This is a genomic window from Streptomonospora sediminis, from assembly GCF_054778995.1.
This window is the reverse complement of sequence record NZ_BAAGYZ010000067.1, coordinates 1-56,550: the sequence shown is the minus strand read 5'-3', so window position 1 is coordinate 56,550 and position 56,550 is coordinate 1. Positions and strand designations below refer to the sequence as shown.

The window sequence follows — 56,550 nt, the reverse complement described above, 5'->3', positions numbered from 1 at the left end:
CGGTCAAGCTGGCACTGACGCGGCGGCAGATGTTCGCGCTGGTGGGTTACCGCAGCCCCACCCTGCAGCGGGTGCGGCTCAGCGCCGGCACCGACGGCCGCCTGTCGGGCATCGACGTGCTCGCCACCGTGCAGAGTTCGCACATCGCCGACTTCGTCGAGCGGGCCGCGATGCCGTCGGAGTCGCTGTATGCCGCACCCAACCGGCGCACGGGCCACCGCGCCGCACGGCTGGACGTGGCCGTGCCCACGTGGATGCGCGCGCCGGGGGAGTGCCCGGGGATGTTCGGGCCGGAAGTGGCGATGGACGAGCTGGCCTGGACCGTGGGCGTCGACCCGATCGAGGTGCGGCTGCGCAACGAGCCCGAACGCGACCCCCGCACCGGCAAACCGTTCTCCAGCCGCAACCTGGCGGCGTGCATGCGCGAGGGCGCCCGCCGGTTCGGGTGGGAGCAGCGGGCCCCGGTGCCCCGCGCCCGCATGGAGGACGGGTGGCTGGTGGGTGCGGGCATGGCCGCCTCCACCTACCCGGTGGTGCCGCCGCCTTCGGGGTCGCGGGCCCGCATCCGCTACGAGGGCGAGGGCTCCTACCTGGTGTCGCTGGGCGCCGCCGACATCGGCACCGGCGCCCAGACCGCGCTGGGCCAGGTCGCCGCCGATGCCCTGGAGGTGCCGTTGGAGCAGGTGCGGGTGGTGCTGGGCGACAGCACGCTGCCCGACGCGTCGCTGGCGGGCGGCTCCACCGGGCTGATGTCGTGGGGCTCGACCGTCCACGCCGCCGCCGGCAAGCTGCGCGAGCAGCACGGCGGCGCGCCCGCACCCGGCGCCGAAGCGGTCGCCGACCTGCCCGCCAACCCCCAGCGCGAGCACTACGCCATGTTCGCCTACGGTGCCCAGTTCGCCGAGGTGCGGGTGCACGCCGAGACGGGGGAGGTGCGGGTGCCGCGCCTGCTGGGCGTGTTCGCGGCCGGGCGCATCGTCAACTCCCGCACCGCCCGTTCGCAGTTTGTGGGCGGGATGACGATGGGGCAGTCGATGGCGCTGCACGAGGAGAGCGTGGTCGACGGCCGGTTCGGCCACACCGTCAACGGCGACTTCGCCGAATACCACATCGCCGCCCACGCCGACGTGTGCGACGTGCAGGCGCACTGGATCGACGAGCGCGACCCCCACGTCAACGCGCTGGGCGCCAAAGGCATCGGCGAAATCGGGATCGTGGGTACGGCCGCGGCCGTGGCCAACGCCGCTTACCACGCCACCGGTGTGCGGGTGCGCAGCCTGCCGGTGCGCCTGGACGACTTCGTCGGCACCTGACCTGCCCCGGCCCGCCTTCGCCGCCCGCCCCGCACCGCCCCGCCGCACCGGCGGGTGCGGTGCGGGGCGTTTTCGTGTACGCCGGGTTTTTTGCGGCTGCGCCGCCGGGCGCTCGACTGCGCGCAGACCCCCCTGGTGGGCGCGTTCACCACGCGGCCACCTGCCATGACAGGGAAACGAAACATCTCCTTCACGGACGGCTGACGGTCGCGAAACACCTTGCGGGTTGCCTGAAAGGCACAGAGCAGCGGCCGCCGGCGCCAGGCGCCCCGCCCACCAGCGAGGAGAAGAACCCGGCATGAGACAGCTCGTGGTCATCGGAAACGGAATGGTCGGACACCGCCTCGTCGAGGCCGTCCTCAGCCGCGACACCGCCACCCCCTGGCACATCACCGTTCTGGGCGAGGAGCCGCGCCCGGCCTATGACCGCGTCGCGCTGTCGTCCTACTTCGACGGCGCCGGCGAGGAACAGCTGCGCCTGGCCGACTTGTCCGCGCGCCCCGGCGTCGAGGTCCTGCTGGGCGAACCCGCCACCGCCATCGACCGCACCGCCCAAACCGTGACCACCGCAACGGGGCGCGTGCTCGGCTACGACGCGCTGGTGCTGGCCACCGGCTCATCGGCGTTCGTGCCGCCGGTACCCGGCCGCGACCTGCCCGGCTGCCACGTCTACCGCACCATCGAAGACCTGGAGGCCATCACCGCCACCGCCCGCGCCGCCACCGACCCGGCCGCCGCCGGCGCCCCGGCCGGCGTGGTCATCGGCGGGGGCCTGCTGGGCCTGGAAGCCGCCAACGCACTGCAACTGCTGGGCCTGGACACCCACGTGGTCGAGATGGCGCCGTGGCTGATGCCGCGCCAGGTCGACGAAGGCGGCGGCGCCGTCCTGGGCCGGCTCATCGCCGACACCGGCGTCACCTGCCACACCGCCGCCGGACTCGCCGGCATCGAACCCGGCGCCGGCGGCAACGGGCTGCGGGTACGGCTGGGCGAGGCCGGCCCCGACCAAACGGCCCTGGACGCCGGAATCGTCGTGTTCTCCGTGGGTGTGCGGCCCCGCGACCAGCTCGCCCGCGACGCCGGACTCGACATCGGCCCCCGCGGCGGTGTGGCCGTCGACGCCGCCTGCCGCACCAACGATCCCCGCATCTTCGCCGTGGGCGAATGCGCCAGCTTCGACGGCACCGTCTACGGGCTCATCGCCCCCGGCAACGCCATGGCCGAGGTCGCGGCCGACCGGCTGGCCGGCGGCGACGCCGCCTTCGCCGGCGCCGACACCTCCACCAAACTCAAACTGCTGGGTGTGGACGTGGCCAGCTTCGGCGATGCCCACGGCAGCGCCGAAGGCGCCCTGGAGGTCGTCCTCAACGACGCCCCCGGCCGCCGCTACGCCAAACTCGTGGTCTCCGACGACGCCACCACGCTGCTGGGCGGCGTCCTGGTCGGCGACGCCTCGGCCTATGCCGGGCTGCGGCCGCTGGTGGGCCGCGAACTGCCCGGCGACCCGCTCGACCTCATCGCCCCCGACCGCGGCGGCTCCGGCGGGGCGGGCGTGGGCGCGCTGCCCGACGACGCCCAGGTGTGCTCGTGCAACGCCGTCACCAAGGGCGCCATCCGCACAGCCATCACCGAAGGCAGCACCGACATCCCCGCCGTCAAGGCCTGCACCAAGGCCGGCACCAGTTGCGGGTCGTGCGTGCCGATGCTGAAGAGCCTGCTGGCCGACTCCGGCATCGAGCAGTCCACTGCGCTGTGCGAGCACTTCACCCACTCCCGCGCCGACCTCGTCGAGATCATCACCGCCACCGGTATCTCCACCTTCACCGAGCTGATCGCCCGCCACGGCACCGGGCGCGGCTGCGACATCTGCAAACCCGCCGTCGCCTCCATCCTGGCGTCGCTGGGCGGCGGCCACATCCTGGAGGGCGAGCAGGCCGCGCTGCAGGACACCAACGACCACTTCCTCGCCAACATCCAGCGCAACGGCACCTACTCGGTGGTGCCGCGGGTGCCCGGCGGCGAGATCACCCCTGAGCGGCTCATCACCATCGGTGAGGTCGCCCGCGAGTTCGGGCTCTACACCAAGATCACCGGCGCCCAGCGCATCGACCTGCTCGGCGCCCGCGTCGAGCAGCTGCCCGCCGTGTGGGCCCGGCTGGTCGAGGCCGGGTTCGAGTCCGGCCACGCCTACGGAAAAGCGCTGCGCACCGTCAAGTCGTGTGTGGGCAGCACCTGGTGCCGCTACGGGGTGCAGGACTCGGTGGCCATGGCGATCCGGTTGGAGCTGCGCTACCGCGGGCTGCGCTCCCCGCACAAGCTCAAGTCGGCGGTGTCGGGGTGTGCGCGCGAGTGCGCCGAGGCCCGCAGCAAGGACTTCGGCATCATCGCCACCGAAAAAGGCTGGAACCTGTATGTCGGCGGCAACGGCGGGTTCACCCCGCGCCACGCCGAACTGCTGGCCGGCGATCTCGACGACGACGCCCTCATCCGCTACATCGACCGGTTTTTGATGTTCTACATCCGCACCGCCGACCGGCTGCAGCGCACCGCCGCCTGGATCGAGCAGCTCGACGGCGGCCTGGACCACCTGCGCGCCGTCGTGGTCGAGGACAGCCTGGGCATCGCCGCCGAGCTGGAGGAGGCCATGCAGCGCCACACCGCCGGCTACGCCGACGAGTGGCGCGGTGTGCTGGAAGACCCCGAGAAACTGTCCCGGTTCGTGTCCTTTGCCAACGCCCCCGACACGCCCGACCCCACCATCGCCTTCGACGTCGAACGCGACCAGCCCGTGCCCGCCGCACCGGTGCAGCTGGGCATGCCCCAGGCACGCACGGCCGCAGAGCCCGCCGCCACCTGAGCGCCCGCCCGCCCGGCCCCCGGTCCCGCGCCGGCACCGGCCGGGCCCGACCACTCCCGCCCGCACCCGCCAACCCCAGGGAGCCACAATGAGCACGCCCACCCTGCCCGCCAGTCCCGACCGGCTGTGGGTCGCCGCCTGCGGTTCCGATAAGCTCAAGAGCGAACGCGGTGCCGCCGTCCTGCTGCCCGACGGCCAGCAGGTCGCCGTGTTCCGCACGCACGACGACGCGCTCTACGCCGTGGGCAACATCGACCCTTTCACCGGCGCAGCGGTGATCTCCCGCGGCATCGTGGGCGACCGGTCCGGCGAGCCCACCGTCGCCTCACCCATGCTCAAGCAGGTGTTCTCCCTGCGCACCGGCCGGTGCCTGGACGACCCTGCCGTCCGGTTGCCCACCCGCGCCGTACGGCTGCGCGACGGCGTGATCGACGTGTGCACCCGACCGGACGAGGCCGCGACATGACACCCACCCCACCGACCGCGCCCGCAAAAGGCGACGGCCCCCACCCCGCACCCGCCTTGGCGCCGCTGGCCGGGTTCACGGTGGCCGTCACCGCCGCCCGCCGCGCCGAGGAGCTCGCGGCGCTGCTGCGCCGCAAGGGCGCCGAGGTCACCAGCGCACCCGCGCTGCGCATCGTCCCGCTCAGCGACGACCAGCGCTTGGCCACCGCTTCGCGTGAACTGGCCGAACGCCCCGCCGACGTGGTCGTGGCCACCACCGGCATCGGGTTCCGCGGATGGCTGGAAGCCTGCGACACCTGGGGCGGTACCGAACCGCTGGTGGCGGCCATGGCCTCCTCCCGGCTGCTGGCCCGCGGCCCCAAAGCCAAAGGCGCCATCCGCGCCGCCGGCCTGAAAGAGGAATGGTCGCCGCCTTCGGAATCCTCCGCCGAAGTACTCGACTACCTGCTGGAATCGGGGGTGGAGGGGCTGCGCGTGGCGGTGCAGCTGCACGGCGAACCGCTGCCCGACTTCTGCGCCGCGCTGCGCATGGCCGGCGCCGAGGTCGTGGAGGTCCCCGTCTACCGGTGGACCGAACCCGAGGACACCGCACCACTGGACCGGCTCATCGACGACATCGCCGGCGGCGGCGTCGACGCCGTCACCTTCACCAGCGCGCCCGCCGCCGCGGGCCTGCTCGACCGCGCCCGCGTGCTGGGCGTCGAAGAGACGCTGCTGGCCCGGTTGCGCGGGGCGGCCCTGGCCATGTGCGTGGGGCCGGTCACCGCCCGGCCGCTCATGGCCGCCGACGTGCCCACCGTCTGGCCCGACCGCGCCCGCATCGGCGCCATGGTCAAACGCCTGGCAGAGGAACTGCCCGAACGCTCGCCCGAACTGCCGGTGGCCGGGCACCGGCTGCGGCTGCTGGGCCACGCCGCGCTGGTCGACGGCGCGCTGTGCCCGGTCTCGCCCGCGCTGATGCGGGTGCTGCGCGAACTCGCCGCCCGCCCCGGCCAGGTCCGCGACCGCACCGATCTGCTGGTGTCTTTGGGCGGCGACGGCGACGCCCACGCCGTGGAGACCGCCGTGGCACGGCTGCGCAGCGCCTTGGGCGATGCCCGCATCATCCAGACCGTGGTCAAGCGCGGCTACCGGCTCGCGCTGGACAGCGGTGACTGCGCACCCGGGAACGGCTGAGCGGCCGCCCTCGCCGCCGGTGTGCCGGGCCGCGCAGGCGCGCGGCCCCGTGGTTCGGCTGCCCGCTGGTGTGCAGCCCGTGGAGTGTCCGAAGTCGGATCGAAGTGAGGTGGCACACGTGCAACGCCGCAATCACCCAGCACCGGAGGGCCCGGCGCCGGCGACCCTGCTGCTGGCCGTGCACGGCACCCAGGACCCGCGCGGCAGTGCCGCGGCCCGCCGGCTGGCGCGCAGTGTCGCCGAGCTGACCGGGGCGCCGGTGCGGCTGGCCTTCGCCGATGTGCTCGCCCCCGACGTGGGCGAGGTCGCCGCCGGCATCGACGGCCCCATCGTCGTGGTGCCCGCGTTCTTGGCGGCCGGCTACCACGTGCGCGTCGACATCCCCCAGCAGTTGGCTCGGGCCGGGCGCGGCGACGCCGCCATCACCGGTGCCCTGGGCGGCGACGAACGGTTGGTGCAGGCGGCCCGGCGCCGCCTGCACCAGGCCGGGTGGCGCGGCGGCGGCGCCGTGGTGCTGGCCGCGGCCGGCTCCTACGACCCCGATGCGTGCGCCCAGGTCGAGGCGGCCGCCGGGCGGCTGTCGGCGCGGCTGGGCGCGCCGGTGGCGCCCGGCTATGTCGCCACCGCCCGGCCCGCCGTCGCCGAGGCGGTGGCGGCGATGCGCGACCGCGGCCACCGCAGCGTGGCGCTGGCGTCGTGGCTGCTGGCGCCCGGGCTGTTCCACCAGCGCCTGGCCCAGGCCGGCGCTGATGCCGTGGCCGAACCGCTGTGCCCCGACCCCGCCATCGCCGAAGCCGTCGCCGCCCGCTACACCGAAGCGGCCCTGGCCGCCGCGGTGTGAGGGGCGGGCCCCGGGCGCACCGGCCCCACGGCGGGTGCTGTGCGTATCCCGTGCGGTCAAGGCGGTGGCCGCAACCGGCAGGGCTCCATTAGCGTGGGCCGGTGGCGGGCATATCCGGTGCGGTCGCGGCCGCACGGCCGCCCTTTCGACCCCCGATCTGTACTGGAGCGGCATGGGTTCCGACCTGACACCTGCCCCGCCGGCCACCGCCGGCTCGGGGCCCGAGGCGGCGGCCGACTGGCACCGCGACGACCCCCGCTACGACCGCGCCGCCGGGGTGTGGCTGGGAGCGGCCGCGGCCGCGTGCATGGTCGGTGCGCCCCCCGAGCAGGCGGCGGGCCTGGTGGGTGCCGACGGCGGCGCCGGCTCCAGTGAACCCGCCCGGTTGCTGGAGTCGGCCCTGGCAGGTGCCGGTGGCCCGGTCGGCACCGCCGCCGGCGCCTTTGCCCGCGCCGTGGGTGCCGCGGTCGCCGAAGGGCGCGTGCCCGAGCCCGCGGGCGCCGCCGACGGCGAGGCCACCGGTGCCGCCTGGCGCGCCGTGGCCGAAACCCCGGTTCCGGATCTGGATCCGGCCGGGGGCCGGTTCCCCTGCCGCCACCTGGTCGAGTCGGTGTGGCGGGCCTGGGCGGTGGCCGGCGACCAGGCCGCCCTGTACGCCGGCGCGCTGGCCGGGGCCCGCTGGGGTGCCTCGGGCGTCCCGCTGGAGGCCCAGCGCCGGCTCTGCGACACCCTGGCGCCGAGCGACCTCATCACCCGCGGGATCGTGCTGGCGCGCGGCGGCGACCCCGACCGCTGGCCCCAAGCGCCCGCTTACCGCACCGAGGCCGCCGCGGCGATCTCCACGCCGTTCCACACCGCCCACCCCGGTGACCCGGGGGTGGTGCTGGGCAACCTCTCCTATTTGCGGCAGCGGCCCTCCGGCGTCGACGCGGTCGTCTCGCTGAACCGGCTGGGCCCCGGCGACCTGCACACCGGGGTTGCCGCGCGCGACCGGATCCAGGTGTGGCTGGCCGATTCCCCCGGGGTCAACGCCAACCTGTACTTCGTGCTGGAGGAGGCCGCCGGGCTGGTGGCCGCGCTGCGCGCCGAAGGCAAAACGGTGCTGCTGCACTGCGCGGCCGGGCAGTCGCGCACGCCGGCGGTCGCGGCCCACTACGCAGCGCGCAGCCTGGGCGCCGACGTGCGCAGGGCCCTGACCGGTGTCATCGGCGCGGTCGGCGGCCACTTGGACAACCCCGAACTCGCCCGCACGGTCTGCGCCCTCAACGGGGTGGGTCTGGACGATGCCGCGGCCGAACTGTTCCCCGGCGGGCTGCCGCAGCGCCGCTGAGCACCGCCCGCGATCTACCAACAAACCGACAAACGTCATATAGACCATGTAATTGCCGCAAATCGCCTCGAAACGCCACCGACTGGACACGTTACCCTCTCGTGATGAATAATCTCGGGCTTCGGCACTCGGTGCGCCCGCTCGCGCGGCCCACCCCCGCATCCGAGGCCCGCGCCGCCCCCCTGCCCCGGGCGGCACCCCCGCGCATCGGCCCGACCCGCCCCCGCCCGGTCGCCGGCGCGGCCGACCCCAGTCCCCGAGCAAAGGACCTTCCGCCGTGGGCAATCACCGGCCCTCTCGCGCATCCCTGCGCGAGCGCCTGCCGCACAAGCGCACCATGATCGCCGTCACCGCCACCGGAGCCGTGCTCATCGCCGCCGGAACCGCGGGCGCCGCCACCCTCAGCCACCTCACGGGCGGCCCCGAGGGCGCCTCCGCCCAAGCCGGCCCGCCCAGCGCCGAAACCGCCGACGCCCGGCCCGCACCCCAGGGCTCGGCCTCGGCTTCCGAGGGCGCCCAGGCCGCAAAAAAGCGCGAGCAGGCCCTGCAGGCCGCCTCCCAGTCCTTCAGCGCCACCACCGCCGCCGAAGAGAAGACCGACCCCGAGCCCACCGGGGACTCCGGCTCCTCAGCGGGCGGCTCCGACCTCAGCCCCACCGGCCAGGGCGGCTCCTGCGAGGCCTCCATGTACTCCGAGCCCCAGCCCACCGCCAGCGGCGAGCAGTTCGACCCCAGCGCCATGACCGCCGCGCACAAGAGCCTGCCGATGGACACCATGGTCCAGGTCACCAACCCCGACAACGGCAAGACCGCCACCGTGCGCATCAACGACCGCGGCCCCTACATCGCCGGACGCTGCCTGGATCTGTCCACCGCCTCCTTCGAGCAGATCGCCTCGGCCAGCGCCGGCGTCGTCGACGTCGAATGGCAGGTCGTGGGCTGAACCGCCCGCAGCCCGGCGGCCCCCGCCGCCGACACCCCGCGCCCGCACCCGGCACCGGCCGCGACCGGCCCTGCCGGCGTGGCACAATGCGCTCAGGCTGAAAGCCGGGACGGCCGCGGCGGCAGGGACGGCGGGGAAGGGTGAGGCAGGTGTTCCACACCGGTGACCGGCGCGTCATCTCGCCCACCGACCTTGTCGACACCATGGAGTGCGGCCACCGCAGCCAACTGCGCGCGGCCGCGGCCGCCGAGGTCCCCGGCGCCCCCGCACCCACCGACCTCGACCCGCTCATCGCCCAGCAGGGCACAGCCCACGAGCAGGCCGAACTCGACCGGCTGCGCGGCCTGTTCGGCGACGGCGTGGTGGCCATCGCCGACCCCGCACCCACCGACGCCGCCATGCGCGCCGCCGCGGCGGCCACCGCCGCGGCCATGGCCGACGGCGCCCCCGTCATCTACCAGGGCTGCTTCTACGACACCCTCGCGCCCGGTGTCGGCTTCCACGGCCGCGCCGACTTCCTCATCTCCACCGCCGCCGACCCCGCCACCGGCGCGCACGACCCCGGCACGCCCGCACGCTACGAGCCCTGGGACACCAAGCTCGCCCGCCGCCCCGGACCCTCGGCCATCCTCCAGCTCACCGCCTACGCCGAAGCCCTCGCCCGCACCGAACCGGGCCGCGGCGAGCACATGCACCTGATCACCGGCGACCGCGGAGTGCACACCCACCGCGTCGCCGAGTTCCTGCCGATCCTGCACGGGGTCCGCCAACGCCTGCTGGAGCGCCTGGAGCACCCGCCGCAGCTGCCCGACCCGCTGTGGGCCGCGCCCCGCCCCGCCTGCGACGGCTGCGGCTACCAGGGCCTGTGCACCACCGGCCGCACCCAAGCCCGCCACCTGTCGCTGGTCGCCGGTATCCGCACCGACCAGGCCCGCCGCCTCGGCGATTCCGGCATCGCCACCATCGACGACCTGGCCCGCGCCGGCGACACCGACCGCCCGGCGGCCATGCCGCCCCACTCCTTCGCCCGGCTGCGCGACCAGGCCGCGCTGCAGGTCCGCCAGGACGCCACCCGCAGCGCCACCGACCCCCAGGGCACCGTCATCGCCGAGGTCTACGCAGAGGAGGGCCTGGCGGCCCTGCCCGCCCCCAGCCCCGGCGACGTGTTCTTCGACATGGAGGGCTATCCCTACTACGACGGCGCCGACGGGCGCGGCCTCGAGTACCTCTTCGGTGCCGTCACCCTCACCGGCGCCGACGCACCCGAGGCCGACGCCGGCGCAGCGGCCGGCACCGGCACCGCCGAGTACGACGCAGCGGCCCGGTTCCACGCCTTCTGGGCCCACGACCGCGCCCAGGAGAAACGCGCCTTCGAAGAGTTCGTCGACTTCGTGTGCGCGCGCATCGACACCGACCCCGGCGCCCACGTCTACCACTACGCCTCCTACGAGGCCGACCGGCTCAAACTCCTGGCCGCGGCTTTCGGCACCCGCGAAACCCAGGTCGAGGAGCTGCTGCGCGGCCGCCGCCTGGTCGACCTCTACACCGCCGTCAAAAAGAGCCTGCGGGTGTCGCAGCGCTCCTACTCCATCAAGTACCTCGAACCGCTCTACCAGCCCGGCGGGCGCGGCGGCGAGGTCACCACCGCCGCCTCCAGCATCGACGCCTACGCCGACTACCTGGCCGCCGCCGAATCCGGCGAGACCGAACGCGCCGCCAAGGTCGCCGACGCCATCGCCGACTACAACCGCGACGACTGCGTCTCCACCGCCCGGCTGCGCGCCTGGCTGGAGGAGCTGCGCACCGCCCACGGCATCACCGCCCGCCCCGCCGGACAGAGCGAACTGGTCGCAGAAGACCCCGAGGACCGCGCCGCCGAAGCCCGCCGCCGCCGCGAAGAGCAGGAGGCGCGGCTGCGCGCCCTGACCGACCCGCTGTTGGAGGGGGTGGCCGAGGACCCCGCCCACCGCGGCCCCGCCGAGCAGACCCGGGCGCTGCTGGCCGCCCTGGTGGGCTACTACCGCCGAGAGGAGAACCCCGCGTGGTGGGACTACTTCCGCCGGGTCTCGGCGCCGATGGAGGAGCTCGAAGCCGACAACGAGTGCCTGGTGCCGCTGCGCGTGCGCATGGGCGAATGGCAGGAGCCCACCGGCCGCCGGCGCCTGGCCCGCCGCGAACTGGAGCTGCGCGCCGACCCCGCCCGCCCCCACCCCTTCAGCGCCGGCGACTCGGTCCGGCTGCTCTACCACGCGGCCCCGGGCCAGGAGGCCGACACCGTCAACGCCGCGGTCGAGGCCGCCGCAGCCCACAGCCTCACGCTGGTCGAGACCTCCGCACCAGGCGAGACCTACGCCCGCGCCCCTGCGGCGGTGCTGCCCGGCGCCCCGGTGCGGGCCAGCCCCAAAGACGACGCGCTGTGGGCGCTGGCCGAGGAGGCCGTGGCCGCACTTCCCGAGCTGCCCCGCCGCGCCGGTGTGGACGTGCTCGGGCGGCGCCCGCCGCGCACCCGCGACGGCACCGGCCTGCCCGACCCGGCCGAATACGGCGGCGACCTGGTGGCCACCGCCATCGCCGCCGTCGACCGGCTCGACTCCTCCTACCTGGCCGTGCAGGGCCCGCCCGGCGCCGGGAAAACCTATCTGGCCGCCCAGCTGATCACCCACCTCATCGCCCAGGGCCGCACCGTGGGCGTGTGCTCGACCAGCCACAAAGCCGTCGAGAACGTGCTGGGTGCGGCCTTGCACGCGGGCCGCAGTGCCGGGGTCGAGGTGCCCTGCGCCAAACGCCCGCCCGCAAAACGGCCCGCCGCCGAGGCGCCCTGGGAACAGCCCAAAAACCCCAAGGAACTGGCGGCCTGGCGCGCCGCGCAGACCACCGGCCACCTGGTGGGCGGCACCGCCTGGAACTTCGCCAACGAGACGATGCGGGCCGACCCGGTGGACGTGCTCATCATCGACGAGGCCGGCCAGTTCGCACTGGCCGACACCCTCGCCGTCTCGGCCGCCGCCCGCGACCTCGTGCTGCTGGGCGACCCCCAGCAGCTTCCCCAGGTCGTCCAGGGCACCCACGGCAACGGCGCCGCCGCCTCGGCCCTGGAACACCTGGTCGGCGGAGCCGAGATCATCCCGGCGCAACTGGGCTACTTCCTGGACCGGACCCGGCGCATGCACCCCGCGGTATGCGGGCCCGTCTCCGAGTTGTCCTACCGCGGGATGCTCGGCGCCCACGGCAGCGCCGCCGAACGGGCGATGAGCGGGGTGCCCGCCGGGCTGTACCGCTTCGAGGTCGACCACAGCGGGCGCGCCACCCACAGCCCCGAGGAGGTCGCCGCCGTGGTGGCCGCGGCCACCGACCTGGTGGGGCGCGCCTTCCACGAGCCCGGCGCCGTGGCCGACCGCGAGATCACCGGCGAGGACATCCTGGTGGTCGCCCCCTACAACCTCCAAGTCCGCGCGCTGCGCCAGGCCCTGGACGAGGCCGGCCTGAACGAGGTGCGCGTGGGCACGGTCGACCGGTTCCAGGGCCAGGAGGCCCCGGCGGTCATCTGCTCCATGACGGTCTCCAGCGCCGCAGACGCCGCCCGCGGACTCGACTTCGTGCTCTCGCGCAACCGCCTCAACGTGGCGCTGTCGCGGGCCCAGACCGTGGCCGTGCTGGTCTACTCCCCGCAACTGGGCGCCTCGGCGCCGCGCTCGGTGCAGGAACTGCGCGTGCTGGCCGGATTCGCCGGCCTGCGCAACACGGCCCGCCCCTGGCCCCAGCAGGGCCACCCGCGCAGCTGAACCGGAAGCCGCCCGGGGCGTACGGTGGCGGGCAAGACCGGCCAAGATCGTCGGCCTTCCGGACTGAGCGGTGCCCGCCGGCCGCCCACCCCTGCCGCGGCACCGGTGCCCGCCCACCACGCGGCAGGAAGCGGGTCGGAAAGAGGACATACCGCCGACACCCGACTATGCTGTGTGTGAAATCACAGGCAACCGATTGAGGTGGGACGCGTCACTGCGGCCCGGCTGCTCGTGCGGCGCCGCGACCACCGGCGACCACGGCTTGATCACCGCCGGCGGGCCGAGTTGGATGTCCGGAATGGCACCGACCCGGCCTGAAGCGCTCCGGCAATGCCGGACAATCGTGAACGGGGCAGTGGGCACCGCGCCGCGGCGCCGCCCCGACCGCCGGCCCGTCCGGCCCGCGCCGGTGCGCCCCGGCTACCAGCACGCCCCGCGCCGCCCTCGGCGGCCGTTTCGTTGGGAGAAGGTTCCCCCGTTGACGCCTGCACAGAACGGAGACCGACAGGTCCGAAACACCCGGCACCCCTTGGGCGTCCGGATCACCGCAGGCGTGCTCGGCGCCGGCAGCCTGGTACTGGGACCGATGGGCTACCTCCGGGCGATCGCCGCCAGCGAGGGCTCGGCTGCCGAGTGGTACACCCTGGGCTTCACCGTTTCCGTGGGGCTTCCGCTGCTGGCCGCGGCCATCGCCACCGTCGCCGGCGACCGCCGCGCCGCGCTGTGGTCGCTGGCGCTGCTGGGCTGGCCCGTGGTCTACATGATCGCGATCCACCTGCTGCTCGCCTTCTGAGCCCGGCGGCGGCGCCCCCACCGGCGGCGGGCCGCTACGTTGGGGCCGGGCCCCTCCGGCCGGGCCCCGCAGCCAGGGATGCCACGAAAGGAGCCCATGTCTCCCAAGAAGAAACGCAAGACCACCGCCCGCACCGCCGGCGCCCGCAGCAGCGGCGGCGCCCCCGCGGCACCCGCCGAGGAAACGGGCGGCACCGGGGACACGGGCGATGCCGGCACCGTCTTCGATGACATCGCCGCCGGCGACGATGCCGGCCGCGGCCCCTCCGGCATCAGCCGCACCCCCGTGGTCCTCGACGACCGCCGCCGCTGGCCCGCGGCGGTATGGACCGTCCTGGCAGCGGTCTGGGTGCTGGGCTCTGCGGTGTTCTTCGTGCTGTTCCTGGCCGAGGGGTTCGCCCTGGTGAGCGCGGCCGACAGCCAGCACGCAGCCGGGTTCGCCAGCATGAACACCGCCGCCTGGTACCTGCTCGGCCTGGTGGTGTGCGCCCTGCTGGCACCGCTGACCGGAACCGTGTGGGCCGCCCTGCTGCGCCGCCGCATCGCCGCGATCCTCTTCGGCGCCGCGCTGGCGGCCTCGGGGATCCTGCTGTTCACCCTGGACAGCCCGGCGGGCATCTTCACCGCCATCCGCAACGGCATCAGCGCCGGCTGACCCCCGCAGGCCCGCCCCGGCCCCACCGCCCGCCCGCACCGGCGCCGCGCCGGGCCCGCGATCTGCGCACCGGGCGCCGATAAGCCATCATGGCGGTCGTGGCCAACGACGACACCCCCGACGCCCCCGCCGGCGCACCCCCCAGCGCCCTGGCACCCGCAGCCCAGGAGCCCGCCGAGGACGGCATCGCCCAAATCGTGCCCGCCGAAGTGCGCGAACACCTCACGCGCGGCACCCGCAGCGTCCTGGTCGACGAAGCCGCCCTGGAAGCCGTACGCAACCGCTTCGACGGCGAACAGGCCGGCGCACTCGCCCGCTACCTCTCCTCGGCCCAGTCCGCCAACACCCTGCGCGCCTACCGCTCGGACTGGATCGCCTTCACCGCCTGGTGCCAGGCCGAAGGACGCCGGTCCCTGCCCGCCGACCCCGTCGACGTCGCCGTCTACCTCGCCGCAGCCGCCGACACCGTCCGCCCCGACGAGCCCGGGCGCTGGGCACTGGCCCCCTCCACCCTGGAACGCAAGGCCGCCGCCATCGCCGCCGTCCACGGCGCCCAGGGACTGGCCGCCCCCACCCGCACCGAGGTCGTCCGCATGACCCTGCGCGGCATCCGGCGCCGCCGCCGCGCCGCCCCCCACCGCAAACGCCCCCTGTTGCTGCCCTCCCTGGAGGCGCTGCTGGCCGAACTCCCCGACCCCGCCGACCCCCTCGGCGGCCCCGCCCGGCGCCGCGACGCCCTGCTGCTGCTCGCCGGCTTCGCCGGAGCACTGCGCCGCAGCGAACTGGCCGCGCTGACCTTCGACGACCTCGCACTGGACGCCGACCACCGCACCGGCGACCCCGTACTGGTGGTCCGGCTCGGCGCCACCAAAACCGACCAGGACGCCCGCCGCGGCCAGCAGGTCGCCCTGCCCCGCGGACGCCGCCCGCACACCTGCCCCATCTGCGCCTTCGCCGACTGGGCCGACCTGCTGCAAACCCGCCGCGACGGCGGCCCCCAAGCGGTCGCCGAACACCTGGCCCGCCCGCCCGCCGCCCGGCCCGGCACCCACCGCTGCCACACCTACACCGGCACCGACCTGGCCGACGGCACCGGCCGCCCCCTGTTCCCATCAGTGGACCGCCACGGCCGCATCGGCGGAAAAGCCGTCTCCGGCCGCGCCGTCGCCGACCTCGTCAAGCGCTACACCCGCCGCGCCGGACTCGACCCCGACGCCTTCTCCGGCCACTCCCTGCGCGCCGGCTTCGCCACCCAGGCCGCAATGGGCGGAGCCAGCGACCGCGAGATCATGCGCCAGGGCCGCTGGAGCAACCCGCGTACCGTACACGGCTACATCCGCACCGCCAGCCCGCTGGAGGACAACGCCGTAACCCGCCTGGGCTTGTGATCAACCTGAGTCCGAAATATGTCAAGATGCGTGCGTGATCGATGAGTTTCGTACGGCGTTTCAGGAGCTGATCGACGCCTCTGTCGTGACCGACCCCGGGCGCTTTCCGCCGGCCGTGCAGAAGGTGTACCACCTGGCCTCCGACGTCCCGCCCGAGGAACGCGAACTGGCGCTGGAGGCGCTGGGCCCCTTCCTCGGCGGCGGACACACCGCCCCCGGCATCACCGCCGACCTCGCCGTGGTCGCCGGCGCCCTCGTCGAGATGGGCACGGCACCAGGCCCGGCCGGCGTCGAGGTCGTGCGCCTGCTGCGCAGCATCGGCCAGGGCGCGGCCGTCTTCCTCTACGCCTGGGACCGCACCGGAGGCGACCGACCGCCCGAACCCGACGACGTCACCGCCGCCGCCGAGGAACGCGTCGCCGCCGAACTCGGCGAGACCGCCCCCACCGCCACCGTGTGCTGGTGGACCATCCGCCGCTACAGCCTGGCCGCCAAGACCATGCTCACCGGGGCCGAGGTGCGCAGCGCCATACGCTCCGACCCCGAGCTGCGCGCCGAACTCGTGGCCATCTCCAACCAGCTCAGCACCGCGCTGCCGGAGTTCGCCGACATCCGCGCACTGCTGCGGATGGCCGAGGCGACCTCGGCGCTGGTGCTGGAACGCTCCTCGGGCCGCGCTTTCCGGGTGCTCTTCGACGGGATCGGCGACAACTTCCAACTGCACACGCTGCTCGCCGACGCACTCATCGGCGAGCAGGGCCGCGGCCTGGCCGGACAGCGCCCCGACCCGCGGTGGACGGCCTCCTTCCGCGACAGCGCGCCCGACCCCGCCGCCGGCGTCGTCCAGGGCTGGTGGAACCTGGTCGCCCTGGACGGCTCCTGGGTGTGGAACGAAGGCGTGCCCGCCGACATCCCCAAAGTCGACGGCGAACACGTGCTGGTGCTGGAGCAGCAGCCCTACGTCCGCTCCTGGAGCGCCGGGCGGCGCCACCCGCTGGTGCGCGGCTGGCTGGAGGTCGAGGAGGAGCTCACCGCCGAGGAGGCGGCGCAGTGGTGGCGGCGCGCCGCATCCCCGGCCGCAGGCGCATCCCGGGCGGCGCCCACCGCCGAAGCGGCCGGGCCTGCGGCCGGGCCTGCGGGCGGCACTGGTGGTCCTGACGGCGCCGGCCGTTCTGGTGGCGCAGACAGCGTCGGCATCGCGGACAGCGCTGACACCGGCACCGCCGACAGCGGCGGTATGGGCGGCGCGGACAGCGCCCGCGCCGCCGGTTCCCCCGACAGCGCGCACGCCAACCAAGCCGAGGCGTCCGAGCCCGACCCGGTCGCCGCACCGGAGCAGGCCGCAGGCTTGCTGCAGGACCACCCTGAACAGTCCGGAAGCGCCGATGAGCCCGACAACGCGGCAGCAGCCGGCGACCCCGGCGCCCGCGGGGCCGCCGGGCCAGCAACCGGCGCAGCGGCGCCACGCACCGGCTTCGGCACCCGGGTGGCGGCACTGCCGCGCAGAAACCGGCACCGCCCCGGCCTGCACGGCAGCGGCGGCGACCACGCCCGCACCGGCGAGCACACGGCGGGGGAGTGGACCGCCGGCACCGCGTGGGAGCCCGCCGAACCGGCCCGGGCCACCGCACCGGCGGACGGCGATGCGGGCGGCGGCGCCGGAGCCGCTCCGGTGGAGTCCGCTACCGCCGAGCCCGCCGATGAGCACGCCGGCGAGCGCAGTACTGCGGACCCGGCTGAGGAGGCCGAGGTCACCGAGAACGGCGAGAACACCGAGAGTCCCGAAGCGGCCGGCGGCCCCGCCCCCAGCACCCGCGAGGATTCCCCGCCGCCGGGCGCCCCGCCCCTGCCGCCGCTGCCCCCGGGCGTCTCCAACAGCTCGGCCTGGGGGCCCACCTGGCTGTAGGCCGCGTTCAGCGGGTCCGCTAAGACCTCGCGGACCGGCACAGCCCTTCGTTCCTCTTGCAGGTCGGCACTAGCGTGGAGGCGGGCCCTGCGCGAGGGCCTGCCTCCGGACCGCACACCCGCCCACGCCGGGATGGCGGTGCCGAAGGACAAGGTTCTTAGAACCTCGCGAGGTGCTTCCTCCTGCTCGTGGTCACACCTCCCTGGCCGGACGCGTGGGGTCCGTGCCCTGAGAGCGAGCCGACTGTGCCCACCGACCGCAAGAAGAAGGCCGCCCGCGCCCTGGCAGCCAGGACCGGCTGGTCCTACACCGCCGAGCTGCGCCGTCTCGACACCCCTGACCGGCCCTTCGATCCACCGGCGCAAGCAGGCCGCTGAGGATCCCCACGACCCCGAGCCGACGCGTGTGCTCCGGTCCGCCCATGACATCTGTCATGGTCGGGCCGTGCACGTCGGGGAGAAAACCCATGATCGGCGACACTCTGTCACGAATCGGCTCCGGCTTAGGTTCGGAGCATGAACACCAACGACGACCGTTTCCCTTCGGCCCCGCCGTCCGCCGACGCGGCCGAGGCGTTCCGCGAGCTCCCGCACACGGGAGCGGCGCGGACTCCCGCACCCGCCTACCAGGCCGCGCCGACCCCGCGTCGGCGCGGACCGCAGCCGGTCCCGCCCGGCGTGGAGTACCACCGTGTCCTCGCCGGAGACAAACGCCGTATCGCACGCGGCGTCCTCGCCATCGTGCTCCTGGCCGCGGGCCTGTTCGTCTTCAGCTTCGCCGCTGCCCAAGCCGCCGCGCTCATCGACGCCCGGATGGGCAGGACCAACCCGGCCGCGGGCGGCACCGACTACACGCCGCTGTACCACGGCCTGACCATGTTCGCGCTCGCCCTGCTCGTCCCGTGGAGCATGCTCATCCAACGGTGGCTCTACGGGGTGCGGGGCGTCTCGCTGCATTCGGTGCTGTCGCGCTTCCGTTTCGAGGTGTTCGGTAGGGCTCTCCTGTTCATCGGCCCCTTCTGGCTGATCGCCATAACCATCCTGAACGTCTCGATGCCCGCCGAGCAGACCCACTGGCCGGTCGCCGACCTGGTCGGCATGCTCGTGCTCACCCTCCTGCTGGTGCCCCTCCAAGCGGCGGGCGAGGAGTACGGCCTGCGCGGACTCGTCTTCCGGGTCGCCGGGAGCTGGAGCCGGGGTCCGCGGGTCGGGCTGGTCGTCGGCGTCCTCGTCTCCAGCGTGTTGTTCACGAGCATGCACGGCGCGGGCGATCCCTGGATCAACCTCTGGTACTTCACGCTCGCGGTCAGCCTGGCCGTCATCACCTGGCGCACCGGCGGCATCGAGACCGCGGTCGTCATCCACGCCCTGCTCAACACGCTCACCTTCCTCCTCGTCATCGCCCTACACACCGACGTCGGCGCCTCCATCGCGGACCGGTCGGCGGGCGCCGGGTCGCCCGCCCTGCTCGTGCCCAGCCTCACCGTTGCCGTGATCGCGGCCGTGGTGTGGCTGCGCACCCGTGGGGCGAGGCCGGCCCTTACCCCCTCGGACCCATCGGACCCGCACCCCGTGCGGGTCTGACGGGACAATGAGGGCCATGAGCGAGTCACCGCTGGTCGGCGCACGCAAGTTCGAGGCCTACGTACGCTGGTCCACCTACGGCGCCGTCACGATTCCGGTCGTCACCCTGTTCGGCTCCGTGCTGACGGCCGAGCGGACCGCCGGCGCGGACCCCGCGGACCCGGTGGCCGCACTCGGGTTCGCCCTCGCGCTCGCCCTGACCGTCGGAAACATCGTGGTCGTCAACTGGAGCATCGACACCGTCGTCGGCCACGCACGTCGCCCGCCCCTCGTCGTGATCGCGGTGTGGGTGCCGGCCCTGGCGGCGTTCGCCGTCGTGGCGCCCGGGATCCCCCTGCCCGCGATGGGGGTGACACTCGCGGCGGCGCTCGCCTCGGCCGCCGCGAGCTTCGTTCCCGCCCTCGGTGCACGCCCGGCGCTCGGCCTCAACGCGGCGGTCCTGGTCCTGGCCCTGCTGATCACGGGGTTCCCAGACCTCCCGGTGCTGGTGACCGGCGCGATCGTGATCAGCAGCGTCCTATGGGCCTGCTGGTCGAGCGCGTGGATGCTGCGGGTGTTGCGCGAGCTCCAGACGGCACACGAGACCCGTGCCGCACTGGCGCTCGCGAACGAGCGCCTGCGTATCTCACGCGACCTGCACGACGTGTTCGGCCGGACCCTGGCGACAATCGCGGTCAAGAGTTCCCTGGCCTCCGAGCTCGTCCTGCGCGGCCGCGCCGCGCAGGCTGCGGAGGAGATCACCGAGGTCCGGCGACTCACCGAGGAGGCCGGAACCGAGGTCCGCCAGGTCGTGCGCGGTGAACTCCACACGAGCTGGGACGACGAGGTGTCGGGCGCGCGATCGCTGCTGGCCTCCGCCGGCATCCGCTGCACGGTGGTCGGCGACCCCGTGCCCGAGGAGTGCGCGCAGACCCTCGCGTGGGTCGTGCGCGAGGGCGTCACGAACGTGCTGCGCCACTCGGCGGCGACGCGGGTCACGCTCGCGAGCGCGCACGAGGAGGGACACGTACTCCTCACCATCGCCAACGACGGGGCCGGGACCGCCGACTCCGCGCGGACCGGCGGGGGTACCGGGCTCCGCGCGATGTCCGAGCGTGTGCGCGCGCTCGGCGGGCACGTCACCACCCGCCGTGACGGAGACTGGTTCCTGCTCGATGCCACGGTCCCGCTCCAGGAGGAAGGCCCCGCATGACGCGCACGACCCGCATCCTCGTCGCCGATGACGAACACCTCATCCGCGACGCCATCGCCGGTCTGCTCGATCTGGAGGACGGCTTCGAGATCGTCGCCCGGGCGGCCTCCGGTGACGAGGCGCTGGCGACGGCCCTGCGGGTCCGTCCCGACGTGGCGCTGCTCGACCTGCAACTGCCCGGCCCCGACGGGATCGAGGTGACCCGGCGGCTCGCCGGGCAGCTGCCCGACTGCCGCTGCGTCATCGTGACCTCGCACGGCCGGCCCGGCTACCTGAAGTCGGCATTGGCCGCCGGCGCGCGCGGCTTCCTACCCAAGACCGTCTCCTCCCGCACGTTCACCGAGGTCGTAAGCAACGTCGCGGCCGGTGGACGCTACGTCGACCCCGAGCTCGCGGCCGAGGCGATCAGCGCGGGCGACTCCCCGCTCAGCCCGCGCGAGGCCGACATCCTCGCCTTGGCACGCGACGGCGCGCCCGTCGAGGAGATCGCCAGGCGCGTCTCCCTCTCCCGGGGGACCGTGCGCAATCACCTCGCGGCCGCCATCGCCAAGCTCGACGTCTCGAACCGGCACGAGGCCGCGCGCGTCGCCGCCGGGCACGGCTGGATCTGAACCGGACCGACCTGGACCCCGGCGCCCACCGAAATCGGGTCGGCCGAATGCGACCTAGTAGTCGCGCCAGGCCGGGGCGGCGTCCGCGGCGTAGTCCGTGAAGTCCTTCGGCGAGCGCCCCGTCACGCACAGCACCTCCTGGCTGGGATCGGCGCCACCCAGTAGGGGCGGCCCTAACGCAGCGTTCCGCGCCACATCGGCGCTTTGCAGATCCGGCGCGGGGCACACACGAGTGCGCCGCTCGCTATGGACGGACCCTCCAAACACGCCCTAAGCGCGCCCTGCGGCCCCCTCAGGCGCGCGCCGGCCGCCGGTGGCTGCCCGAGGCGCCCGCGCGGTCCTGGTCGTCGTAGCCCTCGTAGTCCTCGTCGTAGAGGCCGTCGAAGTACTCCTCCTCGGTCACGCCCTGCCGGCGGTCCTTGCCCGCCCAGCGCGCCGGCACCAGCATCGGGATGAACAGGGCCAGCCCCAGCGGCAGGTAAGCCCCGATCGACAGCAGGGTCACCGCGCCCTCCACACCGGGCAGCGCGGGCACCATCTCCACCAGCGCAGGGCGCAGCACCTGCACGGCCGTGGCGCCGACCAGGGTCAGCCCGGCGATTCCCGGCAGCAGCGGGGTCAACCGCGGGGGCACCAGGACCAGCGCCACCAGCAGCGCCACCGCGGCGGCGGCGCCCACCGCCACCATGGCGCTGACAGTAGCGATCGACTGCCCTGTCGCGTTGAGGTCGACGAAGCGCGGCAGCACCCACCCGGTGCCGAGCATGAGCACGGGGGCAAGCGCCAAGCCGACGATGAATCCCACGAAATGCCGCACGAGTTTTCTCCTCAGCTGTGTTGGGGGCGGCGAGCAGGCGCGGCACCGGCGGTAGCGGGTGCCGCTGCCGCCGCGGCGGGCCGGGCCCGCTCCTGGCGGCGCCGTCCGACGCGACTCCACGGGAGGTCGAGCATGCACCATAGCGACATTTGTCGTTAAATGGGCATAGCCGACACGATTCGTGGTTGTTCACCCCGTCGCGCCGCTGTTCCGCAACGTGGCCCTACGCAGATCAGCGCACCGCAAAATGCACGGAACGAATTGTAAGAATCGGGCAATATCACTGAGAGTCACGCCTCCGAGTGCCGTCTGCGGCCCCGCCGCCCCGGCCCGGGCACCCGCCCCCGAAGCGGTCACCGCATTAGGCTGGTGAGCGTGAGCGATACAGACCCCGCTGGCGCCGCCGCGCCCGGACCCGAAACCGATCCCGACGTCGTCGAACTGGCCGGCCGCGTCTTCGACCTCGCCCGCCGCGGCGACACCGACCACCTGGCCGCCTACCTCGACGCCGGTGTCCCGGCGAACCTCACCAACGACAAAGGCGACACCCTGGTCATGCTGGCGGCTTACCACGGCCATGCCCGCACCACCGCCCTGCTGTGCGAACGCGGCGCCGACACCGACCGGCTCAACGACCGCGGCCAGTCACCGCTGGCCGGAGCCGTCTTCAAGGGAGAGGACGAGGTGGTCGACGTGCTGGTCGACGCCGGCGCCGACCCCGCCGCCGGCACCCCCTCCGCGCTGGAGGCGGCCCGCATGTTCGGCAAGCAGCACTACCTGAGCCGGTTCTCCACCGGCGGCTGAGACCGCGCCCGCCGGGAGCCGCCGGCCCCTTAGCCCGGCAGCACCGGGCGGCCGTCCTCCAGATAGCACGTGGTTCCGGCGGCTGCGGCGGCCGCCGCAGCACCGATACGGCGGTGGGCGCCCGGGCGCACCAGCCGCTCCAGGTCGCCGGGACCGGCCAGCAGCGCGTCGCTGAGCTCCTCGGGCGGCAGCCGCACCTGCGCGAACCCGGCCTCGGTCACCGCACCGGAGAACACGTACATGGTCGCCGGGCGCCCATCGGGAAACATCCCGGGAGCCAGCCAGTCCACGCACACCAGCCGCTGCAGGACGGGGGTGAACCCCAGCTCCTCGGCGCACTCGCGCCGGCAGGCCGCCAGCGGCGACTCGCCCTGCTCGATCACCCCGCCGGCCAGCGACCAGCCCGGCTTGTACGTGGGTTTGACCAGCAGGAACCGCCCATCAGCGGTCCTCAGCATCGCGGCGGCGGCCCCGCGGGTGCGCGGGAGCCGCTCAAAGAACTCGCGTTCGGTTTCGGCGGGCACACCGCCACCTTAAATCCGGGGCCCGCGCCGCTTTGCGGTCGGGCCGCGCCCAGGCGCGCACCCGCAGGCCGGCTACGGCCCGGACTTACCCGCCGGCCCGCCGGCGGGGGAGTGCTCGGTGCCCAGCGGAGTCCGGCTCACCGGGTGGCGCCCCAGGCGCCGGCGCAGCTCGTAGGCCACCAGCACCACCGCCACCGCGGCCAGCGTCGCCGCCAGCGGCAACCGCTGGTCGGGCAGCAGCGCCATCGCCCCCAGGATCGCCACCAGCCCCGCCAGCGTCGCCCAGCTCAAGTACGGAAACCCCCACATCCTAAACCGCAGCGCCGCCGGCTCTTCGCGGCGCAGCCGGGTCCCCAGCACCAGTTGGGAGGCCACGATCGTCAAGAACAGCACCAGCAGGATCGCCCCGATGGAGGCCACCAGGAACGCGAACACGGTGGTCGGCCATAGGTAGTTTCCGATCACCGAGGCATAGCCCACCGCCGTACCCAGCAGGATCGCCCGCGTGGGCACCCCGCGCCGCCCCACCGCCGACAGCGCCCGCGGCGCATCGCCCTGGCGGGTCAGCACGTGCAGCATCCGCGAGGAGGTGTACAGCGCCGCGTTGAGCACGCTGAGCACCGCCACGAACACCACGATCTCCATGATCAGCGGCGCAGCGGGCACCCCCACCCGCTCCATCACCGCCACGAACGGGCTGCGCAGCAGCTCGGCGGTGTCCCAGGGCAGCACCGCCACCACCACCACGATCGAGGCCACGTAGAACAGCCCGATGCGCCACAGCACGTTGGTGGTCGCCCGCGCCACGCCCCGCTCGGGCTCGTCGCTCTCGCCGGCGGCGATGGTCACGATCTCCACCCCGCCGAAGGAGAACAGCACGACCACCGTCGCCGCCAGCACCGCGCCCCACCCGTTGGGTGCGAAACCGCCGTGGGCCCACAGGTTGTCGAACGCGGCCCCGCCTGCGCCCGGCCACAGCCCCAGCGCGAACAACCCGCCCAGCACCAGAAACGCCACGATCGTGGCGACCTTGACCAGCGAGAACACGGTCTCGGTCTCGCCGAACATCCGCACCGAGACCAGGTTGGCGCCGGTCATCACCAGCAGCAGCCCCAGCGACAGCAGCCACCCCGGAAGCGGCACCCACGAGCCCAGCGTTGCCGCGCCCGCCACCGCCTCGGCCGCCACCAGCACGCTGTACATCCACCAGTACAGCCACCCGATGCAGAATCCGGCGCGCGGCCCCAGCGCCATGCGGGCGTAGTCGGAGAACGACCCGGCCGAGGGCCGGGCCACCACCATCTCGCCCAACGCGCGCAACGTCAGCAGCACCAGCGCTCCCGCCAGCGCATAGGACAGCACCGCGGCCGGCCCGGCGGTGCTGATCACGGCACCCGAACCGATGAACAGTCCGGCGCCCACCGAACCGCCGATGGCGATCATCGCCATGTGGCGCCGCCGCAGCGAATGCGCCAGTCCCGATGTGCGCGAGGAGGTCGTGGAGGTTTCGGAGGAAGAGCTGTCCCAGGTCACGGCCATCGAGGGTATCGGCTCGGCGCCGGTGGCCGCCCACCGGCGCGCACCCCGGCTGCGCCGGCGGGCTCCCTCCGGCGGGGGAGGCGCCCCAGCGGGCCCCCATGCCACGATCGTGGTGTGCTGCTCATCCGCCGCCTATCGGCCCCGGTCCTGCGGGCCGCCACCTACACCCGCTGGGTCCACCTGATCCTGGGCGGGGTGGTGTTCATGCCCTACCTGCTGGCCACCGCCGTGCTCTGCGCGCTGGCCGGCGCGGGCACCGGCCACCCTGCGGCCCCCGGTGCCCCGCTGACCGCGATGGCGGCCGGGGTGGTGCCGGCGCTGCTGCTGGTGGGCGCCACCGCCTGGTTGCCGGGCGTGCGCACCATGGAGGCCCACCTGGTGCGGGCGCTGGTCACCACCGACCTTGCCGCCGAGGAGGTCGCCGAGGCCCAGACCGGCCGCACCCGCCTGCGCACCGCCGTGTGGCTGCTGCTGCACCTCACGCTCGGCTTCGCCGTGTGCCTGGCGACCATGTTCGGACTCACCGAGTCGGCCGTGCTGGCGGCGACCGCCGTGGCGCCCCGCCCGCACCTGCTCATGGAGGGCGCGTTCAACCTGCTCGGCACCGTCTCACCGACCCCGGCCCAACGGTTGGCGGCTCCCTTTGCCGGGGCCGCGGTGCTGCTGGTGGTGATCGCGGTCGTGGCCGCCTGCGGCGCGCTGATGGCCCGCCTGGCCCCGGTGCTGCTGGGCCCCTCGGCCGCCGAGCGCCTGGCTGCGGCCCAGCAGCGGGCCGAGACCCTGGCCGAGCGCAACCGGCTGGCCCGCGAACTGCACGACTCCATCGGCCACGCCCTGTCGGTGGTGAGCCTGCAGGCCGGCACCGCCGCCCGCGTCATCGACACCGACCCCGGTTTCGCCCGCGGGGCGCTGGAAGCCATCGCCGCCCAGGCCCGTACCGCCACCGCCGAGCTGGACCACGTGCTGGGACTGCTTCGCGAGGACTCCACCACCACCGCCCCCCAACGCGACCTGTCGCACCTGGACGAACTCCTCGACGCAACCCGCGCCGTCGGCGTCGAGGCCACCGCCCGCATCCGGGGCGATACCGCCGCCGTGCCCGGGGTGGTCTCGCGCGAGGCCTACCGCATCTGCCAGGAGGCCTTCACCAACGTGCTGCGCCACGCCGGCGAGGTGCCGGTGGCCGTGGACCTGCGCGCCGGCGGCGGCGAACTGGTGGTGGAGATCACCAACCCCGCCCCCGGCCGGGCCGGCGCCCGCGCGCCCGCCGGCGGGGGGCGCGGGCTGCACGGGATGCGCGAGCGGCTGCGGTTGCTGGGCGGCACGCTGCAGGCCGGTACCGAGGACGGGCAGTGGCGGCTGCGCGCCGCCATCTCCTGGGAGGACACACAGTGATATCGGTGGCGCTCGTCGACGACGAGGACCTCATCCGCGCGGGCCTGCGGGCCCTCCTCGACTCCGAACCCGACCTATGCGTGGCCGCCGAGGAGGCCGACGGCGCCGGGGTGGTGGACATGGTCCGCCGCCACCGCCCCGACGTGGTGCTGATGGACGTGCGCATGCCGCGTCTGGACGGCATCGAGGCCACGCGGGCGCTGGTGCGCGGGCTGGACGCCGCTCCGGCGGTGGTGGTGCTGACCACCTTTGAAAACGACGATTACGTTTACGGGGCGCTGCGGGCCGGCGCCCGCGGTTTCCTGCTCAAACGCAGCCGCCCCGAGCAGATCCTCGACGCGGTGCGGCTGGTGGTTGGCGGGGACTCGCTGCTGTTTCCCGGCGCCATCCGCCGCCTGGCCGCATCGGCGGGTGCGGCCGACACCCCGGCCGCGCGTGCGGTCGGGGCACTGACCGGGCGCGAGGCCGAGACGCTGCGCCTGGTCGCCCGGGGGATGTCCAATGCCGAGGCCGCCGCGGAGCTGTTCGTGGGGGTGGAGACGGTCAAGTCCCACGTTTCCAGCATCCTGGCCAAGCTGGGGGTGCGCGACCGCACGCAGGCGGTGGTGGCCGCTTACGACTCGGGGCTGATCCGCCCCGGTGAGAGCGCCGCGCCGCGGTGAACGCCGCGGGCCGTGTTCCGGCCCGCGGCGCACGAATCTCCGTAGTTACTAAGCAACTACGGATCTACATCGTAAAGACGCTCCTTGCGGAAAAACACCCCTACGCCAGCGCCAAACAGCACCGCAACAACCATGCAGCAGGGCACCCGCCGGGCCGGCGGACCCGCTCAGACCTGCTCGGCGCCCGGGCTGCCGTCGGGGATGACCCAGCTCGACAGGTTGCGGATGGGCGCGCCGCGTTCAGTGACGTAGTCGACGATGCGGTAGTCGGTACGCCACTGGCCGTGCGAGATCTCGTTGCGCACATAGCCCCGGCGCCGGTTGATCAGCTTGATGTGCGGGTTCTCCGCGAGCTGGACCGGGTCGTTCTCGCCTTGGTCGGCGCCGTCGCCGCCGCTGGCGATCGAGGTACCCACCAGCTCGGTGGCCACCGTCGCCGAATCGGGGTCGTTGAAATCGGCCTTGACGTCGCACAGGTAGTTGGCGTGCACGTCGCCGGTGATCACCACGGGATTGGACGGGCCGTCGGCGAGCTGGTCGCGCAGGTTGTCGCGCTCGTAGCGGTAGCCGTCCCAACCGTCGTTGGTGAAGTTGGTGCTCGACCCGGCATTGAAGTCGCGCTGCGAGAAGAACACCTGCTGGGCCAGCACGTTCCAGCGCGCCGTGGGCCCGGTGAGCCCTTCCACCAGCCACTCGCGCTGGCCGGCGCCCAGCAGCGTGCGGTCGGGGTCATTGTGCTCGGCGTCGCCGACCTGGTCGCTGCGGTACTGGCGGGTGTCCAGCAGGTGGATGTCGACCAGGTCACCGAAGGTCAGCCGCCGGTACAGCTGCATGTCGGCCCCGTTGGGCCGCTGGGCGCGCCGCAGCGGCATGTGCTCGTAGTAGACCTGGAACGCCCGGGCGCGGCGCTGCAGGAACACCGCGGGGTCCTGGTCGGCCTCTTGGTCGGGCTCGGAGATGTCGTCGGCCCAGTTGTTCTCGACCTCGTGGTCGTCGAAGACCACCGCCCAGGGGAAGGCCGCGTGGGCGGCCTGCAGGTCGGGGTCGGTCTTGTGCTGGGCGTGGCGGATGCGGTAGTCGGCCACCGAGAAGACCTCGTGCGCCGGCAGGTGGCCGCGCCCGATCTCGCCCTGGGCGGGGCCCTCGTAGATGTAGTCGCCCAGGAAGCAGACCAAATCCAGATCCTCTTGGGCCAGGTGGCGGTGTGCGGTGAAGTAACCCGAGGGGTAGTTCTGGCAGCTCGCGAACGCGAACGCGAAGGTGTCCAGCTGCGCACCGGGCTGCGGCGCGGTCTTGGTGCGGCCCACCGGGCTGATCTCGCGGCCGGTGCGGAAGCGGTAGTAGTACTCGGCGCCGGGGCGCAGGCCGTGCACCTCCACGTGCACCGAGTGGCCCTCTTCGGGGCGGGCGAACTCGGCGCCGGCGGCCACGACGCGGTGGAACCGCTCGTCCTCGGCCACCTGCCAGCGGACGCGGACGCGGCGCTGGGGCATGCCGCCGCGGCCGTCCTCGGCCAGCGGGTCGGGGGCCAGGCGGGTCCACAGCACCACGCCGTCCGGCAGGGGGTCGCCGGAGGCCACGCCCAAGGTGAACGGGTCGGAGACGGGGTTGGACCCGCCCGGGGCGGCCCACGCCGTGGAGGGCGCCGCTGTGGCGGCGAGGGCGGCGGCGCCGACGGTGGCCGAGCCGGCCGCCAGGGCGCGGCGGCGGGTGGGTGCGGGGGAGGGGGCGGAGGATTGGGGGTGCTGCGGGGTGTCGGGCATTGCGCGGTCTCCTCAGGGTCACTGGTCGACCGTCCGCAGGGGTTTGCGGGGTGCGGACGGACCGCGCACCATTCCGACATAAGGGGCATGAAGCCCCAACTACCGCAAAATGAATGTTCAACTTCGCATGGTGCGGGAATGACTACGTTAAGTTACTGCAGGTGAAAGGAACCGCTCATCCGATGTGTGTCGGCCCGATGCCGCAAAAACACCCGCCACACACCCGCAGCCGCGCCGCACCCGCCCCCGACTACACCCCGCACCCGCGCCGCACAACGCCGAGGGGGGTGAAACCGCAATGAACACCACCGCCGCACAACGCACACGGTGACCGCCCCCGGCCGCAGCCACCGGGCACCGCCGACACACGACCCGCCCGACCCGGACCCTTCACAGACCGGCGGCCACACGCACCAGTGCGGCCACCGCAAGCGAGCGGCTGCGCGAAGGCCAGGCGATATGCGTGGTCACCGCAGGCGCATCGGCGAGCGGAACGGCGGCGACATCACCGGTCAGCTGCGTACGGCTCGACTCCGGCAGCACCGCATAGGCCCGGCCCAGCCCGATGAGCTGGAGCAACTGGGTACCGTCGCGAACAGCAGGGCCGGGCCCCTCGGGATAGGTACCGTCCGGGTGCTGCCAGCGCGGCAACTCCAGATCGGGCAGGCCGGCAACCTCGGCCATACGCAGCGACCGCCGCGAGGCAAGCGGATGCCCGGCCGGCAGCACCACCATCTGGCCCTCCGTACCGCACTCCTCGTGGTCGAGACCGGCAAACGAGTCCAGCGGCATGTGCAGCAGCGCCACATCGGCCCGGCCATCGTGCAGCATCCGCTCCGGCTCGCCGACACCGCACGGCACCAACGCGACATCGACGGGAACCGCATCCGGCTCGGCGGCATAGGCATCGAGCAGCTTGGCCACCAGTTCGCCGAACACCCCCGCCTTGGTCACCAGCACCAGGCCGGGATGCCCGACCTGCGTGCGCCCGGCCCGGCGGGTGCGCCGCTCGGCGGCGTCGGCCGCGTCAAGGGCGTTTCGGCCCTCCGTCAGCAACACCGCCCCGGCCCTGGTGAGGCCGACCGAGCGGCCGGAACGGACGAACAGCGGCGTATCGAGGCGGCGTTCGATCTTCTGGACGGTGCGCGTCAACGCCGGCTGGGCAACGCCGAGCCGCTCGGCCGCACGGCCGAAATGCAGCTCTTCGGCGATGGTGACGAAGTAGCGCAACTCCCGAGTATCCACGTCCATCGATCATACGCGGGGCCGATAACCCCACGGCATCGATCGGCGCACACCCGGCATTGGAGACCGCCGTCCGCACAGGTGCAGGATCACACCATGAACACACAAACCGCGCTGGTCACAGGCGCGAACAAAGGCCTCGGATTCGGAATCGCCACAGGTTTGGGAGCATTGGGCTGGAGCATCGGCGTGGGCGCCCGCGACGCCACCCGCTGCGCCGAAGCAGTGCAGAAACTGCGCGCCCAAGGCGTCGACGCGTTCGAGGTCCCCCTCGACGTGGCCGACGACGAGAGCGTGGCCGCTGCCGCCCGGCAACTGCACGAGCGCGGCGGCCTCGACGTCCTGGTCAACAACGCCGGGATCAACGACGGCCAGCGGGAATCGGTGACCGAACTCCCCATCGAGACGATCCGGGCGGTGGTCGAGACCAACGTCTTCGGCGCCATCCGGGTCACCAACGCGATGCTGCCGCTGCTGCGGCACTCGGCGCACCCGCGGATCGTCAACATCTCCAGCGGCGTCGGCTCGCTCACCCTGCAGCAGGACCCCGAGGCGCCGACGGGCCCCGTCACCGCGGCATACGGGCCCTCCAAGACGATGCTCAACGCGGTGACCGTGCAGTACGCCAAGGAGCTTGAGGGCACCGGCATCCTCGTCAATGTCTGCTGCCCGGGTTACGTCAACACCGCGATCAACGGGTTCAGCGGCAACCGCACGCCCGAGGACGCCGCCGCGATCGCCGTCGAGCTCGCCACCCTGGCCGACGGCGGGCCCACGGGCGGCTTCTTCCACGACGGCGGGGTCTACCCCTGGTGACACCTGCCCGGGACCACCGCTCACCGGCCCATCGGCCGCCGAGCCCCGACCGCGCAGCACCTGCGGCGGGGGAATGCCGACTCGGCCTCCGCCTGCTGCGGTGGTCACCGTTCGCGGGTGCGCAGGCCGTCGAGCACGACGGCGAGGTAGCGGCGGGCGGTGGCCGCCCGGTCCTGGGCGGTTGCGGCCGGGTGGACGGTCGCTGCGTACACCACCCCGCACATCAGCGGCACCATGTCGGCCCGGGTCACGCTCGGGTCAGCCGCACCGGCCGCGTGGGCGCGGTCGAGGAGCCGGCCGAACAGTGCGGTGAGCCGCTGCTTGAGTTCTGTGGTATGCGGCAGTTCGTCCGTTGGCGCGGCGAACACCGGTGACAGTGCCGCGTCTGTGATCAGGGTGTCGGTGGCCGTGGACAAAAAGTCGCGCAACGCGGTCCAGGCGTCGCCGCTGGACAGCGCTCGCTCGGCGTGTGCGGCCAGGGCCTCCAGACTGTCGGCGGCGACGGTTTCGAGTAGCGCCTCGGATGTGGGGAAGTGCCGGTAGACCGTGGCGACCCCGACCGAAGCGGCCCGTGCCACGTCGTTGAGTTGGATCGGTGTCCCTTCGTCCACGTGGTGTCGGGCCGCCTCGACGATGCGGTTCCGGTTGCGGGCGGCGTCCTTGCGCAGAGGGGGAGGGTCCATGGACACCAGTGTAAACGGATGTTCTATCCGGTTGTGCTACATTAAAACGGATAGATCATCCGTTTTGTGGTCCTCCCCTAACTGGAGAAACCCGTGCCTTTCACCGCCAACGACGTCCCCCACCTGCCCGACGGCTTCACCGACACCTTCACCAGCCGCACCGTCGACACCAACGGACTGACCCTGCACGCCGTCACCGGCGGAACCGGCCCGGCACTGCTGCTACTGCCCGCTTGGCCCCAGTTCTGGTACGGCTGGCGCCTGGTCATGCCCGCCCTCGCCGAACACTTCACCGTCGTCGCCGCCGACCTGCGCGGCGTCGGCGCCAGCGCCAAGCCCGCCACCGGCTACGACCCGGTCACCCTCGCCGCCGACATGGCCGCCCTCATGTCGGCCCTGGGCCACGAACGCTACGCCGTCGCCGGACACGACCTCGGTATGATCGTCGGATACGCCCTCGCCGCCGGCAACCGCGACCGCGTCAGCCGCCTCGCCGTCGCCGAAGCGATCCTGCCCGGATTCTCCCCGATGCCGCCGCTGCTGATGGAGCCGGAACTCAACGAGTTCCTCTGGCACTTCGTCTTCAACCGGCTGCAGGACATCAACGAGCGCATGGTGGCCGGGCGCGAGGAGATCTACTTCGGGCACCAGTTCGCCAGCAAGGCGGCCACACCCGACGCGATCCCGCCGCACGCGGTCGAGGTCTACGTCGACGCGCTGCGCGACCCGGCCGCACTGCACGCCAGCTTCGAGTTCTACCGGGCCGAAGAGATGTCCGCACAGATCACCGCCATGGCCGAGGCAGGACCACTGGCCATCCCGGTACTGGCCGCCGGCGGCCAACGGGCCTCGGGCGAGGCCGTCGAGCAGGTCATGCGCCAGGTCGCCGAAGACGTGACCGGGGCGGTGGCACCGGACGCCGGCCACTTCCTGCCCGAAGAAGCACCCGAATGGACCGCCCGCACCCTCATCGGGTTCCTCGGCTGAGCGCCCGGCACAGCGCCGCCGCGGCCGGTTGCGCAACCGGCCGCGGCGGCGCTCACACCTGCACCGACACCAGCACCGGCGGCTCCACCGCAGGCACACACTCGACACCGGAGAGGTCGCCGACGACGAATTCGGCCCCCTCCAGCTCAGCAGCCGTGCCCGTGGTCGTCAGCCCCACAACGCGGGCACCGGCCGCACGGCCCGAGGCCACCCCCGCCGGAGCGTCCTCGAACACCACACACTCCGCCGGATCGGCACCCAACCGGCGCGCCGCCAGCAGGTAGGGCGCCGGATCGGGCTTGCCCACCTCGACATCGTCCGCGGTCACCAGCAGCGGCGGATCGATCCCCACCGCCTTGACCCGCGCCTCGGCAAGCGGCCGCGTGCACGAGGTCACGATCGCCCACGCCGAATCGGGCAGCGACGCCAGCAACTCGCGCGTACCCGGCAGCACCCGCAGGCTGGGCGCGCGGTCGATCTCCAACTGCTCCAAGCGGTCGGTCGCCTCAGCGACCCGATCGGCCGGCAGCAGCTGCGCCGCGATCTGGCGGGCGGGGATCCCATGGCCGATCACCTCGGCAAAGCGCGCACGCTCGATCCCGTACTCGGCGACCCACTGGGCCCAGCATTCCTCGATGGCTGGGCCGGAGTCGACAAGAGTGCCGTCCATGTCGAACAAGAGCGCCTGTGCACTGATCATCACGTCGGCGAGTCTAGGTAATGCAGCCCTGCCCCCACACCGCCGGCCGGGGTGCGCCTGCACACCCCGCCGGCCCCGGCACCCCTCAGGTCGCCGGATCCTGGCGGGCCGGGTCCTCCAGCAGCGGGGTGGCGCCCGGCCGCCGGGGCCGGGCGTTGGGCGGACGCAACGACGCGACATCAGCCGCATCAGCGATGATCCGGGTGAAATTGTCAGGCTGGTCCAAACTCACCAAATGGCCCGCACGGGGCACATTGAGCAGGCGGCCGTCGGCGCAGGCGTCCAAGAACCGCTTCTCATGGATCCGGAAATGGTCGCGCGAACCGTTGATCAACCACACCGGCCCCGGATAGGCACCCAGCGCCGCCAGCACATCCATCTCGGCGACCTCGTCGATCACCGCATGCGCCGCCTCCATCGCCAACCCCCCGTCCAGCACCGCATCAGCACCGTCGTTGCGCAACGTCAGCCGGTGGAACCGCTCGTTGACGGCTTGGCCCTTATCCGGCAACCGGTCCAACAACGCAGCCGGCAGCCGGTACACCTGCGCCAACGTCTGCGCCGGCCGCGCGGTACAGCCCGCCGCAACCAGCCCGGCCACCCGGTGCGGATAGGCCGCAGCAGTGGCGATGGACACGAAACCGCCCAAACTCAACCCGACCACCAAGGCACGTTCCCCCACGGTGTCGACGGCTTCGGTGACGGCCTCGACGGCGCCGCCGAGGCTGAACGGCTCGCCGCGGCGGCTGCCGTGCCCGGGCAGGTCGCAGGCGGTGACAGGGCGGCCCTGGCCGGCGAGTTCGTCGACTTGGTGGCGCCACATGCTCGCGGAGACACGCAGGCCGTGGACCAGGACGATCGGCAGGCTCATGGGTGGACCTTCACCTGGATGGGGCGCGCCCCAACGGGCGCGCCGCGGCGGTTGGCTGGGTACTCGGCGACGGGGCATGGTCGTAGGTGACGGTGACGGGCGCGTGGTCGGACCAGCGCAGGTCGTGCGAAGCGGCGCGTTCGACACGGGCCTGCGCCGCGCGTGCGGCCAGTCCGGGCGTGGCGAGGTGGTAGTCGATCCGCCAGCCCGCATCGTTGTCGAAGGCCCGCCCGCGGTAGGACCACCAGGAGTAGGGGCCCTCGCGGTCGGGATGGAGCGTGCGCACAACGTCGCCCAGGCCGGCGTGGTCCAGCAGCCGGGTCAGCCAGGCGCGCTCGCCGGCCAGGAACCCGGAATGGTTGCGGTTGTTGCGCCAGTTCTTGAGATCGGCTTCGCGGTGGGCGATGTTGACATCGCCGCACACGAGCAGGTGCCGGCCCTGCTCGGCGGTCTCGGCTGCACGGCGGACCAGATAGGGCTCCAGCGCGTCCATGAACCGGTGCTTTTCGTCCTGGCGGGCGGTGCCCACGTCGCCGGAGGGCAGGTACAGGCTGGCGACGGTGAGGTCGCCGATGTCGGCTTCGAGATAGCGGCCCGCGGCATCGAACTCGGGGGCGCCGAACCCGATGCGGTGGGCCTGGGGCGGGGTGCGGGTGTAGATGGCCACACCGGAGCGCCCGGGATCGTCCGAGGGGGCGAGCAGCAGATGGTAGCGGCCGTGGTGGGTGAGGGTGCGGGGGAGCTGTTCGGGGCGGGCGCGGGTCTCCTGCAGGCAGATGATGTCGGCGTCGGTGCCGGCGAGCCAGTCGAGCAGTCCTTTGCGGGCTGCGGCGCGCAGACCGTTGACATTGACGGTCGAGATCGTCGTGGGCACGACGGCAAGCGTAGCCAATCGGGTGGTGGGACCGGGTGGCGGCATCAGCCGGCGGGGGACCGGGGGATACCGGAGGTACCGGCGGTGTCCGCGGTCTTGGCCAGGTCGCGCAGCGCCGAGTAGGTGCGGTTGGAACGGGCCGCTTCGCGCTGGGCGGAGGCGGTGGTGTCGATGTAGGTCTGCGACGAGGTGATGGCGGCGTGGCCGAGCAGATGCATGATCTCGGTGACCGAGGCGCCGTCCTCGGCCAACCGGGTGGCGAAGGTGTGGCGCAGAGCGTGCACGAGGGTGCCGCGTGCCACCCGATCGTGGATGCCGGCGTGCTTGTAGCACTGGCGGACCAGGTACTGCAGACCGCCGCGGCGCAGCGCCCGGTTGCGGTTGTCGACGAGAAGCGCGTCCGTGCCGGCCGGGGTAGGGCCGAACCGGGCGGCGCGGCTCGCAAGGTAGTCGTCGATGAGCGCTTCGAGCGGGGCCTCGATCGGCAGGGAACGGGTCGTGCCCCCCTTGCCGTGGACACGGATGCGGCGCTCACCGGGCCGGCCGCCCAACGAGTCGACGGTGAGGTCGAGCATCTCCGCCGAACGCAGCCCCGTGAGCAGCGCCAGCGCCAAAACGGCGAAATCCCGCTGCGGCCAGGGGTCCCGGGCTCGGCGGCATCCGGCGGCCAGCGCAGCCAGAAGCTGTTCGGGGGTGTCCTCGCCGATGAGGGGTTTGGGTTGGTGGGGTTTTGTGCGGGGCCGCGAGACCGCGGACATGGGGTTGCCGTCGGCGAGGTTGTGAGCGACGAGGAACCCGTAGAACCCGTTCCAGGTCGACCAGGCGCGGGTGACGCTGGTGGGGGCGCGGTCGGCGGCAAAAGCGGCGAAAGCATGGCGCAGCAGCGACGGCGACAGGTCGGCCAGGCGCAGCTGCTCGGGCGCGCAGCGTTCGGCATCGGCCAGATGCCCCAGGACAGTGTGCAGATCGCGGCGGTAGGCGGCGATGGTGTTGGCCGAGGGCTTCTCCGTCTGGCGGGCGGTGAGGTATTCGGCGATGGCGTCGCCAACGCGCAACTGCGAGGTGGGGGCCGGGGTGCTCATGGTGTCCAGGATTGCCGATGCACCCGGGGCGCACACGCGTGCGGGGCGCCTGTCGCGGCGCGATGGGCGGGCGTGTGCGCCGGGCGGGGCAGTGGCGCGGGGATCAGGCGAGGTCGAGGCCGCCGTCGACGCCAAGGACCTGGCCGGTGACCCAGGCTCCGGCCGGGTCGGCGAAGTGGGTGATCCAGGTGGCGACCTCGTCGGGGTCGCCACGCCGGCCCAGCGGGATCCGCTCGGCTTCGGCGCGCTCGATCCCGGCGACGGTCTCAGCGCTCAGCCCCGCGGCGGCCAGGGCATTGCTGTAGACGGGCCCGGGCGCCACGGCGTTGACGCGGATACCCTGCGGCGCCAGTTCCAGCGCCCAGCTGCGGGTAAGGGACTCAAGCGCGGCTTTGGAAGCGCCGTAGTGGGCGCCGCCGGGCAGCGGGCGGTGGCCGAAGGTGGAGGACACGTTGACGATGGCGCCCTGGTGCTCGGCGAGGGTTTCGAGGGCGGCGGTGGCCAGCAGGCTGGGTGCGGTGACGTTGAGGGCGAAGAGGCTGTCGATGGTCTCGGCGCGGGTGTCGGCGAGCGGCATCACCGCGGTGGCGCCGGCGTTGTTGACGAGCACATCGAGGCGCTCGTGGGAGGCCAGGACCGCCTCGACGGCGCCGGCGCACGCACCGGGGTCGCGCAGGTCGGCTGGGTGGGCGGTGATGGCCGGGTGGGTGCGCGCGGTCTCGTCGAGGCCTTCGGCGCTGCGGGCGACTCCGATGACGCGGGCGCCGGCGCGGGCCAGGGCGGTTGCGGCGGCGCGTCCGATGCCGGAGGACGCGCCGGTGACCAGTGCAACGCGGCCGGTGAGCGGGCCTGCTTCGGGCCCGGTTTCGGGGCGGGGTGCGGGTGCGGTCATGGCGGAACCCTGTTCATTCTATGTTTGACGAACATCGAACAAACTAGCATGGGTGCATGAGGAACGCTCGCCACCCCGACGTTGAGGACATTTCGCTGGTAGAGGTGATGTCGGCACTGGGCGACCCGGTCCGCCTGGGGCTGGTACGCCTGCTGGCCGGCGGGGGCGAATACGGATGGGGCAGGCTGTGCGCTCCCGTGGCCAAGTCCACCCTCAGCCACCACCTGCGGGTGCTGCGCGACAGCGGCATCACCCGCACCCGCCAGGAGGGTGTGCGCTGCTTCGTGGCGCTGCGCCGCACCGATCTCGACACCCGCTTTCCCGGCCTGCTGAGCGCGGTACTGGAGGCCGCCGAAACCCACGACACCGGCGCACACATCACCCTGCGCGCACCCGGGACCGCCTAATCCGGGTCCGAAGCACCGCCACCGCCCACCCCGCACTCCCGCCGGTGCCGCCGGCCGGCAACCGGCGGTCAGGGAATCCGTTTGGCCGCCCACGACGACACCACGTGCAGCGGCCACTCCAGCGGACCGCGGCCCACGGCCAGCCGCCAAGCGGTGGCCCCGCCCACCGCAGCCACCAGAACGGTCAGCGCCAGATTGTCGGTCGCCCACTGCAGCGGCGTGCCCTGCCACAGGCCGGTCTCGGCCACCCAGATCAGCAGCACATGGCCCACATACACCGTCAGCGCCAACGCACCCACCGACGCCAGCGGGTAGCCCGCCACCCGCAGCGCGGGCTCGGCCAGCAGGCACAGCCCCAGCACCGCGATGGCCACGCCGCCGGCCCCGGCCAGCTCCAACGGGGTGCCGCTGTGCGGCAGCGCGGTCAGCAGCCACACCCAGTCGTTGACGGGCACGGTCCCGGTGAACCCCTCGGCCATGGCCTGGGCGGTATCGCGGTGGCCGCCGTGTTCGGCCATGGCGGCCGCGTTGTAGGTCTGGGACAGGCGTTCGCGGCCGCCCATCACGTTCATCGCGAGCCACGACACCCCGTAGCCCAAGCCCGCCAGCGCGGCGCCGGCGCCCACGAGCCAGGCCCGCACCCGCAGCGAGTGCAGGTCCAACCGCCCGATGGCCAGGCCGGCCAGGACATAGGGCAACCAGGTCAGCGCCGGGTAGGAACCGGTTACCAGCAGGTCGAGGATGCCGCTTCCCGACAGGGCCACCAGCGGGTCGTAGCCGTTGACCGTGGCGACGGGCCCGCTGAGCGGCGCGCCCTCGCCTTCGATCATGCCGCGCAGCCAGAACGACACCAGGGGACCGGCCACCGCGAGTACGGCCGCGCCCCCGGCCACGACCTTCCAGCGCTCGTCGATCAGCGGCACCGCCAGCAGGAAGAAGGCGGCGTAGTAGGCGAGGATCACCGAGACGGGCGTGCCCAGCATGGTCAGGGCGACGCCCAGCGGCAGCATGATCAGGCCGCGGATGACCACGCGCCACAGGGCGATGCCCATGGCGTGGCCCGTAGCGGGGGAGGACCCGCCCGACAGCAGCGCGACGGAGACGCCGGCCAGCAGCGCGAACAGTGCGGCGGAGCGTCCGGAGACCAGGTCGGTGAGGGGGTTGGCGCTGCCGTCGCCCAGGCTCCAGCCCAGGCCGACGTGGACGACGAACATGCCCAGCACCGCCAGGCCGCGGGCGGCGTCGATGCCCACGAGCCGGTGGCGCTGCGGGCGCGCGGCCCGGCCGGCGGCGGCGCGGTCGGGTGAGGTGTCGGCCGGCCGGGTGCCGGCCGCCTCGGATGCGGGTGAGGGCTGCTGCGCGGAGTCGCCTCGGGCATCGCCCTGGGGGGATGTGCTGGTGCTGTTGGACACCTTTCGAGGATCCCCGCAACCGCGACCGAATACAGGGGTTTCGGCGTGTCGTGACCGGTTGTGGCCGATACGGGGGCTCTCGTGGGCCGGAGACAACGCGGGCGGGGGAGTAGGCGTCAATGGCGCCCGGTGTGTCGTGGCCGGCAAGGCACCGCCGGCGCCCCGAACGGGGCCGGGCGGCGTGTCGCCGGGCAGAAGCCATGGTATCGGGGGTGGTAGGCGAGTGGCGAGCGGAGGCGGCCGGGTGTGTCGCCGGCTGTGCTTTGGTCGCTGTCCCGCAGGCAACTCACTCGCAAAGTGCTGCATAACACATTTTATGCATCAAACTTGGGCATAGCGGGTGAATGGGGTGAACGCGGGCCGGTGTGCCGGGCGCCGGGGCAGCCCGGCCGGGGTGTCCGGGAGGCTCCCGCAGGAGGCCGCAGGCGGACTGGGGCGCCACCGGGCCGAGCAACCGAGCCGCAGAGCCGGCGGCCAACGGGTCAACGGCGGGCAATACCGGCAATCCGGCGTTCGGGAAACCGGGGAAAACCGGGAAATCGGACGCTCCGGCGGCCTGAGACGTCCGGATTAGCGCGCCGGCGGTGCCGTCCGCGCGGTTTGCCGGCGAGTTTCCGGACATTGCGAACCGGCCGGCCGCGGGCTTGGCCGCACGGGAACGTGAGCGCCGCCGGCCGGCACATCCACATGCGGTCCGCGCTCCGCCAGGGCCCGCAAAGTCCGGCGTTGCACCCCTTCTCACCCCCGCCACCAAAGCGCCGATAATGCATATTATGTCAAGTTGTGCTTCAATCCACCGCCCCACCGCCCGCTGCGAGCGCTGGATCGCAGCCAAGCTGGACGGCCCTTGACGGCCTGCCCGCGACATCCGGTCCGACGATGGCCCAAACGCACAACGCAGGCCGCCGAGCAGCCGAGACCGCATAGGCCCGTGCCGCTAGCCGCCTGCGCGGACCGGTGAACCGATCACGTCGAACGCGAATCCCCCGAACTCGCCGGAAAGCAGTGGACGAGCCGCCGCCATTGCTTGCTGCACTTCGGGAAGCTCAAGTGACGCCCGGTGAGCCTCTTCCGAGCTCCACAGCTCGGCGACGAACACGGTGTCGGGCTCGTCGGCGGAGACGCCTACCTCGTAAAGCAGGCAGCCGGCCTCGGCAAGCCCGGGCTTCGGACTCGTGAGGTGGGTGATGAGCTCGTCGCGCTTGCCGGGCACGGCGCCCAGGGTGCCAACCTTGGCGTATGTCATGTGCTCACGCTACAACCACGGCGGACGCTGCGCCGGACTCACCCCAAGCCCTCCCCTGAGGTGTGTCGAGCGCCGGCTCTCGGCACGATCTGCCCGACCGCTGTGGCCCAACCGCCCGTTCCCGCACGGGCGCCGGCGGCCTCGGCACGCGACTCCCCCAGCACTGTGCCGGCGCAGGCCAGTGCAGTGCCCTGGGCTGTGCAGCGGTGGGCTCGGCTGCGTTTCCAGCGTTTCCAGCGTTTCCGGCGTTTCCGGCGGTCGCGGCCGGGGGCAACGGGCACCGCTCCCCCGCGCTCCGCCGCGACCGCCGGGCCGCGGTCATGCCGGCGACCGCGGGAATACCGCCGGGGCCGACGGTCGCGGCGGAGCACCGGCGGTGGTCAGACCTTGGGCACGTGCACGCTGACCACGGCCGGTTGGCCGCCGCGGACGGCCTCGATGGCTTCTTTGAGGGTGTCGGCGACCTGGTCGGGGTGGTCGATGGTGCGGCCCCAGGCGCCTCCGGCTGCTTGGGCGATGCCGGGCAGGTCGGCTTCGGGGTCGAAGCCGGTGTTGAAGTCGTCGTTGGTGGCCGCGGCGCCGCCGGGGTGTACGCCCAGGGTGGAGAGCTTGGGCGATTTCCAGCCGCGGTTGTCGAAGATGACGGTGAGCGTGGGCGCGTTGTAGCGGCGCGCGACCCAGTAGGTGGAGGAGGGCACGCCGAAGAGGAAGCTGCCGTCGCCGACGAGGCTGATGACGAGGCTGGCGGGGTGGGCGAGTTTGGCGCCGATGGCGGCGCCGGCGTGCCAGCCCAGGGAGCCGCCGCCGGAGCCGATGAGGCTGTTGGGGCGGGTGGCGCGCAGGTGCTCGTTGACGGTCTGGTAGTTGGAGATGGCTTCGGTGAGGACGATGGTGTCGTCGTCGAGGGTGGCGAGCAGGTCCCGCAGTTGGGCGACGAGGGACTGGGGGGTGATGGTCTCGGGCTCGGGCTGTTCGCGCCGGCTGGTGTCCTGGCGGCGCTCGTCGTGTTCGGCGGCCAGGCGGGTGCGGCGCTGCCGGGTGGTTTCGGTGTCGGGTGCTGCGGCGTCATCGAGGTCGTCGATGCGGGTGCAGATCTGGTCGAGGGCGGTGCGGGCGTCGGCGCGGGAGAAGGTCTCGGCGGGCACGTGCCACAGCGGCATCTGCTCTTTGAGGGGGTCGGTGTCGATGACGAAGATGCGGGCGTCGGGGTGGGGCGGGTTGCTGAGTGGGATCCAGGGGACGTCGGTGTCGATGGCGAGGATGGTGTCGGCTCGGGCGAGGACGGGGTTGGGTTCCTGGGTGTTCCACTGGTAGCCGGCGTGGAGGGGGTGGTCGGCGGGGAAGTTGAGCCGCATGGGGACCGATTCGAGCACAGGGATGGCGAGTTGGTCGGCCAGGCGGACGAGTTGGGTGACGGCGCGCGGGTCGCGGCCGAGGTAGGAGGTGACGATCAGGGGGTTGTCGGCCTGCGTGAGGGCGCGGGTGATGGTGTCGGTGGTGTGGGGGTCGAGGGCGGCGGGGGCGATGGGGGTGGTGCGGCGGAGGTGGTACTGGGGGTTGTCGGCGTGGGCGGGGTCGAGGTGCTGTTCCATGACTTCGCGGGCGCCGACGAGGTAGACGGGGCCGGCGGGTTGGCTGGAGGCGATCTGCATGGCGCGGTGGACGAGTTGTTTGACGTTGGCGCCGGTGCGGATTTCGTTGTCGTATTTGGTGTAGCCGCGGACGATGCCGCGTTGGTCGTGGACGTCTTGGATCCACTGGATGAATTCGTTGCGGCTGCCGGTGTGTTCGCCGTACTGGGTGGCGGGTGAGGCGCCGGCGAAGACGAGGACGGGTGTGCGTCCTTTGGTGGCGTTGTGGAGCATGCCGCCGATGTTCTGGGTGCCGCATTCGACGTGGACGATGACGGCTTGGGGGCGTCCGGTGAGTTGTGCGTAGCCCTGGGCGGCGGAGAAGGCGACGCTTTCGTGGGGGCAGATGATCATTTGGGGGAAGCGGTGGGCGTCGCCGTTGGCGCGGGCGTGGGCGTAGGCCTCGACGATGCCGGGGTGGTCGCTGCCGAGGTTGGCGAAGACGTATTGGACGCCGGTTTCGGTGAGGGCTTCGAGGAATGCGGTGCTGGTGGTGTAGGGCGTTTGGGTCATGGGGGCTAGTCAAGCATCCGGGGTTGGTGGTGTTTGGCCAGGGTGGCGGGGGTGCGGGGGTGTTGTGCGGGTGGCGGTGCGGGCGGGTTGCCGCAGGCGCGGTTGGGTGCCGTGTAATCGTGCTTGTTTCCTTATGATTCCTTATTAGTGTTCGTTTGAAGTATTTTAGGGAGTTCTGGTGCAGTGTGGGGAGGTTGGTGGTGTGCGCATTGGGTCGGCCGCTCCCCCGCGCCGGTCGTGCCGTGATCGCTGCGGTGCTCGCGTGTGCAAGTTCGTGTGAAAGGTGGAGGCGGCGTGGAGGACACCCTTGAGTACCTGTCCGGCGTGCCCGTCCTGGTGTGCGCGCCGCAGGGCGGGCCGGTGGCCGGTGAGCGCGACGCCACCGATCTGATCGGGGCGGCGGCGTGGCGCGGCGCGATGTGGGTGGCGCTGCCGGTGCAGCGGCTCGGTGCGGGTTTTTTCGAGCTGCGCAGCGGTGTGGCGGGTGGTGTTGTGCAGAAGTTCGCGCAGTACGGAGTGGGGTTGGCGGTGGTCGGCGACGTGTCGGGCGAAGTGGCGGTTTCGGAGCCGCTGGGGGCTTTCGTGCGCGAGAGCGACCGGGGCCGCCAGCTGTGGTTTGTGGCCGATACCGAGGAGCTGCGCGGCCGGCTGGCGCGGGTGCGCGGATAAGGTCCGCGAGCCCTGCATTCCGGTCCCGGTGCGGTGTGCGGGGCGGGCGAATGGTCTGCCGGGCCACTGGTGCGGGCTTGGTGAGGGGCCCTACGTTGTATCGGCATGAGACCTCGTATCGCCGTGATCGGTAGTGGCCCCGCCGGCCTTGCCTTTGCCCGCGTCCTGCACCGCCATGGTCACCCTGTCGCAGTCTTCGAGCGCGATTCCGCCCGCGATGCCCGTCCCGCGGGCGGCACGCTGGATCTGCACGCGGGGTTGGGCCAGTTGGCGTTGGAGAAGGCGGGGGTGCTGGCCGGGTTTTGGGAACTGTCCCGGCCGGAGGGCCAGGCCATGCGGATTCTGGACGTGGATGGGTCCGTCTTGCGCGATTGGCGGCCGCGCCCGGGTGCGGATGAGGCGGCCAATCCCGAGATCGACCGCGGGCAGCTCCGTGATCTGCTGCTCGGTCCGGTGGATGTGCAGTGGGGGCGGGCTGCGGCCGAGGTGGTGCCGGGGTCCGGGGATGGTGTGCTGGTTCGGTTCGCCGATGGGCGCCAGGAGGCGTTCGACCTGGTGGTCGGCGCGGACGGTGCCTGGTCCCGGGTCCGTGCGGCGGTGTCGTCGGCGGCGCCGCAGTACACCGGTGTCACCTTGGTCGAGACCTCGCTGGACGACGTCGACAGCCGACACCCGGGTCTTGCCCGGTTGGTCGGCGACGGTTCGGTTGGGGTCTACGGCGTGAACCGCGCGCTGGTCGCCCAGCGCAACAGCGGTGGGCACGTCAAGGTCTACGCGCAGGTGCGTGTGCCGTTGGACTGGCAGGCGGCACCGGCGGATGGGCGGGGGGCCGGGGGCCCGGGTGGTGCTGAGGCCGTGCGGGCGGGGTTGCTGGCGCTGTTCGAGGGGTGGGCCGCTCCGGTTCTCGACCTGCTGCGCCACGGCACGGATTTTGTGCACCGCCCCCTTTACGCACTTCCCGTGTCCCATGCGTGGGATCACGTCGGCGGGGTGACGCTGCTGGGCGATGCCGCCCACCTGATGCCGCCGTTGGGGGTGGGCGCCAACCTGGCGATGTTGGAAGGCGCCGAGCTGGCCGAGTCCGTTGCCGCGGCTTCGGGCTCGGGGGATCTGGACGGGGCCGTGCGCGCTTTCGAGGAACGGATGTGGGCACGGGCCGGTGAGTGGGCGGCGATCACGGCCGAGGGGTTGGCGCGCCTGGTGAGTCCGGATCCTTCCCAGGCCTTGGCGCTGTTCGACGAGGTGCAGCCGTCCTGAGAGCCGGGCGCGGGCTCGCGGGTGCCGGGGGCGGCTCGCCCCGGGGTCACTCGGTTTCGGGCAGGACGGTGTCGACGAGGTCGTCGATGATCCGGGGGAAGCCGGTCTCCTGCCAGGCCTCGGGCAGGGTGAGGTGTTCGGTGATCAGTCCGCTCATGGCCAGGTAGAGGGCGATGGCGCTGCGGCGCCCGCCGGGGTAGCCGCCGTGGACGTGGAAGTCGATGTTGCCGGTGACGCCGTCTGCGATGGCCGCTGTCAGGGCGTGGCGGACCTCGGGGCGGCGGGTTCCTTCCAGGCGCAGTTCCAGCAGGGCGAGGTAGCCAGCGGGGTCGTTGGTGACGCGGTCGAAGAGGTCGTGCATGGCGGTGCGTACCGCGTGGCGGGTGGGGGCGGGTGCGGTCAGTTGGGCCATGCGTTCGGGGGCGGGGGCCAGGCGCTGGTGGATGTGGGCGCCGGCTTGGGCGAGCAGGGTGTCGCGGTCGGGGAAGTAGTTGGAGGCGGTTCCGGGGGGCACGGCGGCGGCGGTGTCGAGGGCGCGGAAGGTCAGTCCGCGTGCGCCGTGTGCGGCGAGGACGTCGATGGCGGCGTCGAGGAGTGCCTTGCGGCGGGGTGTGTTGGTCCGGGCCATGGTGGGTGCTCCAGGAAAAACCGATGGCTGTAGTACTCCATCTATAGTACTTTCCGCGTAGTGGTTTCCGATGGTCGTTGTCGGCCGCGTCGGAGGAAGCCGATCCGAAAAGGGGCGTGTATGCAGGCCAAGAGCCATGTCGGTTTCGCGCTGTCGGTGGTTGATCCGACCGGGTGTGCGCGGTGGTTCGCCGAGCATTTCGGGTTCGAGGTCACCGCCGACATCGGCTGGTACGTCAACACCGTCTCGGCCGATCTGGCGGCGGTGAGCCTGGACTTCGTGCAGCGCGACCACGAGTCGTGGCCCGAGGCGATCCGCGGGCGCGGGGTGTCCGGGGCGATGGTGGCCTTTCTCGTCGAGGATGTCGATGCCGAGGCGCGCCGCCTGCGCGGCGAAGGGGTCGAGTTCGCGCGGGAGGTGGTCACTGAGCCGTGGGGGCAGCGGCGCTGCCAGGTGCTCGGTCCCGAGGGGGTGGTGGTGGAGGTGCTGCAGTTGACCGAACCCGATCCGGAGTGGATGGCCGCCAACGGTTTGTGAGGTGGTTGGGGCCGCCGTCTTGAGCGGACGCTCAAAAGGCTTTACGCTGAATTGAGCGTCCGCTCAAACCCCGTTCCGGGAGGCCGGCTGTGCCCCGTTCCCTCTACATCGCCACCACCATCGCCGCAGGGCCGGAGACGGTCTGGCGGCGCACCCGCGACCCCGGCCAACACCAGCGCTGGGACCTGCGCTTCACCTCCATCACCGGCCTGGACGGCGGCGACGACGGCGCCCAGCACTTCTGCTACGCCACGCGCCTGCTACCCGGGCTGACCATCGCCGGCACCGGCACCACCGCCGCCGAGCGCACCCGCGCCGACGGCGTGCGCACCTCGGCGCTGCGCTTCGGCTCGGCGCATCCGTTGAGCCCCATCGCCGAGGGTGCCGGCCACTGGCGCTACACCCCGGTCCCCGGCGGCGTCGACTTCGCCACCGGCTACCACTACCGGCCGCGCTGGGGCCGGGCCGGGCGCGTCGCCGATGCGTGGGTGGTGGCCCCGTTGATGGGTTGGGCCACTGCTTGGTCCTTCGACCGGCTGCGGCTGTGGTGCGAACGCGGTACCGCTCCCGAGCGGTTGCGCAACCTGGCACTGGCCGAGGCCGCCGCCCGGGTGGCGGTGGTGGCGGCCGCGGCGCCGGCCCTGCCGGCCTGGATGCTGCCGGTGGTGGCCGTTGCTGCGGTGGCGCTGCCTCCGGCGCCGGGGGTGCCCGCGGCGCGCCGCTGCCGGCGCCGCCCGGGTGCGTCTGCGGCTGCGCCGGCGGTTCCCGCCGCCGCGGGGGTGGGCGGTGAGTAGCGCGCCCGCTCCCCCGTTGTTCGTCCGTGCGATGGGTTCCGACTTCGACCGGTTGCATCCGCAGTTGCAGCGGCGCTTCTCGGTGGGGTTGGCCGATGGCCGGGCGTGTGTCGGCCGCGGCGTCATGCACCGTATTTGGCACGGGCCCGGGTGGATCCGGCCGTTTCTTGCGGTGGGGGCCCTGCGCAACATCCTGGTGCCCGAGGCGGGCGAGAACGTGGGCTTCACCATCGAGAACGTCCCCTACCGCGACTCCTTCGGCCGCGAGGCCCTGACCTTCGCCCGCACCTTTGCGTTTGCGCGCCGGCTGCGGCGCTTCGACGCCACGATGGTCTACAGTTCCCAGCGCGGCTGCATCGTCGACTACCTGGGCACCCACCAGCATCTGGCCACCGATCTGCACGCGCGCGCCGACGAGGAGGGCGCCCTGGTGATCGAGTCGGGGCCGGTGCGGCTGCGGGAAGGCCCGGTGGATGCGGGTGTGCCGGGGGCGGTGTCGGGCCGGGCGCGGGTGCGCGAGTCCTACGATCCGGCGCAGGGGTGCTTTGGCATCAGTGTGCGGGTGGACAACCCGGTGGTGGGGCCGCTGTTCGGCTATGAGGGCTGGTTCCGCGCCTCGTATACCGATGCGGCCGAAATGGGGCGGGCCCGGGTGCGCCCGCGGCGCGAGGAGCGGCGCGTATAGTGCGGCCCATGAGCCAGGACACCCGCACGCGGCTGCTTTCCGGGGCGTTGCAGACCCTGGTTGCCAACGGTATCGCCCACACTTCGGCGCGCACCATCGCCGCGACCGCCGGGGTCAACCAGGGGTTGGTGTTCTACCACTTCGGCACGGTCGATGACCTGCTGGCCGAGGCGTGCCGTTTCGGCGCCCAGCAGCGGGTCGAGCACCACCGCGAGCGTTTCGCCGCCGTGCAGAGCCTTGATGAGCTGGCGGAGTTGGGGCGGGTGGTCCATGCCGAGGAGCGTGCGGCCGGGCATGTGGCCACGTTGGGCCAGTTGCTGGCCGGGGCCCAGTCCAATCCGCGCCTGGCCGAGGCCACCGCGGCCGGGCTGGAGTTGTGGATCGCGGAGTTGGAGGCCGTGCTGGAGCGGGTGATCGAGCGCGGTCCGATGGGCGGGCTGGTCGACGTGGGCGGTTTGGCGCGGGCGATGGCCGCGGGGTTTGTGGGGTTGGAGCTGTACGAGGGCGCCGATTCGGCGGGCGCCGACCGGGCGTTTGCCTCGTTGGAGCAGTTGGGCGAGGCGGTTGCGGTCGTGGAGGAGTTGGGGCCGCTGGCGCGGCGGGCGCTGCGCGCGCGCCTGCAGCGGGCCCGCGCCCGCCCGCGGCCCGCCGCGGCCTCCCAGCAGCCCCATCCCCGATCGCAGCCGCAACGGGAGCCGGAGCCGGAGCAGGAGTCGGCCGGCGGGTGAGCTTTGCGGGCCATGCGTCGGCGGCGGTTCTGCCGGTTAGCAATCAGCCCTGGCCGCTGAGGTGGCGCTCGGTTGGCCGATGGCGTTGAGGGCTGCGGCGACGACGGTTTCGGGGCTGTCTTCGAGGAGCAGGTGACTGGCCTCGGCGACGGTCTGGAAGGTCGCGTGGGGAATCCGGTCGGCGAGGCGGCGCCCCTTGTCGATGGGGACCCAGGTGTCGTTCTCGCCCCAGAGGATCGCCACAGGGCAGCGGATCTCGGTGTAGCGGTCTTGGATCTCGTCGGTGTGCCGGTCGTCCATCTGGGCGATCTGGCGGTAGAACGCGGGCTGGCCGACCTCCCCGAGCCACGGCTGAAGGTAGCGGCGCATCTCCTGCTCGGAGAGCGTGCGGTGTACGGCGCCGGCGATGTAGGCGCGCAGGATCGCTTCGTGGATGTAGCCGGGCAACTCGATGAATGCGTCGGGGTGCCGGCGGGAGGTCTGTACGAGCGCGGAACCGTGCGGGCTTAGTGCGACAGGGTCGATCAGTGTCAGGGTGCGGTAGTCCCGCCGGTCGAGCAGGTGCGTGCGCAGAGCGGTCGTGCCCCCGAAGTCGTGGGCGACGACGTCGGGTCGGTCGATTTCCCAGTGGTCGAGCAGGGCGGCGAACAGTTGGTTCTGGATACCCAGGGAGACGTCCTGGCCGTGCTGCTGGTGGGAGCGGCCGTAGCCGAGCAGGTCGAAGTAGTAGACCCGGCGGTGGGCGGCGAGGTGTGGTGCGATGCGCCGCCACACCACCGAGGAAAACGGGGTGCCGTGCAACAGGACCATCGGTTCTCCCGTGCCCATTGTCCCGTAGCGGACCTCTTGGCCGTGGAAGTCGAACGTTTCGGGCAGGTCCCAGTCGGTGGCGTCGGATGTTTCCACGGTAACTAACCTCTTTTTGTCGTAGTTCGGTTAGTTCGCTAGCATTGGGGCTATGCCGCGCACTGTCAACCCGGCCGCTACCCCGAGGAGGAGCCGATGAGGACGTGGTCCAACGCGTCCTTTGTCGGCGGCGATCCCGTACTCGACTTCGTCAACACCGCCGGCGGCCGCACGAAGGCCCGCGACTCCGAGCGCTTGCACCGGTTCGTGGACGCTCTCGAGTGGGCGCACGCGGTCGGGGTCCTCGACCAGGCCGAGCGGGACCGGCTGGTGGCCCGAGCCGACCATGATCCCGCCGAGGCGGAGCAGGCACTGGAAGAGTTGCGCGAGCAGCGGGAGGCCCTGCACGCGTTCCTGCTTGCCGGTGTGCAGGGCACCGGGTTGGACGCCGGAGTCCGGCAGCGGGTCCACTCGGACATCGCAACGGCCTACCGCGAGGCCGAACCATCCGAGTACTTCCGCACCCACCCGGCGTGGGTCGTCGACGTCACCGCCGCCGGAGCGCGGCTCCTGTCGCGACGGCTGGCGCTGGCCGCGGCGAGGCTTCTTGCCAGTGACCAGCGCGCTCAGCTCAACGTCTGCGGCCGATGCTCGTGGCTCTTCCTCGATCCGTCGCCCACCCGCCGGCGACGCTGGTGCTCCATGGCCACCTGCGGCAACCGCGCCAAGGCTCAGCGCCACCAGCAAGAATGAGCGGCGAGGGCCGGTGGGTTTTCCGCGACCGCTCCCCCGCCAACTCGGGCGGTCGGTGCAGCGTGCTGATCTGCGGGGCCCGCCGCAAGATGCGCTCCCACCGCACCCGCGCCGCCCGGGCCGGCCGGGCCGGTGGCGCGGGCGGGGTGTCAAGTCGGTAGCGATACGCGCCCGCGGTGTGGCAGTGCGCGCCGGGGCGGGAAGTCACCAACGCAAGGCGGCGCCCCCGCCGCCGGGTTCCCAACGCAAAGGACGCGTGTGACATGGCCGAGCTGCCGTCGAGGAAGAGGAGGTCGCTGTGGCGGCGCTACCTCGACTTCCCGCTGATCTGGAAGCTGGCGATCGGACTGGTGGCCGGCGCGGCCGTGGGGCTGGTCGTCGGCGAGCCCGCCGCAGCGCTGCAGCCGCTGGGCGAGGTGTTCCTGCGGCTGCTGCAGATGCTGGTGATGCCGCTGGTGGTGGTCACGCTCATCGCGGGCGTTTCGGCGATCACCCCGGCGCGGTTGGGCGGTATCGGGCTGAAGGTGCTGGTGTTCTACCTGGCCACCTCGGCGGTGGCGATCACGGTGGGGCTGGTGCTGGCGCTGGCCGTGTCCCCCGGCACCGGGCTGCGCTCGCCCGGCCAGGCCGGCGAGCGGCCCGAGCCGGCGCCGCCGGTGACCGAGACGCTGCTGGGCATCATCCCGGAGAACCCGTTCGCCGCATTGGCCGAAGGCAACGTGCTGGCGGTGATGTTCGCGGCGATCGCGGCGGGGATCGCGCTGGCGTTCATGCGCAGCAGCGGCGAGGAGCGCATCCGGGGGTTGGGCGAGTTGCTGCGCCGCGGTGTTGACGCGGGCGTGGAGCTGGTGTTCCTGGTTGTGCGGGGGGTGCTGCAGTACTCGCCCATCGGCGTGTTCGCGCTGATCGCGGCGGTGATGGCCGAGACGGGTCCCCAGGCGCTGCTGCCGCTGGCCAAGCTCACCGGGGTGGTCTATGGCGGGGTGGCCGTGCAGATCGGGGTCTATGTCGCGGTGCTGGCGCTGCTGCGCATCGGGTTGGGGCGCTTCTTCAGCGCCGCCCGCGATCCGATGGTGATGGCCTTTGCCACGCGCTCCAGCAGCGGCACCCTGCCGGTCTCCACCCGCGCGGCGCGGCGCATGGGCGTCGACGAGGGGGTTTACGGGTTCACGCTGCCGCTGGGGGCCACCGTCAACATGGACGGTACGGCGATCTATGTGGGTGCGGCCACGGTGTTCGTGGCCAACGTCGCCGGGGTCGAGTTGACGTTGAGCCAGTTGGTGATGGTGGTGCTGGTGGGGGTGCTGGCCTCGGTCGGTACCGCCGGGGTGCCCGGTGCGGGGCTGATCATGCTGTCGCTGGCGGTGTCGCAGGCGGGGCTGCCGTTTGCGCCGGTGGCGCTGGTGGCCGGTATCGACGCGGTGCTGGACATGGTGCGCACCATGTGCAATGTGACCGGTGATCTGACCGCCACGCGGGTCATCGCCGGTACCGAGCGAGGCATGGTCCGCGACCCGGATGCGCGGGCCGGCGGCGAGGCCGGCGGCGGTGGACCGGCAGAGCCGGCGCCCGCGGCGGGTCCCGCGTCTCCGCCGCCGGGGCCCCAACGGCCCGGTTAGCGGCGGCGCGGCGGGGCGGGGCGGGCTTGGTGGGCCGGCCCTGCCCGGTCCCGCAGGGGCGGGGGTGTGGCCGTTGCGCCGGGCGGCGCCGGGCGGTAGACATCAGTGGTTCAACACCGCGGGGCCGGTGATCGCGGCCGGGCGCCCGGCGGTGCCATCCGGTTGCGAATGGGGAGTGCATGGCGCTGCACTGGAAGCTCGTCATCGACTGCACCGAGGCCAACGCCTTGGCGGGGTTCTGGGCCCGGGCACTGGGCTATGTTGCCGAGGACAACAGCGCCTTGATCGAGCGGCTGCTGGCCGATGGGCTGATCGGCGCGGAGGTGCTGGCCGAGGTCGAGGGGCGGCGGGTGTGGCGGGACTTGGCCGCCATCCGCCATCCCGACGATCCCGTCGATGCCGCGACGGGGATCGGCCAGGGCCGGCGGTGGCTGTTCCAGGCCGTGCCCGAGCCCAAGTCGGCGAAGAACCGGCTGCACGTGGACCTGCATGCGGGCCCCGAGCGCGAGGCTGAGGTGGAGCGGTTGGAGGGGCTGGGGGCCGCGGTGCCGGCGCGCGTGGATGAGCCCGGCACCGTGCACGTGGTCATGGCCGACCCGGAGGGCAACGAGTTCTGTGTGCAGTGACGGCCCCGGCCTGTGGTGGGCGGGGCGCCGGCGGGGCGGGGAGCGCACCAAGGAATCGCGAATCACGGAATATTCAAAACTAATTGAAACTTCGCGTCGGGGGGTCTAGGCTGCGTGCCGTAAGCGTTTCCGCACGCACCTGAGGAGCCCGCCTTGTACCCGACCACGGACCCGATTTTGCGCCCTGCGGCGCCCGGGCACCTGCACGGCCACCGCGCAGGTGCCCGGCCCGCCGCCACCACCGGCGCACCCGCGGGCGGGTCACCGTGCATATGACCCGGCCCGACGCCCGGCCCGCGGCCGATGGCACCGCGGCGCCGCCGGTCATCGAGGTGGCCGGCCTCGCCTACCGCTACCCCAAAGCCGACCGCGACGCCGTGCGCGAGATGACGTTCTCGGTGCGCAAAGGCGAGGTGTTCGGCTTCCTCGGCCCCAGCGCGGCCGGCAAGTCCACCACCCAGAAGATCCTCACCGGCCTGCTCACCAACCCGCGCGGCAGCGTGGCGGTGTGGGGGCGTTCCCCGGCCGAGTGGGGCAACGCCTACTACGAGCACATCGGCGTCTCCTTCGAGCTGCCCAACCACTACCAGAAGCTCACCGCACGCGAGAATCTCGACTTTTTCGCCTCGCTGTACCCGGGGGCCACCGAGGACCCCGGCGCGCTGCTGGAGCGGGTGGGCCTGGCCGATGACGCCCACACGCGGGTGGGCCGCTTCTCCAAGGGCATGCAGGCGCGGCTGACGTTCGTGCGCGCCCTGCTCAACCGGCCCGACCTCGTCTTCCTCGACGAGCCCACCTCCGGGCTGGACCCGCGCAACGCCCGCGTGGTCAAGGACATGGTCGCCGAGCTGAGCGAGCAGGGCCGCACCGTCTTTTTGACCACCCACGACATGGCCACCGCCGAGGAATTGTGCGACCGGGTGGCCTTCGTCGTCGACGGGCGCATCGCCGTGCTTGACTCCCCCGAGGAGCTCAAGCTGGCGCGCAGCCGCCGCAGCGTGCGGGTGCGCTACCGCACCGGCGAGGACGACGCGCTGGCCGAGGCCGAGTTCGCCTTGGACGGGATGGCCGACGACGCCGAGCTGCACCGGCTGCTGCGCTCGGTGCGGGTGGAGTCGGTGCACAGCCAGGAGGCCAACCTCAACGACGTGTTCGTCGAGGTCACCGGGCGGAGCCTGGCATGAGGGCGCTGGCGGGCACCGTGCGGCTGGAGTTGCGGCTGCAGCGGCGCTACGGTTTTGTCTACGCGGCGGTGTTTTCGGCCGCGGTGTGGCTGGCGGTGCTGCTGCCCATGCCGCTGCACTACCGCGAGATCGCGGCCCCCTACATCCTCATCGGCGACCTGGCCATCGTTGCGTTCTTCTTCATCGCCGGGTCGGTGTTCTTCGAGAAGGGCGAGCGCACCCTCTATGCGCTGGTGGTCACCCCGCTGACGTTCTGGCACTACATCAGCGCCAAGCTCATCACCCTGACCGTGCTGAACCTGGCGGTGAGCCTGCTGGTGCTGGTCCCGGCGCACGGGCTGGACTTCGGCCTGGGCCGGGCACTGGTGGGCACGGCCCTGGCCGCGCTGGTGTTCCTGCTGGTCAGCTTCGCCACCTCGGCCGTCTATCCCGGCATCAGCGACTGGCTCATCCCCTCCAGCATGTGGCTGACGCTGCTGCTGGCGCCGCTGATCGACTTCTCCGGACTCTGGGAGCACCCGGTGTTCTACGTGCTGCCGACCTACGGCCCGCTGCTGCTGTTCGGCGCGGCCTTCGGCCAGGCCTCTCCCGCGGCCTGGGAGTACGCCTATGCCGTGGCCTACCCGCTGGTGTGGACCGCGCTGCTGCTGGTGGTGGCGCGGCGGGTGTTCTTCAGCCACATCGTCGCCGGGAAGGGGCAGTGATGGGCGCCGCTCTGGCCGCATTCGGCCGCAACGACCTGATCGGGCTGCGCCGCGACCCGCTGCTGCGCATGCTCGTCATCGCCCCGTTCGTCTACGGCGCCATCGTGCGCTTCCCGGTGCCGCCGCTGACCGACATGCTCCAGCAGCGCTACGGCTTCGACCTGGTGCCCTACTACCCGCTGATCGTGTCGCTGTTCCTGGTGCTGGGCACGATCGCGATCCTGGGCTCGATCACCGGGCTGATGCTGCTGGAGGAGAAGGAGACCGGCACCCTGGTCGCGCTGCGGGTGAGCCCGGCGCCGCTGTGGCTGCTGGCGGCCTACCGCGCCGCACTGGTGGTGGCCGTCAACACCGGCTACGTCGCGGTGATGGTGTGGGTGAGCGGCCTGGTGCCGCTGTCGCAGCTGGGCGGAGTACTGGCCTCGGGACTGTGCGCCGGGTTCACCTGCGCACTGCTGGGCCTGGCCATCGCCACCGTGGCCCGCAACAAGGTCGAAGGGCTGGCCATCCTGCGGGCGGCCGGCATCGTGCTGCTGGGCCTGCCGGTCCTGCCCTACTTCTTCGGCACCTGGGAGTGGGTCTTCGGCCTGCTGCCCTCCTACTGGCCGGCCAAGATCTTCTGGGTCAGCGCCGAAGGGGGAAACGTGTGGCCCTACCTGCTGGCGGGGGTGGCCTACAACGCCGCGCTGTGCGCGCCGCTGCTGCGCGCCTTCGCCCGCGCCCGCCCCCAGTGACTCCCCTGGCCGGTTGCCCATTGCCCAACACGGGGCGAACGCCGCAATCGACCGGCCCCGCCCCGTGCGGTGCCGGGCCCGGTCGGCGGCTGGGGACCGGGGAACGGGTGCGGCGCGCACACGGCGGCGGTGCACTAGCCACCATCATCTGAGTGTTCAGAAAATTCCGAACATTGGGTATAGGATGTGAATGGGGGTACCCGCGCCCCTTGCCGCCGCCCCGCCCGCGACCCCAGGAGCCGCCATGTCCCTGTTCAGCAGCCGCGACGGCTGGCGGGCCGGCCTGCCGCCCGTGCGCAGCCCGCGCATCCGCACCCTGCGGGCCCTGGCCATCCCCCTGCCCGGCGGCGGGCGCCTGCTGGCCGACCGCCACCACCCCGCCGACGACGCGCGCGCACCCCTGGTGCTCATGCGCACCCCCTACGGCCGCCGCGCCACCACCTGGATGGCCCGCCTCATCGCCAAACGCGGCTACCAGGTCCTGGTCGTGGGCACCTCCGGCACCGCCGGATCCAGCGGCCGCTTCGCCGGATGGCTGCTGGACGAACACGAACCCCGGGCCATCATGGACTGGCTGCGCACCCGGCCCTGGTTCAGCGGCGCACTGGCCACCTGGGGCGCCAGTTTCCTCGGCTACACCCAGTGGCAGATGGGCACAGAACCCGTCGCCGAATGGCGCGCCGCACTCATCCAGGACGCACCGCCCGACGTCGGCTCCTTCATGTACCCCGGCGGCGTTTTGGCCCTGGACGACTGGCTGCGCTGGGCCCAGCAGACCCGCGCCCCGGCCAAAACCGGCCGCGACCCCTCCCTGCTGCGCGGCGCCGCCGCACTGCTGCCCGCCGCCCTGCGCGGCACCCGCGCCACCGACCACCTGCCGGTCACCGGCGCCGACCGCGTCCTCGCCGGCGAAACCATCGACTTCTTCCAGGACTGGATCCGCCACCGCCGCCGCGACGCACCGCTGTGGGCGGCCATGGACCACACCGCCAACGCCGCCCACCTGCCTCCGATCGTGCACCTGTCCGGAGGCTGGCACGACCCGTTCCTGCCCGGTGTGCTGGCCGGCGACGCGGCGCTGCGCTCGGGCGCCGCCGGCGCCCAGCGCCACGTGCGGCTGCTGATCGGGCCCTGGACCCACGGCTGGGGGCTGTTCACCCGCACCTACATGAGCGAGGCCTTCGCCGTCTTGGACCATGCGCTGCGCGGGCACGGCCGCCTGCCCGCGGCACCGGTGCGGCTGTGGGTGGGCGGCGCCGGCCGCTGGCAGGAGCACGGGCAGTGGCCGCCGCCCGGCCACCCGCCCGCGGCCTTGCACCTGCAGCCCGGCGGCGGACTCGGCCGCCGCGAACCGCCGCGGTGCGCGCCCACCCCGCTGCGCTACGACCCCGCCGACCCGACCCCCTCCGTGGGCGGCCCCACCCTGCACGGCGGCGGTCCCAAGGACAGTCGGCCGCTGCTGGACCGCCCCGACACCGCGGCCTTTGCCGGCCCCGAACTCGACGAGGGCCTCGAAGCCGTCGGCGAGGCGGTCGCCGAGGTGCACGTGCGCACCGCCCTGCCCCACGCCGACATATTCGTGCGGGTCTGCGACATCGGCCCCCGGGGCGCATGGACCCACGTGTGCGACGGCATCGTGCGGCTGGACGGCACCGACCCCGAGGTCGGCACCGGCACCGATACCGAGCGGTTGGCGCGGGTGCACCTGTGGCCGCTGGCCCACCGGTTCGAGCGCGGCCACCGCATCGGCGTGCTCATCGCCGGCGGCGCCCACCCGCGCTTCGAACGCAACCTGGGCACCGGCGACCAGTTGGGCACCGCCGTGCGCGCCAACGACATGGCGATCCTGCACGACCCCCAGCACGCCTCGGCGCTGCTGCTGCCCCTGCGCGCCGGAGCCTGACCCGGCCCCGCACCCGCCCCGACCGGGCCGCGCACCCGGCGGGGCGGGGGTGCAGCGGGCGCTAGGGCTGCTCGCCCGGGTAGGACACTGCGATGCGCGCGCGCACCGCATCGAGGGCCTCGGCGATGTGCAGACTCTCCTGCCAGGGCATCAGCGGACTCTCGCGGGCCGATTCACCCAGGCGCCGGTGCACCTCCATCACCTCGTACTCGAACCCGTTGGCGGTGTGGGGGAAGGAGAACTCCTCGGCTTCGGCGCCCTCGCGGCGCAGCACCAACCCCGTAGGGCAGAACCAGTCGGCCAGCCCGATGCTGCCGTGGGTGCCCACGATGTCGGCGCGGCGCGGCAGGGCCGACTCGATCGAGCACCCCAGCAGCGCCAGCGCGCCGCTGCTGCCGGTCACCGCCATCGCCACCTGCGCGTCCACACCCGTGGGCGCCTTGGTGGCCTGGGCCTGGACGTCGGTGAACTCGCCCAGGAACATCGACGCCAAGGCGACGGGGTAGACACCCACGTCCAGCAGGGCGCCGCCGGCGAGGTCGGGCGCATACAGCCGGTGGGCGGGGTCGTAGTCGGTGCGGACCCCGATACCGGCCGAGACCATGCGGACCTCGCCGATGGCGCCCTCGGCGACGAGTTCGCGGACCTTGGCGGTGGCGGGGGCGAACCGGGTCCACATGGCTTCCATGAGGAACCGGTCGTTGCGTTTGGCGGCGTCGATCATGGCGGCGGCTTCGGCCGCGTTGACCGCCAGCGGTTTCTCGCACAGTACGTGGCGGCCGGCTTCCAGGCACAGCATGGTGGCCTGGTGGTGGACGTTGTGCGGGGTGGCGACGTAGACGACGTCGACCCCGCCGTCGGCGGCGAGGTCGGCGTAGGAGCCGTGGACGCGGGGGATGTCCCAAGCGGCGGCGAAGCGGTCGGCGGTCTCGGGGCTGCGCGAGCCCACCGCCACCACCTCGGCCTCGGGCACGGCGCGCAGCCCGGCCATGAACCGGTGCGCGATCGCCCCGGTGCCCAGGATGCCCCACCGGACAGGGGGGAGAGGGGAGTTGTCGTTGGTCACCGCAGCAGACTAATGCAGGCCGTGCTGCCGGGAACCTGCGGGCCCCGGCGCCAGCGGACCCCCGCAGGCGCCGGGGCGCCCGGTCGGCTCAGCGCCGCCGCCCGGCCCCGCGCGGCCGGC

General features: G+C 72.9%; 54 protein-coding genes (1 of these 54 only partly in view). 36 read left to right on the top strand and 18 right to left on the bottom strand.

Annotated elements, in window-relative coordinates:
- The 16 genes from ACYVD5_RS13440 to ACYVD5_RS13365 all read left to right on the top strand — a co-directional run.
- Positions 1–1,313, top strand: partial view of a xanthine dehydrogenase family protein molybdopterin-binding subunit gene (locus ACYVD5_RS13440; RefSeq protein WP_461001349.1) — the 3' portion only. The gene continues 781 nt to the left of window position 1, outside the view; the window shows 1,313 of its 2,094 coding nt (coding positions 782–2,094); the start codon falls outside the window, past its left edge; its stop codon occupies positions 1,311–1,313.
- 298 nt (positions 1,314–1,611) lie between these two features.
- A complete protein-coding gene (gene nirB, locus ACYVD5_RS13435; RefSeq protein WP_461001348.1) occupies positions 1,612–4,170 on the top strand; it encodes a nitrite reductase large subunit NirB in 2,559 nt (852 codons plus the stop codon).
- An 88-nt stretch (positions 4,171–4,258) separates the two neighbouring features.
- Positions 4,259–4,636: a nitrite reductase small subunit NirD gene (gene nirD, locus ACYVD5_RS13430; RefSeq protein WP_461001347.1), complete on the top strand. Its 378-nt coding sequence runs from the start codon at positions 4,259–4,261 to the stop codon at positions 4,634–4,636.
- Positions 4,633–5,811 (top strand): uroporphyrinogen-III synthase, encoded by a 1,179-nt coding sequence (locus tag ACYVD5_RS13425; RefSeq protein WP_461001346.1) that lies wholly within the window; start codon positions 4,633–4,635, stop codon positions 5,809–5,811. The genes nirD and ACYVD5_RS13425 overlap by 4 nt, the downstream gene beginning before the upstream one ends.
- A 118-nt stretch (positions 5,812–5,929) precedes the next feature.
- A complete protein-coding gene (locus ACYVD5_RS13420) occupies positions 5,930–6,652 on the top strand; it encodes a sirohydrochlorin chelatase (protein WP_461001345.1) in 723 nt (240 codons plus the stop codon).
- Positions 6,653–6,824: 172 nt separating this feature from the next.
- Positions 6,825–7,982: a dual specificity protein phosphatase family protein gene (locus tag ACYVD5_RS13415; RefSeq protein WP_461001344.1), complete on the top strand. Its 1,158-nt coding sequence runs from the start codon at positions 6,825–6,827 to the stop codon at positions 7,980–7,982.
- A 277-nt stretch (positions 7,983–8,259) separates the two neighbouring features.
- Complete coding sequence (locus tag ACYVD5_RS13410) at positions 8,260–8,925, top strand: septal ring lytic transglycosylase RlpA family protein (RefSeq protein ID WP_461001343.1); 666 nt, start codon at positions 8,260–8,262, stop codon at positions 8,923–8,925.
- Positions 8,926–9,074: 149 nt separating this feature from the next.
- Complete coding sequence (locus ACYVD5_RS13405; protein ID WP_461001342.1) at positions 9,075–12,707, top strand: TM0106 family RecB-like putative nuclease; 3,633 nt, start codon at positions 9,075–9,077, stop codon at positions 12,705–12,707.
- A gap of 478 nt (positions 12,708–13,185) precedes the next feature.
- Positions 13,186–13,500: a hypothetical protein gene (locus ACYVD5_RS13400; RefSeq protein ID WP_461001341.1), complete on the top strand. Its 315-nt coding sequence runs from the start codon at positions 13,186–13,188 to the stop codon at positions 13,498–13,500.
- 96 nt (positions 13,501–13,596) lie between these two features.
- Positions 13,597–14,154: a hypothetical protein gene (locus tag ACYVD5_RS13395; RefSeq protein WP_461001340.1), complete on the top strand. Its 558-nt coding sequence runs from the start codon at positions 13,597–13,599 to the stop codon at positions 14,152–14,154.
- 89 nt (positions 14,155–14,243) lie between these two features.
- Entirely contained in the window at positions 14,244–15,542 is a 1,299-nt protein-coding gene (locus tag ACYVD5_RS13390; protein WP_461001339.1) for a site-specific integrase, read from the top strand.
- 34 nt (positions 15,543–15,576) lie between these two features.
- Positions 15,577–17,448: a hypothetical protein gene (locus ACYVD5_RS13385; RefSeq protein ID WP_461001338.1), complete on the top strand. Its 1,872-nt coding sequence runs from the start codon at positions 15,577–15,579 to the stop codon at positions 17,446–17,448.
- 188 nt (positions 17,449–17,636) lie between these two features.
- Positions 17,637–17,825, top strand: coding sequence for a hypothetical protein (locus ACYVD5_RS13380; protein ID WP_461001337.1), 189 nt, complete (start codon positions 17,637–17,639; stop codon positions 17,823–17,825).
- Positions 17,826–17,963: 138 nt separating this feature from the next.
- Positions 17,964–19,031 carry a CPBP family glutamic-type intramembrane protease gene (locus ACYVD5_RS13375; protein ID WP_461001336.1) on the top strand — a complete coding sequence of 356 codons (1,068 nt, stop codon included), beginning with the start codon at positions 17,964–17,966 and terminating at the stop codon, positions 19,029–19,031.
- A 16-nt stretch (positions 19,032–19,047) separates the two neighbouring features.
- Positions 19,048–20,223, top strand: coding sequence for a sensor histidine kinase (locus tag ACYVD5_RS13370; protein ID WP_461001335.1), 1,176 nt, complete (start codon positions 19,048–19,050; stop codon positions 20,221–20,223).
- Positions 20,220–20,834 (top strand): response regulator transcription factor, encoded by a 615-nt coding sequence (locus tag ACYVD5_RS13365; RefSeq protein WP_461001334.1) that lies wholly within the window; start codon positions 20,220–20,222, stop codon positions 20,832–20,834. Before ACYVD5_RS13370 ends, ACYVD5_RS13365 begins: the two co-directional genes overlap by 4 nt.
- A gap of 54 nt (positions 20,835–20,888) precedes the next feature.
- On the opposite strand, the gene ACYVD5_RS13360 is transcribed toward ACYVD5_RS13365, so the two are convergent.
- Both ACYVD5_RS13360 and ACYVD5_RS13355 read right to left on the bottom strand, forming a co-directional pair.
- The gene (locus tag ACYVD5_RS13360; RefSeq protein WP_461001333.1) at positions 20,889–21,029 is read right to left on the bottom strand and encodes a hypothetical protein; all 141 of its coding nucleotides are present in this window, start codon (positions 21,027–21,029) and stop codon (positions 20,889–20,891) included.
- Between the two features lie 97 nt (positions 21,030–21,126).
- The gene (locus tag ACYVD5_RS13355; protein WP_461001332.1) at positions 21,127–21,651 is read right to left on the bottom strand and encodes a hypothetical protein; all 525 of its coding nucleotides are present in this window, start codon (positions 21,649–21,651) and stop codon (positions 21,127–21,129) included.
- A gap of 369 nt (positions 21,652–22,020) precedes the next feature.
- Between ACYVD5_RS13355 and ACYVD5_RS13350 the strand changes: the two genes are divergently transcribed.
- Complete coding sequence (locus tag ACYVD5_RS13350; RefSeq protein ID WP_461001331.1) at positions 22,021–22,455, top strand: ankyrin repeat domain-containing protein; 435 nt, start codon at positions 22,021–22,023, stop codon at positions 22,453–22,455.
- 29 nt (positions 22,456–22,484) lie between these two features.
- Here the strand turns inward: ACYVD5_RS13350 and ACYVD5_RS13345 are convergent, their stop codons facing one another.
- The gene (locus tag ACYVD5_RS13345; protein ID WP_461001330.1) at positions 22,485–22,979 is read right to left on the bottom strand and encodes an NUDIX domain-containing protein; all 495 of its coding nucleotides are present in this window, start codon (positions 22,977–22,979) and stop codon (positions 22,485–22,487) included.
- A gap of 72 nt (positions 22,980–23,051) precedes the next feature.
- Entirely contained in the window at positions 23,052–24,428 is a 1,377-nt protein-coding gene (locus ACYVD5_RS13340; protein ID WP_461001385.1) for an amino acid permease, read from the bottom strand.
- Positions 24,429–24,632: 204 nt separating this feature from the next.
- Between ACYVD5_RS13340 and ACYVD5_RS13335 the strand changes: the two genes are divergently transcribed.
- Positions 24,633–25,913, top strand: a complete 1,281-nt coding sequence (locus ACYVD5_RS13335; RefSeq protein WP_461001329.1) for a sensor histidine kinase — start codon at positions 24,633–24,635, stop codon at positions 25,911–25,913.
- Positions 25,910–26,575, top strand: a complete 666-nt coding sequence (locus ACYVD5_RS13330) for a response regulator (protein ID WP_461001328.1) — start codon at positions 25,910–25,912, stop codon at positions 26,573–26,575. The genes ACYVD5_RS13335 and ACYVD5_RS13330 overlap by 4 nt, the downstream gene beginning before the upstream one ends.
- 167 nt (positions 26,576–26,742) lie before the next feature.
- Here ACYVD5_RS13330 and ACYVD5_RS13325 read toward each other — a convergent pair whose 3' ends face one another.
- Positions 26,743–28,338, bottom strand: a complete 1,596-nt coding sequence (locus tag ACYVD5_RS13325; protein WP_461001327.1) for an alkaline phosphatase D family protein — start codon at positions 28,336–28,338, stop codon at positions 26,743–26,745.
- Between the two features lie 390 nt (positions 28,339–28,728).
- Positions 28,729–29,568, bottom strand: coding sequence for a LysR family transcriptional regulator (locus ACYVD5_RS13320; RefSeq protein WP_461001326.1), 840 nt, complete (start codon positions 29,566–29,568; stop codon positions 28,729–28,731).
- A 111-nt stretch (positions 29,569–29,679) separates the two neighbouring features.
- On the opposite strand from ACYVD5_RS13320, the gene ACYVD5_RS13315 reads away from it, so the two are divergent.
- Positions 29,680–30,399, top strand: a complete 720-nt coding sequence (locus ACYVD5_RS13315; RefSeq protein WP_461001325.1) for an SDR family oxidoreductase — start codon at positions 29,680–29,682, stop codon at positions 30,397–30,399.
- A gap of 104 nt (positions 30,400–30,503) precedes the next feature.
- On the opposite strand, the gene ACYVD5_RS13310 is transcribed toward ACYVD5_RS13315, so the two are convergent.
- Positions 30,504–31,082 carry a TetR/AcrR family transcriptional regulator gene (locus tag ACYVD5_RS13310; protein ID WP_461001324.1) on the bottom strand — a complete coding sequence of 193 codons (579 nt, stop codon included), beginning with the start codon at positions 31,080–31,082 and terminating at the stop codon, positions 30,504–30,506.
- 93 nt (positions 31,083–31,175) lie between these two features.
- Between ACYVD5_RS13310 and ACYVD5_RS13305 the strand changes: the two genes are divergently transcribed.
- Positions 31,176–32,069, top strand: a complete 894-nt coding sequence (locus ACYVD5_RS13305; protein ID WP_461001323.1) for an alpha/beta fold hydrolase — start codon at positions 31,176–31,178, stop codon at positions 32,067–32,069.
- 52 nt (positions 32,070–32,121) lie between these two features.
- On the opposite strand, the gene ACYVD5_RS13300 is transcribed toward ACYVD5_RS13305, so the two are convergent.
- From ACYVD5_RS13300 to ACYVD5_RS13280, 5 genes are all read right to left on the bottom strand, one after another.
- Positions 32,122–32,769, bottom strand: coding sequence for an HAD-IA family hydrolase (locus tag ACYVD5_RS13300; RefSeq protein WP_461001384.1), 648 nt, complete (start codon positions 32,767–32,769; stop codon positions 32,122–32,124).
- An 85-nt stretch (positions 32,770–32,854) separates the two neighbouring features.
- Positions 32,855–33,640, bottom strand: coding sequence for an alpha/beta fold hydrolase (locus tag ACYVD5_RS13295; protein WP_461001322.1), 786 nt, complete (start codon positions 33,638–33,640; stop codon positions 32,855–32,857).
- 10 nt (positions 33,641–33,650) lie between these two features.
- Entirely contained in the window at positions 33,651–34,559 is a 909-nt protein-coding gene (locus ACYVD5_RS13290; protein WP_461001321.1) for an exodeoxyribonuclease III, read from the bottom strand.
- Complete coding sequence (locus ACYVD5_RS13285) at positions 34,559–35,596, bottom strand: tyrosine-type recombinase/integrase (RefSeq protein ID WP_461001320.1); 1,038 nt, start codon at positions 35,594–35,596, stop codon at positions 34,559–34,561. Before ACYVD5_RS13285 ends, ACYVD5_RS13290 begins: the two co-directional genes overlap by 1 nt.
- A 103-nt stretch (positions 35,597–35,699) precedes the next feature.
- The gene (locus tag ACYVD5_RS13280; RefSeq protein ID WP_461001319.1) at positions 35,700–36,488 is read right to left on the bottom strand and encodes an SDR family NAD(P)-dependent oxidoreductase; all 789 of its coding nucleotides are present in this window, start codon (positions 36,486–36,488) and stop codon (positions 35,700–35,702) included.
- A 56-nt stretch (positions 36,489–36,544) separates the two neighbouring features.
- On the opposite strand from ACYVD5_RS13280, the gene ACYVD5_RS13275 reads away from it, so the two are divergent.
- Positions 36,545–36,895 (top strand): ArsR/SmtB family transcription factor, encoded by a 351-nt coding sequence (locus ACYVD5_RS13275; protein ID WP_461001318.1) that lies wholly within the window; start codon positions 36,545–36,547, stop codon positions 36,893–36,895.
- A gap of 68 nt (positions 36,896–36,963) precedes the next feature.
- Here the strand turns inward: ACYVD5_RS13275 and ACYVD5_RS13270 are convergent, their stop codons facing one another.
- From ACYVD5_RS13270 to ACYVD5_RS13260, 3 genes are all read right to left on the bottom strand, one after another.
- Positions 36,964–38,307, bottom strand: a complete 1,344-nt coding sequence (locus tag ACYVD5_RS13270) for a DUF418 domain-containing protein (protein WP_461001317.1) — start codon at positions 38,305–38,307, stop codon at positions 36,964–36,966.
- A gap of 937 nt (positions 38,308–39,244) precedes the next feature.
- Positions 39,245–39,553 carry a putative quinol monooxygenase gene (locus tag ACYVD5_RS13265; protein ID WP_461001316.1) on the bottom strand — a complete coding sequence of 103 codons (309 nt, stop codon included), beginning with the start codon at positions 39,551–39,553 and terminating at the stop codon, positions 39,245–39,247.
- 380 nt (positions 39,554–39,933) lie between these two features.
- Entirely contained in the window at positions 39,934–41,697 is a 1,764-nt protein-coding gene (locus ACYVD5_RS13260) for a thiamine pyrophosphate-requiring protein (RefSeq protein ID WP_461001315.1), read from the bottom strand.
- 294 nt (positions 41,698–41,991) lie between these two features.
- Here ACYVD5_RS13260 and ACYVD5_RS13255 point away from each other — a divergent pair, with 294 nt between their 5' ends.
- Both ACYVD5_RS13255 and ACYVD5_RS13250 read left to right on the top strand, forming a co-directional pair.
- Positions 41,992–42,366 carry a DUF4180 domain-containing protein gene (locus ACYVD5_RS13255; protein WP_461001314.1) on the top strand — a complete coding sequence of 125 codons (375 nt, stop codon included), beginning with the start codon at positions 41,992–41,994 and terminating at the stop codon, positions 42,364–42,366.
- 105 nt (positions 42,367–42,471) lie between these two features.
- Positions 42,472–43,623 carry an FAD-dependent oxidoreductase gene (locus tag ACYVD5_RS13250; RefSeq protein WP_461001313.1) on the top strand — a complete coding sequence of 384 codons (1,152 nt, stop codon included), beginning with the start codon at positions 42,472–42,474 and terminating at the stop codon, positions 43,621–43,623.
- A 46-nt stretch (positions 43,624–43,669) separates the two neighbouring features.
- On the opposite strand, the gene ACYVD5_RS13245 is transcribed toward ACYVD5_RS13250, so the two are convergent.
- Complete coding sequence (locus ACYVD5_RS13245) at positions 43,670–44,251, bottom strand: TetR/AcrR family transcriptional regulator (protein ID WP_461001312.1); 582 nt, start codon at positions 44,249–44,251, stop codon at positions 43,670–43,672.
- 120 nt (positions 44,252–44,371) lie between these two features.
- On the opposite strand from ACYVD5_RS13245, the gene ACYVD5_RS13240 reads away from it, so the two are divergent.
- From ACYVD5_RS13240 to ACYVD5_RS13225, 4 genes are all read left to right on the top strand, one after another.
- Positions 44,372–44,788: a VOC family protein gene (locus tag ACYVD5_RS13240; protein ID WP_461001311.1), complete on the top strand. Its 417-nt coding sequence runs from the start codon at positions 44,372–44,374 to the stop codon at positions 44,786–44,788.
- 89 nt (positions 44,789–44,877) lie between these two features.
- A complete protein-coding gene (locus ACYVD5_RS13235) occupies positions 44,878–45,582 on the top strand; it encodes an SRPBCC family protein (RefSeq protein ID WP_461001310.1) in 705 nt (234 codons plus the stop codon).
- On the top strand, positions 45,575–46,267 hold the full coding sequence (locus tag ACYVD5_RS13230) for a DUF4166 domain-containing protein (RefSeq protein ID WP_461001309.1): 693 nt from the start codon (positions 45,575–45,577) through the stop codon (positions 46,265–46,267). The genes ACYVD5_RS13235 and ACYVD5_RS13230 overlap by 8 nt, the downstream gene beginning before the upstream one ends.
- Before the next feature lie 8 nt (positions 46,268–46,275).
- Complete coding sequence (locus tag ACYVD5_RS13225; RefSeq protein ID WP_461001308.1) at positions 46,276–46,995, top strand: TetR/AcrR family transcriptional regulator; 720 nt, start codon at positions 46,276–46,278, stop codon at positions 46,993–46,995.
- A gap of 36 nt (positions 46,996–47,031) precedes the next feature.
- On the opposite strand, the gene ACYVD5_RS13220 is transcribed toward ACYVD5_RS13225, so the two are convergent.
- Positions 47,032–47,901, bottom strand: coding sequence for an alpha/beta fold hydrolase (locus ACYVD5_RS13220; RefSeq protein WP_461001307.1), 870 nt, complete (start codon positions 47,899–47,901; stop codon positions 47,032–47,034).
- A gap of 96 nt (positions 47,902–47,997) precedes the next feature.
- Here ACYVD5_RS13220 and ACYVD5_RS13215 point away from each other — a divergent pair, with 96 nt between their 5' ends.
- The 8 genes from ACYVD5_RS13215 to ACYVD5_RS13180 all read left to right on the top strand — a co-directional run bounded on the left by ACYVD5_RS13215 (position 47,998) and on the right by ACYVD5_RS13180 (position 55,364).
- Positions 47,998–48,594: a CGNR zinc finger domain-containing protein gene (locus ACYVD5_RS13215; protein WP_461001306.1), complete on the top strand. Its 597-nt coding sequence runs from the start codon at positions 47,998–48,000 to the stop codon at positions 48,592–48,594.
- A complete protein-coding gene (locus ACYVD5_RS13210; RefSeq protein WP_461001305.1) occupies positions 48,489–48,755 on the top strand; it encodes a CGNR zinc finger domain-containing protein in 267 nt (88 codons plus the stop codon). Before ACYVD5_RS13215 ends, ACYVD5_RS13210 begins: the two co-directional genes overlap by 106 nt.
- 102 nt (positions 48,756–48,857) lie before the next feature.
- Positions 48,858–50,213 (top strand): dicarboxylate/amino acid:cation symporter, encoded by a 1,356-nt coding sequence (locus ACYVD5_RS13205; protein ID WP_461001304.1) that lies wholly within the window; start codon positions 48,858–48,860, stop codon positions 50,211–50,213.
- 179 nt (positions 50,214–50,392) lie between these two features.
- On the top strand, positions 50,393–50,839 hold the full coding sequence (locus ACYVD5_RS13200; RefSeq protein ID WP_461001303.1) for a VOC family protein: 447 nt from the start codon (positions 50,393–50,395) through the stop codon (positions 50,837–50,839).
- 272 nt (positions 50,840–51,111) lie between these two features.
- Positions 51,112–52,023 carry an ABC transporter ATP-binding protein gene (locus ACYVD5_RS13195; RefSeq protein ID WP_461001302.1) on the top strand — a complete coding sequence of 304 codons (912 nt, stop codon included), beginning with the start codon at positions 51,112–51,114 and terminating at the stop codon, positions 52,021–52,023.
- Positions 52,020–52,727, top strand: coding sequence for a fluoroquinolone export ABC transporter permease subunit (locus tag ACYVD5_RS13190; RefSeq protein WP_461001301.1), 708 nt, complete (start codon positions 52,020–52,022; stop codon positions 52,725–52,727). The genes ACYVD5_RS13195 and ACYVD5_RS13190 overlap by 4 nt, the downstream gene beginning before the upstream one ends.
- Positions 52,727–53,461, top strand: a complete 735-nt coding sequence (locus tag ACYVD5_RS13185; RefSeq protein ID WP_461001300.1) for an ABC transporter permease — start codon at positions 52,727–52,729, stop codon at positions 53,459–53,461. The genes ACYVD5_RS13190 and ACYVD5_RS13185 overlap by 1 nt, the downstream gene beginning before the upstream one ends.
- A 244-nt stretch (positions 53,462–53,705) precedes the next feature.
- The gene (locus ACYVD5_RS13180; RefSeq protein ID WP_461001299.1) at positions 53,706–55,364 is read left to right on the top strand and encodes a CocE/NonD family hydrolase; all 1,659 of its coding nucleotides are present in this window, start codon (positions 53,706–53,708) and stop codon (positions 55,362–55,364) included.
- Positions 55,365–55,425: 61 nt separating this feature from the next.
- On the opposite strand, the gene ACYVD5_RS13175 is transcribed toward ACYVD5_RS13180, so the two are convergent.
- On the bottom strand, positions 55,426–56,430 hold the full coding sequence (locus ACYVD5_RS13175; protein WP_461001298.1) for a Gfo/Idh/MocA family protein: 1,005 nt from the start codon (positions 56,428–56,430) through the stop codon (positions 55,426–55,428).
- Between the last annotated feature and the right edge of the window lie 120 nt (positions 56,431–56,550).

Excerpts from the sequence above, each read along its gene's own strand:
- ACYVD5_RS13425 (WP_461001346.1), top strand. The coding sequence starts at position 4,633 with ATGACACCCACCCCACCGACCGCGCCCGCAAAAGGCGACGGCCCCCAC.
- ACYVD5_RS13300 (WP_461001384.1), bottom strand. The coding sequence starts at position 32,769 with ATGATCAGTGCACAGGCGCTCTTGTTCGACATGGACGGCACTCTTGTC.
- ACYVD5_RS13415 (WP_461001344.1), top strand. The coding sequence starts at position 6,825 with ATGGGTTCCGACCTGACACCTGCCCCGCCGGCCACCGCCGGCTCGGGG.
- ACYVD5_RS13210 (WP_461001305.1), top strand. The coding sequence starts at position 48,489 with ATGCTCGTGGCTCTTCCTCGATCCGTCGCCCACCCGCCGGCGACGCTG.
- ACYVD5_RS13265 (WP_461001316.1), bottom strand. The coding sequence starts at position 39,553 with ATGACATACGCCAAGGTTGGCACCCTGGGCGCCGTGCCCGGCAAGCGC.
- ACYVD5_RS13260 (WP_461001315.1), bottom strand. The coding sequence starts at position 41,697 with ATGACCCAAACGCCCTACACCACCAGCACCGCATTCCTCGAAGCCCTC.
- ACYVD5_RS13375 (WP_461001336.1), top strand. The coding sequence starts at position 17,964 with ATGAACACCAACGACGACCGTTTCCCTTCGGCCCCGCCGTCCGCCGAC.
- ACYVD5_RS13395 (WP_461001340.1), top strand. The coding sequence starts at position 13,597 with ATGTCTCCCAAGAAGAAACGCAAGACCACCGCCCGCACCGCCGGCGCC.
- ACYVD5_RS13290 (WP_461001321.1), bottom strand. The coding sequence starts at position 34,559 with ATGCCGCCACCCGGTCCCACCACCCGATTGGCTACGCTTGCCGTCGTG.
- ACYVD5_RS13200 (WP_461001303.1), top strand. The coding sequence starts at position 50,393 with ATGGCGCTGCACTGGAAGCTCGTCATCGACTGCACCGAGGCCAACGCC.
- ACYVD5_RS13365 (WP_461001334.1), top strand. The coding sequence starts at position 20,220 with ATGACGCGCACGACCCGCATCCTCGTCGCCGATGACGAACACCTCATC.
- ACYVD5_RS13195 (WP_461001302.1), top strand. The coding sequence starts at position 51,112 with ATGACCCGGCCCGACGCCCGGCCCGCGGCCGATGGCACCGCGGCGCCG.
- ACYVD5_RS13180 (WP_461001299.1), top strand. The coding sequence starts at position 53,706 with ATGTCCCTGTTCAGCAGCCGCGACGGCTGGCGGGCCGGCCTGCCGCCC.
- ACYVD5_RS13275 (WP_461001318.1), top strand. The coding sequence starts at position 36,545 with ATGAGGAACGCTCGCCACCCCGACGTTGAGGACATTTCGCTGGTAGAG.
- ACYVD5_RS13225 (WP_461001308.1), top strand. The coding sequence starts at position 46,276 with ATGAGCCAGGACACCCGCACGCGGCTGCTTTCCGGGGCGTTGCAGACC.
- ACYVD5_RS13280 (WP_461001319.1), bottom strand. The coding sequence starts at position 36,488 with ATGACCGCACCCGCACCCCGCCCCGAAACCGGGCCCGAAGCAGGCCCG.
- ACYVD5_RS13215 (WP_461001306.1), top strand. The coding sequence starts at position 47,998 with ATGAGGACGTGGTCCAACGCGTCCTTTGTCGGCGGCGATCCCGTACTC.
- ACYVD5_RS13185 (WP_461001300.1), top strand. The coding sequence starts at position 52,727 with ATGGGCGCCGCTCTGGCCGCATTCGGCCGCAACGACCTGATCGGGCTG.
- nirD (WP_461001347.1), top strand. The coding sequence starts at position 4,259 with ATGAGCACGCCCACCCTGCCCGCCAGTCCCGACCGGCTGTGGGTCGCC.
- ACYVD5_RS13370 (WP_461001335.1), top strand. The coding sequence starts at position 19,048 with ATGAGCGAGTCACCGCTGGTCGGCGCACGCAAGTTCGAGGCCTACGTA.
- ACYVD5_RS13310 (WP_461001324.1), bottom strand. The coding sequence starts at position 31,082 with ATGGACCCTCCCCCTCTGCGCAAGGACGCCGCCCGCAACCGGAACCGC.
- ACYVD5_RS13205 (WP_461001304.1), top strand. The coding sequence starts at position 48,858 with ATGGCCGAGCTGCCGTCGAGGAAGAGGAGGTCGCTGTGGCGGCGCTAC.
- ACYVD5_RS13190 (WP_461001301.1), top strand. The coding sequence starts at position 52,020 with ATGAGGGCGCTGGCGGGCACCGTGCGGCTGGAGTTGCGGCTGCAGCGG.
- ACYVD5_RS13245 (WP_461001312.1), bottom strand. The coding sequence starts at position 44,251 with ATGGCCCGGACCAACACACCCCGCCGCAAGGCACTCCTCGACGCCGCC.
- ACYVD5_RS13240 (WP_461001311.1), top strand. The coding sequence starts at position 44,372 with ATGCAGGCCAAGAGCCATGTCGGTTTCGCGCTGTCGGTGGTTGATCCG.
- ACYVD5_RS13250 (WP_461001313.1), top strand. The coding sequence starts at position 42,472 with ATGAGACCTCGTATCGCCGTGATCGGTAGTGGCCCCGCCGGCCTTGCC.
- ACYVD5_RS13285 (WP_461001320.1), bottom strand. The coding sequence starts at position 35,596 with ATGAGCACCCCGGCCCCCACCTCGCAGTTGCGCGTTGGCGACGCCATC.
- nirB (WP_461001348.1), top strand. The coding sequence starts at position 1,612 with ATGAGACAGCTCGTGGTCATCGGAAACGGAATGGTCGGACACCGCCTC.
- ACYVD5_RS13315 (WP_461001325.1), top strand. The coding sequence starts at position 29,680 with ATGAACACACAAACCGCGCTGGTCACAGGCGCGAACAAAGGCCTCGGA.
- ACYVD5_RS13295 (WP_461001322.1), bottom strand. The coding sequence starts at position 33,640 with ATGAGCCTGCCGATCGTCCTGGTCCACGGCCTGCGTGTCTCCGCGAGC.
- ACYVD5_RS13340 (WP_461001385.1), bottom strand. The coding sequence starts at position 24,428 with ATGGCGATGATCGCCATCGGCGGTTCGGTGGGCGCCGGACTGTTCATC.
- ACYVD5_RS13325 (WP_461001327.1), bottom strand. The coding sequence starts at position 28,338 with ATGCCCGACACCCCGCAGCACCCCCAATCCTCCGCCCCCTCCCCCGCA.
- ACYVD5_RS13390 (WP_461001339.1), top strand. The coding sequence starts at position 14,244 with ATGGCGGTCGTGGCCAACGACGACACCCCCGACGCCCCCGCCGGCGCA.